The 57,671-nt window shown below is 48.0% G+C and carries 46 protein-coding genes (1 of these 46 cut by a window edge); 15 read left to right on the top strand and 31 right to left on the bottom strand.

Going from position 1 to position 57,671, the window contains the following annotated elements; all coding sequences use genetic code 11:
- Window positions 1-220: 220 nt before the first annotated feature.
- The gene (locus tag ACFSUC_RS07460) at window positions 221-430 is read left to right on the top strand and encodes a hypothetical protein (protein WP_379928907.1); all 210 of its coding nucleotides are present in this window, start codon (window positions 221-223) and stop codon (window positions 428-430) included.
- A 146-nt stretch (window positions 431-576) separates the two neighbouring features.
- On the opposite strand, the gene ACFSUC_RS07455 is transcribed toward ACFSUC_RS07460, so the two are convergent.
- The 3 genes from ACFSUC_RS07455 to ACFSUC_RS07445 all read right to left on the bottom strand — a co-directional run bounded on the left by ACFSUC_RS07455 (window position 577) and on the right by ACFSUC_RS07445 (window position 2,601).
- Window positions 577-873 (bottom strand): hypothetical protein, encoded by a 297-nt coding sequence (locus tag ACFSUC_RS07455; RefSeq protein ID WP_379928906.1) that lies wholly within the window; start codon window positions 871-873, stop codon window positions 577-579.
- A 63-nt stretch (window positions 874-936) separates the two neighbouring features.
- Window positions 937-1,287, bottom strand: a complete 351-nt coding sequence (locus ACFSUC_RS07450) for a YlbF family regulator (RefSeq protein ID WP_379928905.1) — start codon at window positions 1,285-1,287, stop codon at window positions 937-939.
- A gap of 141 nt (window positions 1,288-1,428) precedes the next feature.
- Window positions 1,429-2,601 carry a DUF445 family protein gene (locus ACFSUC_RS07445; RefSeq protein ID WP_379928904.1) on the bottom strand — a complete coding sequence of 391 codons (1,173 nt, stop codon included), beginning with the start codon at window positions 2,599-2,601 and terminating at the stop codon, window positions 1,429-1,431.
- Window positions 2,602-2,716: 115 nt separating this feature from the next.
- Here ACFSUC_RS07445 and ACFSUC_RS07440 point away from each other — a divergent pair, with 115 nt between their 5' ends.
- From ACFSUC_RS07440 to ACFSUC_RS07420, 5 genes are read left to right on the top strand one after another with little or no spacing between them, the layout of a single operon-like run.
- The gene (locus ACFSUC_RS07440; protein WP_379928903.1) at window positions 2,717-4,081 is read left to right on the top strand and encodes a YheC/YheD family endospore coat-associated protein; all 1,365 of its coding nucleotides are present in this window, start codon (window positions 2,717-2,719) and stop codon (window positions 4,079-4,081) included.
- 12 nt (window positions 4,082-4,093) lie between these two features.
- Entirely contained in the window at window positions 4,094-5,200 is a 1,107-nt protein-coding gene (locus ACFSUC_RS07435; protein WP_379928902.1) for a YheC/YheD family endospore coat-associated protein, read from the top strand.
- Between the two features lie 6 nt (window positions 5,201-5,206).
- Window positions 5,207-6,571, top strand: coding sequence for a YheC/YheD family endospore coat-associated protein (locus ACFSUC_RS07430; RefSeq protein WP_379928900.1), 1,365 nt, complete (start codon window positions 5,207-5,209; stop codon window positions 6,569-6,571).
- The gene (locus ACFSUC_RS07425) at window positions 6,572-7,726 is read left to right on the top strand and encodes a YheC/YheD family endospore coat-associated protein (protein WP_379928899.1); all 1,155 of its coding nucleotides are present in this window, start codon (window positions 6,572-6,574) and stop codon (window positions 7,724-7,726) included.
- Window positions 7,701-8,822, top strand: coding sequence for a YheC/YheD family endospore coat-associated protein (locus tag ACFSUC_RS07420; protein ID WP_379928898.1), 1,122 nt, complete (start codon window positions 7,701-7,703; stop codon window positions 8,820-8,822). The genes ACFSUC_RS07425 and ACFSUC_RS07420 overlap by 26 nt, the downstream gene beginning before the upstream one ends.
- Before the next feature lie 250 nt (window positions 8,823-9,072).
- On the opposite strand, the gene ACFSUC_RS07415 is transcribed toward ACFSUC_RS07420, so the two are convergent.
- The 7 genes from ACFSUC_RS07415 to ACFSUC_RS07385 all read right to left on the bottom strand — a co-directional run bounded on the left by ACFSUC_RS07415 (window position 9,073) and on the right by ACFSUC_RS07385 (window position 17,453).
- The gene (locus ACFSUC_RS07415) at window positions 9,073-9,756 is read right to left on the bottom strand and encodes an HAD family hydrolase (protein ID WP_379928897.1); all 684 of its coding nucleotides are present in this window, start codon (window positions 9,754-9,756) and stop codon (window positions 9,073-9,075) included.
- Between the two features lie 89 nt (window positions 9,757-9,845).
- A complete protein-coding gene (locus tag ACFSUC_RS07410) occupies window positions 9,846-10,073 on the bottom strand; it encodes a hypothetical protein (protein ID WP_379928896.1) in 228 nt (75 codons plus the stop codon).
- Between the two features lie 130 nt (window positions 10,074-10,203).
- Complete coding sequence (gene ytvI / locus ACFSUC_RS07405; protein WP_379928895.1) at window positions 10,204-11,259, bottom strand: sporulation integral membrane protein YtvI; 1,056 nt, start codon at window positions 11,257-11,259, stop codon at window positions 10,204-10,206.
- Window positions 11,260-11,295: 36 nt separating this feature from the next.
- Window positions 11,296-12,417 (bottom strand): radical SAM/CxCxxxxC motif protein YfkAB, encoded by a 1,122-nt coding sequence (gene yfkAB / locus ACFSUC_RS07400; RefSeq protein ID WP_379928893.1) that lies wholly within the window; start codon window positions 12,415-12,417, stop codon window positions 11,296-11,298.
- 44 nt (window positions 12,418-12,461) lie between these two features.
- Window positions 12,462-14,780 (bottom strand): MMPL family transporter, encoded by a 2,319-nt coding sequence (locus ACFSUC_RS07395; RefSeq protein WP_379928892.1) that lies wholly within the window; start codon window positions 14,778-14,780, stop codon window positions 12,462-12,464.
- A 37-nt stretch (window positions 14,781-14,817) separates the two neighbouring features.
- Window positions 14,818-15,906: an HD-GYP domain-containing protein gene (locus ACFSUC_RS07390; RefSeq protein ID WP_379928891.1), complete on the bottom strand. Its 1,089-nt coding sequence runs from the start codon at window positions 15,904-15,906 to the stop codon at window positions 14,818-14,820.
- Between the two features lie 86 nt (window positions 15,907-15,992).
- Window positions 15,993-17,453, bottom strand: coding sequence for a bifunctional metallophosphatase/5'-nucleotidase (locus ACFSUC_RS07385; RefSeq protein WP_379928890.1), 1,461 nt, complete (start codon window positions 17,451-17,453; stop codon window positions 15,993-15,995).
- Between the two features lie 221 nt (window positions 17,454-17,674).
- On the opposite strand from ACFSUC_RS07385, the gene ACFSUC_RS07380 reads away from it, so the two are divergent.
- Window positions 17,675-18,754, top strand: coding sequence for an HD-GYP domain-containing protein (locus tag ACFSUC_RS07380; RefSeq protein WP_379928889.1), 1,080 nt, complete (start codon window positions 17,675-17,677; stop codon window positions 18,752-18,754).
- Window positions 18,755-18,924: 170 nt separating this feature from the next.
- Here the strand turns inward: ACFSUC_RS07380 and ACFSUC_RS07375 are convergent, their stop codons facing one another.
- Window positions 18,925-20,001 carry a C40 family peptidase gene (locus tag ACFSUC_RS07375; protein ID WP_379928888.1) on the bottom strand — a complete coding sequence of 359 codons (1,077 nt, stop codon included), beginning with the start codon at window positions 19,999-20,001 and terminating at the stop codon, window positions 18,925-18,927.
- A 215-nt stretch (window positions 20,002-20,216) separates the two neighbouring features.
- Between ACFSUC_RS07375 and ACFSUC_RS07370 the strand changes: the two genes are divergently transcribed.
- Window positions 20,217-20,756, top strand: a complete 540-nt coding sequence (locus ACFSUC_RS07370) for a DUF3231 family protein (protein WP_379928887.1) — start codon at window positions 20,217-20,219, stop codon at window positions 20,754-20,756.
- A gap of 189 nt (window positions 20,757-20,945) precedes the next feature.
- On the opposite strand, the gene ACFSUC_RS07365 is transcribed toward ACFSUC_RS07370, so the two are convergent.
- The 3 genes from ACFSUC_RS07365 to ACFSUC_RS07355 form a co-directional block, all read right to left on the bottom strand.
- Window positions 20,946-21,611: a hypothetical protein gene (locus ACFSUC_RS07365; RefSeq protein ID WP_379928886.1), complete on the bottom strand. Its 666-nt coding sequence runs from the start codon at window positions 21,609-21,611 to the stop codon at window positions 20,946-20,948.
- A complete protein-coding gene (locus tag ACFSUC_RS07360; protein WP_379928885.1) occupies window positions 21,612-22,427 on the bottom strand; it encodes an ABC transporter ATP-binding protein in 816 nt (271 codons plus the stop codon).
- Window positions 22,428-22,529: 102 nt separating this feature from the next.
- Entirely contained in the window at window positions 22,530-25,151 is a 2,622-nt protein-coding gene (locus tag ACFSUC_RS07355) for an FtsX-like permease family protein (RefSeq protein ID WP_379928884.1), read from the bottom strand.
- A gap of 699 nt (window positions 25,152-25,850) precedes the next feature.
- Between ACFSUC_RS07355 and ACFSUC_RS07350 the strand changes: the two genes are divergently transcribed.
- Window positions 25,851-26,528, top strand: coding sequence for a stalk domain-containing protein (locus tag ACFSUC_RS07350; RefSeq protein ID WP_379928883.1), 678 nt, complete (start codon window positions 25,851-25,853; stop codon window positions 26,526-26,528).
- A gap of 317 nt (window positions 26,529-26,845) precedes the next feature.
- Here the strand turns inward: ACFSUC_RS07350 and sufB are convergent, their stop codons facing one another.
- The 7 genes from sufB to ACFSUC_RS07315 form a co-directional block, all read right to left on the bottom strand.
- Window positions 26,846-28,243 (bottom strand): Fe-S cluster assembly protein SufB, encoded by a 1,398-nt coding sequence (sufB, locus tag ACFSUC_RS07345; protein ID WP_379928882.1) that lies wholly within the window; start codon window positions 28,241-28,243, stop codon window positions 26,846-26,848.
- A 64-nt stretch (window positions 28,244-28,307) separates the two neighbouring features.
- Entirely contained in the window at window positions 28,308-28,733 is a 426-nt protein-coding gene (gene sufU / locus ACFSUC_RS07340; RefSeq protein ID WP_379928881.1) for a Fe-S cluster assembly sulfur transfer protein SufU, read from the bottom strand.
- Window positions 28,720-29,946, bottom strand: a complete 1,227-nt coding sequence (locus ACFSUC_RS07335; RefSeq protein ID WP_379928880.1) for a cysteine desulfurase — start codon at window positions 29,944-29,946, stop codon at window positions 28,720-28,722. Before ACFSUC_RS07335 ends, sufU begins: the two co-directional genes overlap by 14 nt.
- The gene (gene sufD / locus ACFSUC_RS07330) at window positions 29,946-31,247 is read right to left on the bottom strand and encodes a Fe-S cluster assembly protein SufD (protein ID WP_379928879.1); all 1,302 of its coding nucleotides are present in this window, start codon (window positions 31,245-31,247) and stop codon (window positions 29,946-29,948) included. Before sufD ends, ACFSUC_RS07335 begins: the two co-directional genes overlap by 1 nt.
- A 38-nt stretch (window positions 31,248-31,285) precedes the next feature.
- Window positions 31,286-32,119, bottom strand: a complete 834-nt coding sequence (gene sufC, locus ACFSUC_RS07325) for a Fe-S cluster assembly ATPase SufC (protein WP_379928878.1) — start codon at window positions 32,117-32,119, stop codon at window positions 31,286-31,288.
- A 115-nt stretch (window positions 32,120-32,234) separates the two neighbouring features.
- Window positions 32,235-32,804 carry a DUF1802 family protein gene (locus tag ACFSUC_RS07320; RefSeq protein WP_379928877.1) on the bottom strand — a complete coding sequence of 190 codons (570 nt, stop codon included), beginning with the start codon at window positions 32,802-32,804 and terminating at the stop codon, window positions 32,235-32,237.
- Window positions 32,805-33,008: 204 nt separating this feature from the next.
- Complete coding sequence (locus ACFSUC_RS07315) at window positions 33,009-33,467, bottom strand: Dps family protein (protein WP_379928875.1); 459 nt, start codon at window positions 33,465-33,467, stop codon at window positions 33,009-33,011.
- Between the two features lie 151 nt (window positions 33,468-33,618).
- On the opposite strand from ACFSUC_RS07315, the gene mtnK reads away from it, so the two are divergent.
- From mtnK to ACFSUC_RS07300, 3 genes are all read left to right on the top strand, one after another.
- The gene (gene mtnK / locus ACFSUC_RS07310; protein ID WP_379928874.1) at window positions 33,619-34,833 is read left to right on the top strand and encodes an S-methyl-5-thioribose kinase; all 1,215 of its coding nucleotides are present in this window, start codon (window positions 33,619-33,621) and stop codon (window positions 34,831-34,833) included.
- Between the two features lie 12 nt (window positions 34,834-34,845).
- Complete coding sequence (gene mtnA / locus ACFSUC_RS07305; RefSeq protein WP_379928873.1) at window positions 34,846-35,946, top strand: S-methyl-5-thioribose-1-phosphate isomerase; 1,101 nt, start codon at window positions 34,846-34,848, stop codon at window positions 35,944-35,946.
- 237 nt (window positions 35,947-36,183) lie between these two features.
- Window positions 36,184-37,983, top strand: coding sequence for an alpha-glycosidase (locus tag ACFSUC_RS07300; RefSeq protein ID WP_379928872.1), 1,800 nt, complete (start codon window positions 36,184-36,186; stop codon window positions 37,981-37,983).
- Window positions 37,984-38,067: 84 nt separating this feature from the next.
- Here the strand turns inward: ACFSUC_RS07300 and ACFSUC_RS07295 are convergent, their stop codons facing one another.
- From ACFSUC_RS07295 to ACFSUC_RS07280, 4 genes are all read right to left on the bottom strand, one after another.
- Window positions 38,068-39,756, bottom strand: a complete 1,689-nt coding sequence (locus ACFSUC_RS07295; RefSeq protein ID WP_379928871.1) for an alpha-amylase family glycosyl hydrolase — start codon at window positions 39,754-39,756, stop codon at window positions 38,068-38,070.
- Window positions 39,757-39,766: 10 nt separating this feature from the next.
- Window positions 39,767-40,606, bottom strand: a complete 840-nt coding sequence (locus ACFSUC_RS07290; protein ID WP_379928869.1) for a sugar ABC transporter permease — start codon at window positions 40,604-40,606, stop codon at window positions 39,767-39,769.
- A complete protein-coding gene (locus tag ACFSUC_RS07285; protein ID WP_379928868.1) occupies window positions 40,603-41,946 on the bottom strand; it encodes a carbohydrate ABC transporter permease in 1,344 nt (447 codons plus the stop codon). Before ACFSUC_RS07285 ends, ACFSUC_RS07290 begins: the two co-directional genes overlap by 4 nt.
- A 64-nt stretch (window positions 41,947-42,010) precedes the next feature.
- On the bottom strand, window positions 42,011-43,342 hold the full coding sequence (locus ACFSUC_RS07280; protein ID WP_379928867.1) for a sugar ABC transporter substrate-binding protein: 1,332 nt from the start codon (window positions 43,340-43,342) through the stop codon (window positions 42,011-42,013).
- Between the two features lie 496 nt (window positions 43,343-43,838).
- Between ACFSUC_RS07280 and ACFSUC_RS07275 the strand changes: the two genes are divergently transcribed.
- Complete coding sequence (locus ACFSUC_RS07275) at window positions 43,839-44,873, top strand: LacI family DNA-binding transcriptional regulator (protein ID WP_379928866.1); 1,035 nt, start codon at window positions 43,839-43,841, stop codon at window positions 44,871-44,873.
- 82 nt (window positions 44,874-44,955) lie between these two features.
- On the opposite strand, the gene ACFSUC_RS07270 is transcribed toward ACFSUC_RS07275, so the two are convergent.
- Window positions 44,956-45,258 (bottom strand): YunC family protein, encoded by a 303-nt coding sequence (locus tag ACFSUC_RS07270; protein WP_379928865.1) that lies wholly within the window; start codon window positions 45,256-45,258, stop codon window positions 44,956-44,958.
- 116 nt (window positions 45,259-45,374) lie between these two features.
- Here ACFSUC_RS07270 and ACFSUC_RS07265 point away from each other — a divergent pair, with 116 nt between their 5' ends.
- Window positions 45,375-45,932 carry an SPOR domain-containing protein gene (locus ACFSUC_RS07265; RefSeq protein WP_379928864.1) on the top strand — a complete coding sequence of 186 codons (558 nt, stop codon included), beginning with the start codon at window positions 45,375-45,377 and terminating at the stop codon, window positions 45,930-45,932.
- 80 nt (window positions 45,933-46,012) lie between these two features.
- Here ACFSUC_RS07265 and ACFSUC_RS07260 read toward each other — a convergent pair whose 3' ends face one another.
- From ACFSUC_RS07260 to ACFSUC_RS07245, 4 genes are all read right to left on the bottom strand, one after another.
- Window positions 46,013-47,560 carry a putative bifunctional diguanylate cyclase/phosphodiesterase gene (locus ACFSUC_RS07260; RefSeq protein WP_379928863.1) on the bottom strand — a complete coding sequence of 516 codons (1,548 nt, stop codon included), beginning with the start codon at window positions 47,558-47,560 and terminating at the stop codon, window positions 46,013-46,015.
- A gap of 127 nt (window positions 47,561-47,687) precedes the next feature.
- Window positions 47,688-48,062 carry a DUF423 domain-containing protein gene (locus ACFSUC_RS07255; RefSeq protein WP_379928862.1) on the bottom strand — a complete coding sequence of 125 codons (375 nt, stop codon included), beginning with the start codon at window positions 48,060-48,062 and terminating at the stop codon, window positions 47,688-47,690.
- Complete coding sequence (gene helD, locus ACFSUC_RS07250; RefSeq protein WP_379928860.1) at window positions 48,059-50,551, bottom strand: RNA polymerase recycling motor HelD; 2,493 nt, start codon at window positions 50,549-50,551, stop codon at window positions 48,059-48,061. The genes ACFSUC_RS07255 and helD overlap by 4 nt, the downstream gene beginning before the upstream one ends.
- A 67-nt stretch (window positions 50,552-50,618) precedes the next feature.
- Window positions 50,619-52,007, bottom strand: a complete 1,389-nt coding sequence (locus ACFSUC_RS07245; protein ID WP_379928859.1) for an alpha/beta hydrolase-fold protein — start codon at window positions 52,005-52,007, stop codon at window positions 50,619-50,621.
- Between the two features lie 252 nt (window positions 52,008-52,259).
- On the opposite strand from ACFSUC_RS07245, the gene ACFSUC_RS07240 reads away from it, so the two are divergent.
- The gene (locus ACFSUC_RS07240; protein WP_379928858.1) at window positions 52,260-54,695 is read left to right on the top strand and encodes a polyprenyl synthetase family protein; all 2,436 of its coding nucleotides are present in this window, start codon (window positions 52,260-52,262) and stop codon (window positions 54,693-54,695) included.
- On the opposite strand, the gene ACFSUC_RS07235 is transcribed toward ACFSUC_RS07240, so the two are convergent.
- Window positions 54,696-57,671, bottom strand: partial view of a PAS domain S-box protein gene (locus ACFSUC_RS07235; protein ID WP_379928857.1) — the 3' portion only. Its footprint extends 144 nt past the window's final position; only the last 2,976 of its 3,120 coding nucleotides appear in the window; the start codon falls outside the window, past its right edge; its stop codon occupies window positions 54,696-54,698. It lies immediately after the preceding gene.

The raw sequence follows: 57,671 nt of genomic DNA, 5'->3' as shown, positions 1-57,671 counted from the left end.
CATCCATCACACCTTCGTATCCACATGCAAGCAACCTTCCTTACCGCGTATCCTCCCCACATTCACAAGTGCCAAATAAAGTATCAAACCAAATATTTTATCACAAATCAAGCATGGTGCCTACTGTTTTTCCCATCGTTTAAATGATGTATACATTTACATATTGTTCCTATATTCTGATTAGTATAGCAGTTCACTAGAGCAAACAGGAGGGAGCAGCATGGAAAACCATCCGAACGAATATAAAAAATATTTGAAAATGGCGATCCAATCTACACTCGTCCAATACAAAGACCAATTGCATTTGCTGGCCGACCAGCATCATGACAATCAAGACGTGCTGGAACACATCTCGGAAGAAGTCGTTCGCAAGGCCAAACATATGGAAGAGATTACGAATGAGGTTATCCGGCAATTCAGTATTCGTTAAGATCGCGCCGAAAGCTGCGCCATTTTACATACGTTTTGGACCCCTCTTACATACAAAAGAAGCCTGAGCTCATCCCGTCAAGTATGATACAAATGCACGACGGATTGGCGCCCAAGCCTCTTTTTTTTGTGTGTTCATATGGCTAGTCAGTTCGATTTTGCCTTGCGGCTTAGTCTTTCTACCTTTTCCTCCAGCCATTTCTCCTGTTTCCACTGCTTCATCCGACGGATACGCGCCAGCTGACGCTCTTTTTCTTCGTCTACGCCAAGCAACCGATACAGATGAGCAGACAGAACCAACAACGCGAACCCCAGCCAGACCACTCCGAAGATGGAAGCCATGCTCCAGCCCTGGCCCATTTCCAGTCTGGGCAGCATGAACAACAGCATGCCGAAGGTGATCACGGCCGCACTTATCGGCCAACCTTTTCCTAATCTCTTCATCGTGACACACTCCCTCGCCTCTTTTCTCTATCTATATGAGACAAGCGAAGGAAACATGTCCGATCAGGCGTTAAATGACGGCTTGTAGATCTCGTCAAATGGCTCGGCCACGATACGCTGCACGTCCTGCATCATCGCCTGTACCTTCTTCTCAGCTTCGAACAGCCTGGAAATCAACGGATTCATGGAAATGACATCAAAATATTTCTGGATCTCCTCCAGCTCCTGCTGTTCCGGCTCCTCGCCTCCCATCATTTTCTGCTGCAATCCCTGCTGTTTCACCTGAAAATCTACCAGCATGCTGGTAGCATTCTCGTCTCCTTCAATCGCTGCAAAGGCCTCCTTCAACTGCTTGAACTCATCACTATCCTTCATAAAGGCTGCTAACTGATTGGCCTGTTCATATACGCTCATGTTTTTTTCCTCCCGTTTTTCGTATGCTCATTTCTTCCGTTTGTTCATTCAGCCATCTCTTGCATTCTGTTGGCTATTTTCACTTGCTATCCCTCACATAAAACGCATCTGCACGCAGGTAGCGCCAGGCGGTTACATTGATCAGATGCCGATCAGGACATAGAGGCCTGCTTGAACGAGCCCTATCATGCCACCCAGCAACGCGCCGAGCCAGGTAATCGCCCGAAATTCCTTGCCTGACAGACGAAGAATCACATCCTCCAACTGCTCGATCGGGAACTTTCTCACTTCCTGCGAGACGAGACGGGGCAGATTCAGCAGCTGAACCAGACGAGCCATGCGCTGCTGCAATTGCCGAACAGACCAGCCCAGTAATTCAGGCAGCTTCGGCAACATATGCGCTTCTACCCAGACGGCCACCTTCGCTGCTTGCCCATTTTCCAGTTCATGCAGCCATTTTCCTTCTGAAATATGACGGTGGATCTCTTCTTTCAACGAGCTAAACAGCGACTCATCCGCTTCCTTCACCTTTGCCGCCAGTTCCGCTACTGTCTGATTCAGCAGGCGATCGGACTGCCGCTTGAGAAAGCCGCGCAGCGCAAACTGGACATCCGGAGCATGCAGTTTCTCGATCAGCATCGGCCTCAGCTTATCTGCCAAACGGTCCGCGTCCATGAACATGCCCGCAAGCGCGCCGAGCAGTCCCCCGGATGACTGTTCCATAAACTTGGACAGCATCTGTTTGAGCAGCAGTTCGCCACGGGCAGACTGCAATTCTTCCCGCAGGGCATCCGCCAGCTTTTCTGCGCCCCGATTGACAACTTCCTCTTGCTTGGACAGCCACGCTGCAGGCAGTATTTCCTTCAAAGGACGATCGTCCTGCATCGTCCATCGCTCCAGTCTGTCCAGCACAGCCGAACTGCCGGATGTGGCAGCCAGAAGCAGCATGTGCCTCATGTCCTCCCACTGCTTTTCTGTGAGCCATTGCAAAGCAAAATCGCGGATCGACAGGTCTGAGTCTTTCCATCGCTGCATCTCCTGCCTGACTTTCCCTTCTACTTTCTCCTGGAAAGAAGCTTCATCCAGCAGTCTGGACAACCCTTCTGCCGTCACGAGATACTGGGCCACCACATCGCCGAGGGCATCCGCGATGTCCTCTCTGCGTTTGGGAATCAAGCCCGGTGTGAAAGGCATTCGTTTCCCCCTGACCATGACCGGCTGACGGGGATGAAACAGCATCTTGATGGCCAGATGGTTGGTCAATCCGCCAATGGCCGCGGCAACCAAAATACTGATGACAATAAACGCAATCATTGTGTCATTCCTCCTGTTCGAAACAGCCTGAAGATGATTCACCAAGCTATTTGGGCGTTCATATGATGAAGTAATGTCAGAAGATGAATGTCGGTGCTGGAAGGAGAACCGTTGAATGTCAAAAAAATGGACCGTTCATATCGCAAATGCCCAACCGCTTCATGGACAACACACCGTCCTCATTCATTCTACAACTTTGAAGGCATGGAAATTACCCGAGCAGGTTCAATTGCAATTCGGATCAGAAAGGCTGCCCGTTTCGGTCCAAAGCACGAAAGGAACAAAAGGAATCACCCTCTCTGCCAGCCTGGCCCAAACACTCGGCTTGCACCAGGGCATGACGATATGCGGGAAATACCTTCCTGCATCGCGAACCCTCCGCCTGGGACCTCTGGTTGCGGTCATGATGAGCCGGACGTACAGTTCTGCCGAGCAGCGCCCCTTTGCCTCGAATACAGCCTTTTGTGAAGAATTGACCGAGGCGATGCGCATGATGGGCGGTATCATCTATTTTATCACGCCCAGGGACATTGACTCCAAGAAAAGCACCTTACAGGGCCGATATTTCCAGCACGGCTGGAAGCAGGGTTCCTTCCCGCTCCCGGATGTGGTATACAACCGACTCACTTCCCGCAAATATGAAAATCTTGCGAAAGTCCAGCAGTTCATGAACGAGATCAAGCAGCAACCGGGCAGATTTCTCTTCAATGAACGTTATTTGGATAAAACCGATGTGTTTGCGGCCCTGAATCAAGATCCCGCGATCCGCAAATATTTGCCTGAGTCTCATCTTTATCAAAATTATGACATGCTCAAGCGCATGCTTCAACGACATGCCACCGTCTTTATCAAGCCGATCAGCGGCAGTCTTGGAAAAGGCATTCTCCGCATTGACCGTCAAGCTGGCGGCACGTATGTGTGTCAATCTGCTGGTCTCAGTCGAACACGCCGATCGCATTTCACCAGCCTGAAGAAATGCTATCAAAGCCTCTCCGGCAAACTCAGCAGTCGCAAATATCAAATTCAGCAGGGGGTCACGCTCATTCAGGCAAGTGGCCGTCCTATTGATTTTCGCGCGGTTGTTCAAAAAAATCAAGCAGGAAAATGGTCGGTTACCTCAATCGTAGCCCGTATCTCCGGCAATGATTCCATCGTCTCCAATCTGGCGAGGGGCGGCACCCTCAGCCGAGTCAAGGAAGCGTTGCTCAAATCCAACCTCTCCGCAGCACTCAGCAAGGAGAAGATGAGGGCCAGATTGCAACGAGCCTCTGTCGATATTGCAGCAGCGCTGGAAAAGCAGCTGTCGGAGCATTATGCCGAATTCGGCATTGATCTGGCGATGGAACCCAGCGGCCGGGTCTGGCTCATTGAGGTGAACACGAAACCATCCAAAAATGATAACACGCCGCTTACAGAAGGGAAAATACGCCCTTCCGTACGGAAATGTGTGCAGTACATTCATTATTTAACGAATGAATAGGAGGCATCCAGCATGATAAAGCCTCAGTACCTTGGCATTCTGGTTTCCGTTCCGCCTGCAAGCAGGCACGCCAAGCAAAAGAAACTGCTGGGCCGTCTTTGTCGCTTGGGAAAGCAGCAGGGCATTCCCACCTACGTGTTCACGCCGCAAGGGGTTAACTGGAAAAGCAGGCAAACGATCGGCTATACCCTCTCTCATCCCCGCGGTGATTGGCAGGAAGGGTCATTTCCCCTGCCTCGCTTCGTGTATGATCGTTGCTTTTTTCGCAATCGGCAGGATCAGCAGCATTATCATCAATTTGCGAGGCAGGCCTCTGCCTGTTCCATTCGACTGCTGAACAAAAGGCTGGGCGGAAAATACCAGGTGTGGAAGGTACTGATGGACATTTCAGAGCTCCAGGAGCATCTGCCTCCGACTGAAAAAGTAAGCAGCCTGCGCGATATCAAGCGAGGTCTGGATCAATTCGGCGCTGTCTTTCTCAAACCGAACGGAGGCATGCAGGGCAAGGGTACGGCGTACATTCGTCGAGCAGCCGATCAATCCTGGGTCGTAGTCGGACGCAATCCGCACAACGAAACCACCAGACACACCTTTGACCGTACCTCCCTGTTCGCCCGCTGGCTGCGTACCTATGTACAGCGCCGCACTTATATTATGCAGCCATTCCTTCCTCTGCAAACCCCGGATGAGCAAGCCTTTGACCTGCGGGTCATGCTGCAACGCGGGGCGGTCGGGGAATGGGAAATGACCGGCTATGCCATTCGCATGGGGGCCAAGGACAGCCTCATATCCAATCTGCACGGAGGTGGCACAGCCGTCGCGGCACAGCCTTTTCTGACATCCATTTACGGGGAAACGGAAACCGAACGCATTCTGCTGGAACTGGTCAACCTCTCCCTCCTGGTTCCTCCCGCAATTGAAGCCAGATACGGAAAAATGATTGAACTCGGGATTGATTACGGCATTGATACCAGTGGAAAGTTGTGGCTGATTGAGGTCAATTCAAAGCCGGGCAGACAAATTTTTCGGAAGGCTGGATTGGAGCAGACCGCCAAACGCTCATTAACCAATCCGATACACTACGTCCGTTATTTATATGAACAGCCTATAGGAGGGTAGGAATCCATGTTGTCCAATTGTAATCTCAAGTTTACAAGAAACAACACGAATACGTTGTACATCTCACAGGCGTTATACAAGCAGCTGAATATGAGCGGAAGAACCACTACCGTACGCTTTGGACAGAACAGCGTGAATTTAACGGTAAAGAGAATGAAGAAAGCCACGCACAACATCGTGCTCCCCATATCAGTCAAATCCATGCTCCATATCCCCAACGCCAAATCCTGCAGTGTCACGTATACCAAGGACCAGCTCCAGCTCGGTCCGATTATCGGGATCATGACCGGCGTCATTCAAAGTCCCGGCAAGCCCTTCGGCTCTCGTACCGAATTCATCAAACAGATTCTTCAGGCCGGCAACAAGGCGGGCTATATCTATGCCTTCTCCCCTCGCAGTGTGGATTGGGCCGAAGGAACCGCCATCGGCTATTTCCTGCATCAAGCCGGTCACATTGTCAAAAAACGCGTTTCTCTACCCAACGTGATCTACAATCGTCTGCCCAGCCGTTCCATGGAGAAGTCCCCCAGCTTTATTCAGATGAAGGAACGCTTCTTGCGCCGGGGTATTCCACTGTTCAACTGGAGCTTCTTCGACAAGTGGGATGTCTACAGGCTGCTGGACGGAACATCCGAGTCGAGAAAATATGTGCCCGAGTCCATCATCAATCCATCCGCGGATCAAATCAAACGCATGCTGGAAAAGCATCAGTTTATTTACCTGAAGCCCACCTCAGGCAGTCTCGGCAAAGGCATCTACCGGCTGACCTACAATTCGAAAAAAGGCTATTTCTCACGCTTCCGCAGCAATGGCAAAAACGTCCTGCTGCGATTCCGGTCATTTGGTGATCTGATGAACATGCTGGGACAACGCAAAGGACGATTATCCAGATATGTGGCGCAGCAAGGAGTCCGGCTGGTGGAGATTGACCGCTGTCCGCTGGATTTCAGATTTCACCTTGTTAAAAATGAGCAAGGCAAATGGCAGGTCGCCGCGATTGGCGCCAAAAAAGCGGGCCGAGGCTCCGTGACCACACATCTGCGTACAGGCGGGAGGCTGCTCACGCCCCAGCAGGCGCTCGGCCACGCATTTACGGAAGAAAAGGCAAAGGACATTATCGCACAGTCCAAGGAGGCATGCATCCAACTATCTGAAGCCATTGAACGCAACTACAGCTACCAGCTTGGAGAATTGGGTTTTGATATCGGCATCGATCAGAAAGAGCACATCTGGATGTTTGAGGCCAATTCCAAGCCTGGACGCTCCATCTTCAAGCACCCCGCCTTAAAAGCACAAGGCAGAGCCACCATAACCAACCTTGTTGACTACTGCGTCTATCTGTCCCCGTTTAAGAGAAGGAGCGAAGACTAGATGCGCGTTCACAATCAAAACAGACCACGACCTCTGCTCGGTATTTTGACGATGTCATGCAAGAAAAGGGGCTTTCGCGGCAACCACCCCAATTTTCGGGATATTATCCGACGCGGACGGAGGATGGGCTCCTCGACTTATATTATTACCGTGGATGAGCTGGATCTCTCCAAATCAACCGTCAAAGCCTATAAATATGTCGAGCAGACGAACAAGTGGAAAAAAGTCATCATTCCGATCCCCTACGTTCTGTATAATCGTATTCCGTATCGCAAGCATGAAGAACTGCCAAGGGTGAAGCAGCTGCTGCGGGAGTGCCTCGAATCCGAGGAGGTGAAGCTGTATAATCCTTCCTTTTTCTATAAATGGACACTCATGGAATGGCTCAATGCCAGTAAACTGACCAAAAAATACGTACCCTCCACCACGCGCTACCAGGAGGCAGCCGACCTGCGAAAAATGCTCAGCAAGCATAGCCGGGTATATCTGAAGCCTGAAAAGGGCAAGGCCGGCAAAGGGATTATGCGCATTCACAAAACGAGACACCCCAAACTGCAATATGAACTGAAAATTCAGGACCGCACTCAGAGCCAATCCTTCAAGTTTGACCGCATCGCCGAGATCAGTGAAGCCCTGAGCAGCTATATGAAGAAAAAGGACTACATTATCCAGCAGGCCGTTGATTTGCAAAAATATCGGGGACGTCCCTTCGATCTGCGCGTTCTGGCTCAAAAAAATGATCAGGGTCGCTGGTGCATTACCGGCATCGGTGCCCGCATTGCCGGTGAAGAGAGCATTACGACACACGTTCCGCGCGGCGGCTCGATCGGAGACCCGAAGAAGATGCTGCGAAAAGTGTTTGGCCTGACCAAATCGAAACAGATGCTGACCAAGGTCGCCAAGGCGTCGCTCTTTATCGCCAAACAGATTGAACGAAGTGCGGGGCATCCACTCGGCGAAATGTCCATGGACCTCGGCATCGACAAAAAGGAGCAGATATGGTTTTTCGAAGCCAATGCCAAACCAATGAAGTTCGATGAACCCCTGATACGCAAAAAATCACTGGACTATCTGTTCCAATACAGCCGTTATTTAAAAAATCAATCCGAAGAAAGATGGGGACAGCCTTATGGATACGAATACAATCGAACTTAACAACAGCCGTCCTGTCATCGGCATCATGGCACTCTACTGGAATGATCGCAAGCAGCTCGAGGAACGGGCGCTGTTTCGCAAATTCATGACTGCTGGCAGACGTCTGGGACTGTCTGTCATCGTATTTACACCAGAGGATGTCGATCATTCCCTGAAGCGGGTGCTGGCACATGCTTATGATCACAAGCTGAAAAAATGGAAGCGGGTATGGACGTCGCTCCCGGACATCATCTTTGACCGTTGCCGTTACCAGCCTACGAAACGGTTCGAGCAGCTGAAGAAATTTCGACAGCGCTATGCTGACCTCACCTATCTGAACCGTCCGCTCGCCAACAAATGGTACATTCATCAGTTATTTATGAAGGATGAAGGCATCAAGCCGTATTTGCCAGACACCGTATTTTACAACAAAGTGGATGATGTCACCCAAATGCTCAAAAAGCATGATGCCGTATTCTTCAAACCGGTGAATGGCACCGGTGGAAGAGGGATATTGCGCATTCAGCAGAGCAATGGAAGTTATGTCATTCAGGGACGCAACCACCAGCGGGGACTGATTGCACCCAAGCCCGTCCAGCTAACGGCGCTCAAGTCCATCCTGAATACGATGCAAGGAGAAAAAAAGTACGAGGTACAACAGGGGATTCACATTACGCTTCCGAGCGGAAGGGTGCATGACTATCGCATTTTGCTGCAAAAAAACCATCGTGGCAAGTGGTCCTTCACGGGTGGAGCTTGCCGAATCGGCCCGCTTCGCAGCGTCACCTCCAACTTGCACGGTGGCGGCTCAGCCCTCCCGATGCTGACCATGCTCAGACGCAAATACACGGGTGAACAGGTCACGCAAATTCAAAAGCACATTCAAAAGCTCAGTCATCACATCTTGCAGCGGCTGGAGAAAAATTATGGTTCTTTGTGTGAGATGGCCCTCGATATTGCCATTGATCCAAAGGGAGACATCTGGCTGCTCGAAATCAATCCCAAACCGGGTCGAGAAGTGTTCTATAAAATCGGGCAGAAATCCGTTTACCAAAAATCGATTCAGCGTCCCATGGAATATGCCAAGTACGTATACGCCAATCGTCAAACGACATGAAAGCTCCCATACACCGTGCGGCAAACGGATTCACTCTGCACCAGCCAGTGTAATCCGAAACCTGCTTCATGGAAAAACAAAATGGGTATGGGGTTATCCGCTTCATCCAGCCTCACCCTATACCCATTATCCATTCTGTTCGTTTACGCTTGTTTGATTCAGTGCTTGTCCCTTTTCAGCGATACAGATGCGGATACGGTTGCACTCGTGTTTTTGCTTGTGTGTGTTTTGCTTGTGTTTGGTCTGATCGTTATTCTGCTTGCTGGTAGAGCTCCAGCAATGTACGGAATTCTGTGATCTTCACATCTGCATCGGCAATTTCCGTATGATCACCAAAGCCGGCATAAGCACATCCAATGACCGGCAGCTGATTCGCATGTCCGGCTTCCACATCAGAGGAACGATCTCCTACCATCCAGGCCTCAGTCAGATGATGTCGTTTCAGCAAAAGCTGCACCAGCTCTACCTTGGAGGCGGTACGGAATTCCCCGGCACTGTAAATGCCGTCCAGCCAGGGTGTCAGTCCTTTTTTGTCCAGCACGCCCTTTACATAAGGCTCCAGACCGTTGCTGGCGATATACAGGTCAACGCCTGCTTCCTTCAGTTGCTGCATCACTTCAGCCACATCCGGATACAACTGACCTTCTCCCCGTGCCAGACCTTCCAGTTCCTCTTTCAAAAACTGGTGATCGACCTCTTGCACCAGTTCAGGCGAAGCTCCCGGCATCACATCCTCCCAGATATCTTTCAGAAGCTGACCCAGGTTTTGGATCATCCGTTCAACCGGAGGCGTGTCCCCCTCATATTTCCCTTCTGCCCGAAGCGTCTCGAAGGTTCGCTCAAAGGTAGGGATGAGCAGCGTTTCCGTCTGAAACAAGGTGCCATCCAGGTCAAAGATCATCGCCTGGGGTCGTTTTAATGTTTGCATGTTCATCACATCCCGTATTTTTCATTTCCTCTTATGTAAACACGGGACCATCTGCTTGTCAACACAGAAACCATGACGTCCAAACGAGCTTCGCTTTACTCGAATGGCTTTTTGCGCAGGTGGGTATAGTAATCCATCGCTTCCTGTTCGGCCTTTTCCACCGTTTCCCACCAGAAGGAGGTATAGATGCTTGTCTGATCCAGCAACATACGGCTGCGGTAGCCTGTTCCCTGCTTCTGCTCGACAATCAGCGTATAGGCCTCGTTGGACATGGCAGTCGATTTAATGACTTCACATTCCCCACTGTTTTTCCATTCATTCATCTTGTATCCTTCCTTTCCTTCCTTACCCCAGTTTCCGTTGAAAGTCGTCTAATGGCTCCCGTGCCGTCCTGTATACGGCTCTTTCTTCTGTTGTGCAATGGTCTTTGATATGCTGGTCTACTGGCCCGAGTCACGTCTTTCCTTCGGAAGAATCATCGAAGCGGATATTCAATCGAATTAAACCGACCTTGCGCATCGCCTGATAAATAATGATAACAATCGGGCCAAAAAACAACCCGATCATGCCAAACAGCTTGAAGCCTGCATAGAGACTGATCAAGGCCGACAAGGCACCGATGCCGACGGAATCACCCAGAATTTTCGGTTCGACAATCCGTCTGACCACTGTAATGACCAGAAAGAGCACAGCAAGGCCAATAGCCAGGAAGATATCATTTTTGAACATCTCGTACGCAGCCCAAGGCATCAGAAAGGAACCCGTCCCCAAGATCGGCAGCAAATCCACAATGACGATCAACAGGGCGACGGCCATGGCATACTGGACATCGAGGATCATGAGACCGATCAGGGCCAGTACATAGGTTAAGCTGCTAAGAATCAGCTGGGCACGCAGAAATCCGAAGATCGATGCCTTCAGATCAAGCAGCACCCGCTCCACCTTTTGCCTGGATTCTTCAGCAAAGATGGTCAGGAAGCGATCTTTCATCGTCGCCAGGGAATAGCTGAATAAATACAGCGCTACCGTAAACACAATGTATACCAGAAACAGGTTCGGGATCATCTGAGCGAAATCAATCACCTTCCCGGAAAGACCGGAAATCAGCTTCACCAGAGTAGCGGTCCCCTGCTTTAACCCCTCGTCAAATTGAATCGCCACGTCCGGAGAGAGCGAATCATAGAAAAGCTGGGTTTTCTCAATCCAGTCATCGAACATTTTGCGGAGCTCGGACGTATACAAGGGCGCCCGATTGAAAAATGCGACCAGTTGCGTCAAGATCTTTAACCCGATCGCATACACGATGCCCAGAAACAGCAGGGTGAAAATGGTGCAGGATATCGTCGCCGCCGCAATGCGATGGAGCTTGAACATGCGTATCAGCAATTGATTCATGGGCTCCAGGAAAATCGCAACCACCAGTGCGAGCAAAAAGGGGAAGCCTACCGTAAACAACCCGTATAAAAATAACAAACCCAAGAGCAGGGTGATCAGATTTCGCAGAGACACCGGCACACATCCTTTAATGGTTCATTATGAATCGATTTAAGAGCCAATTGCTTGGCGAGCATGAAAATCGGTATTCCGATAATACGTATCCTTCACTAGCAGATTGGGTCCGCAGCAAGACGCGGCATCACAATGGCAATTCACCAACTGCTGGTACGGATGCGTCATCCATTTGGCAAACAGAGGTTGCAACGACGTTTTATGAATATTGCCAATGGAAGCCAGATCGGCAAAATCCGTCACGTACACGTCGCCCGTAAACAAATTGACATTCAGCCGGTTACGGCCATCCGGATCATTGCGCACCGTGGTATGGGGTGCTGTCCGTAATCGGTTCAACAGCTTGTGGTCCGCTGAATCGGAGCTGCAGTGAAAAATGGGCAGGGTGCCAAACAGCATCCAGATTTGTTCATCTCGAACATCCAGAAGTGAATGGATCGCTTCTCTGGTTTGCTCAAGGGTCAACACAGGCAGATTGGACGCAAACGAGCTGGGATACATCGGATGCACCTCATGACGCTGACAGCCCATTTCGACGATTTGCTGATGAATCTCTGGCAGCTTGTGATGTGTACGATAATTGATCATCGATTCAGCAGAGACAAAAAGTCCTGCTTTCGTCAATCGCTTCGTATTCTCGACCATGTTTTCATACAGCTGCGCCGCCTGCCTGTGTGGCACTTCACGTCCGCTTCGTTCAAATCCCACGGCCAGGAAATCTTCCACATTCGTATAATTATAGGAAATATGCATGACGTCCAGAAAAGGAGCAATCTGTTCATAGCGTTCGTAATCAAGCGTCAGATTGGAGTTGATCTGGGATTTCAGCCCTCTATCTCTAGCATATTGCAACAGCGGCAGGATGTATGCCTCGATATTGCGCTTGTCGAAAGTAGGTTCTCCGCCGGTTATACTGATCGTCTCCAGCGTATCGATTTCTTCCAGACGCTCTAGCATCAGCTTGAGGGGCAGCTTGGGGCCTTCCTTCCAAACCAGGGCATCCCCTACCGCACAATGCTCGCAGCGCATGTTGCACAGATTGGTCACGGTCATTTCTATACTGGTCAGAACATGCTGACCATATTTTCGCAGGGAATGGATCGGATCCCAGGGATCCTTCTGCAAATCAATTCCTGCGGGATTCATTCGTAGTTTCATAGACATATCACTTACACCGCACCTTTGCTTGACATAATTTTTCTTCAGGAAGGGCTGGTACGTTGATCCTCCCTGCTGCGTATCGGCTTAAGCCAGGCTGGGGCCCACCAGTTCGCTTTGCCCAGCAGCTTCATCAGCGATGGGACGAGCACAATGCGTATAAGGGTCGCATCGATAAACACCGCCAGAGACAAGCCGAGTCCCAGCGCTTTCATGATCTCAATATCTGTGAAGATGAAGGTCCCCACCACCACAATCAGGATGAGGGCGGCACTCGTAATCAGCCGACCTGTTTTGTGCAGTCCTTCCGCAGTACTCCAGTCGTTGTCGCCCGTCCGTTCATATTCCTCCATAATTCTGGAAATGAGAAAGACCTCATAATCCATGGATATGCCAAATACGACACAGAAAATGATGACGGGAAGCGTCGCATTGACATAGCCCGTTGCGGAAATATCGAGCATCGAAGCCAGCCAGCCGTCCTGAAAGACGAGCACCACCACTCCGAGACTTGCTCCGAGACTGAGCAAATTCATCAGCACTGCCTTTAACGGCAGCAGCAAGGAGCGGAAAGCCAGCATGAGGATGACAAACGTAACACCTGTAACACATAATAACACATACGGAACCGCCTTCGTAATCCGTTCAATAATATCGAGACGAAATGCCGCTTCTCCGGTTACATACAACTCCAGGGAAGGAGCATCAAGTTCTCTGAGCTCCTCAATCAGTGCCCGGTTCTCCCGTGTGCCCGTCTCATAGGCTGAAGCAATCAGGAAAACCGCAGTCTGCTCTCCAGCCAGCTTCTGTTCGAATAACATCTGCTTGACTTCCGGCAGCTTCATTTTCTGTACTTGGTCTTCCAGTGAGGCTGCTCCCAGCACATCCAGAAAACTCGTCACTTGCTCGATCCCTGCCATCTGGCTTAGCGACTCCTGAAGACGCCTCACTTCCTGTAGTGTTCTCTCATCCTCCAGCGGATTACTGGCATGAACCACGACCTGAACGGGATGGATCGCCTGAGCGGGAAACGAAGCATGGAGCAGATCATAGCCGAGTCTGGATTCATACTTCGGAGGCAGAACCTCCGCACTCGGCACATCCATCACGATCGCTCTTAGCGGAAACATCGCACTGACCAGTACGCCCATAATTAGGATGGTCAACATCACGGGATAACGCATGACAAAACGAGCCCAGCGCTGCCAGCTAATCCGTTTCGGCTTGAGGTCTGCTAGATCGGATTGGGCCATCGTGTCCGCTTGCTCTGCTGTTCCCGAGATGCGCACTGACTTCACCGATTTGTGCTTTGGCAGAATCGGCCAGGCATTGATTCTGTCTCCGAGCAAGCCCAGTACAGCTGGCAAAAGCGTATTGGCCACGATGACAGAAATAAATACGACCGTTACTCCGCCCAGACATAAGGAGTAATACAGGTTGAGATCAATAAACAGCATGCCAAGCAATCCAATCCAGACCGCTACACCGGAAAAGAAAATCGATTTGCCGGCCGTCTGCATCGTTGCAGCCACCGCATTTTCAACTGATGACCGCTTGCTCCGTTCCTCCCGGAAACGACTGACGATAAATAGCGCATAATCAATCCCTACGGCCAGACCCAGCATCGTAACGATATTGGGCATAAAGTTAGAAAGGGAATACACACCTGCGACGAAATATAGAAGGCCCAGCGTCAAGGTTACACTCACAAGACCGACCAGCAGCGGCAGCGCAGCAGCGACTACGGTTCCAAACACAAGAAGCAAGACGATGATCGCGATTGGGATGCCCAGCATCTCTGCCTTGATAATGTCCTGCTTGCTCGCTTCCTGCATGTCATGCATGACCGGGGTGCCGCCCGTGACGTACACCTGCATGCCAGCTGGAGCCTTGATCTGCTCTCTCAATTCCGGATAATGGCGCAGCGCTTCATCTGTATCCCATTCCAGCATCACCTGTATAGCCGCAAGACGGGATGAAGCTGGAGGGTCTGATTGCGCAGCATCATCACCCATTTCTATAAAGGAAGCCCCCGCATAGGCTGGCCATTCTTGTAAAGGGGCCAGAGAATCCATCATTCGCTGCCGAGCATTCGGGTCAGACAAATCAATCTGCTCACTTTCATAAACGAGCTGCAGCATCGTTCCCGGATAATCCAGGTTAGTCTGCAAGCGTTCCAGACCCAACTGCGATTCACTGCCATACGGAGTAAAGCCATTGTCGGTCAATCGCTGCGGCGTCTGACTGGCAAACCAGGCCAAGCCTGCAAGAAGCACCACAAATCCAATCACGATCTTGACCCGGTGAGTATAGACCCCTTTTCCCAAATGCCAAAAAAAGCCTGGCTGCATCGTTTCCTTCATCGTGAGATGCCTGTCCTTTCATCCGATTGACGAAGCCTTACACTTCGTAGATCAAATCTACAATCGTCAAATTTAATTTCTTGGACAAATCCAGCTCGTACGGCTGTTCCATGGACTGTCCGTCTGCATCCTGCAAGATCCGAATCACGGGGCGATGCAGGACTTTGGCGTTCAAATCCACGACCACCCCTTTTTCACCTGTATTCAGCTGCACGGTAACGCCAATCGGGTAAACGGCGATGCGATCTCTGAAGTGCTCCAGTTTCTTGATATCATACCGCGAACCTGCACCTGTATACAGAATCTCCAGTACCTGATGCGGCAGCATCGCCTCCCGGTAAGCGCGATGATTGGTCATGGCGTCATACGCATCGATGAGTCCGATCCATTGGGCGTATTCATGGATTTCATTCCCCTGTATCCCTCTCGGGTAGCCGCTGCCATCCATTCGCTCATGATGCTGGAGCGCACAGTGGGCAGACAGGAGCGATATGTTTGGAATATCCTTCAATATCTGAAATCCGAATTCCGTGTGCTTGCGCATAGCGCTCATTTCCTGGGCTGTCAGCGGGCCCGGTTTATTTAATATGTGCGGATTGACCTGCATCTTCCCGATATCGTGCAAGAGTCCTCCCAGCCCGATCTGCATCAGTTCATCCTCGTCATATCCAAGTGAAATTCCGATGATGAGGCTGAAAATCCCTACATTTAAGGAATGTGAAAACAGATATTCATTGGCTGCGCGAATATCCGAGAGCATAATCAACGCCTGGTCATGCCGTTTCAGATCATCGAACAGCATATGAACGATCTGCTTGAGCTCCCGATCCGCGGATGAAGTAATGGTACGTTTTCGCTGGAATTGGTCAACGAGTCGCGTAAAGTTTTGTCGAATCTGCGTAATGGCACGACTGCGAGTCTCTGGTTCTATCGTATGTACACATTCTACATCCTCGGTGCGCTCATCAAAAATATACACATAGTCGATGCCATGCGTGAGCATTTTCCTTATCAGGCTATCATTTAATTCCACCTGCTCATGCAGCAATACAAGTCCCTGCTCATTATAGATGCTTCTGGCCAGTTTCATGCCTGCCTTGCAGTTTTTCGTCAAAACCAATCTCATCTTTTCACGCTTCTTTCCTGATTCATCTCGAAATCAACATACGATCGGACAAATGAAATTGAAAATGATCCGTGAAAGCTGCTGGATTAACCGGATAAAGTCTGATCCCACCATCTTCGCTGTCTTGCCTTTTCCAGTTCACTGGCTTGATTGAGCTGACGCACCAGCACATCCCGAATAAATTCAGGAACGAAAAATTGCTCTACTGTTCCAGATTGAATGGACATATACCCGATTCCGAATGAAAACATGTCAATCGTACCGACACGATACCAAGCATCATCATCCCAAGAAAGCTCCTGTCCGTTGTCGTTGACCACCGCAAGCTGCTGGATACGCTCGCCTTCAGGAGCCTGTGTATCTACATATACCCGCATGCCTGAAATACTGAGATTGCCGAGCATCTCCCCACGAAAGCCAAAGCCTCGGATCGGCTTTTGCTGGTATTGCAGTTGCAGAGACTGTTCTAACGCTTCCCGGATGTCCTTGCCACGCAGCTGCATCAAACAAGGATTGATCGGAGACGGACAAATTTCGAGGATCATTTCCCGGGAAATCCCTCCAGCAGGTAAATTGTGCAAAATTTGTCCGGAGTTCACCAGTCCGATGTCGGCCTTTGTCCAGTTCTGCAAGCCGGAGGCCAGCAAGTTTCCAAGCACGGACTCCTTGCCCCAGTGAATATCTAGTTCTTCCTTGAGCTCAGATACCTGCTCCTTCATCCGTCCTTTACTTTCATGCAGATAGTGCTGCAAAATGTGGCTGGATACCGGATGAGGCTGGTACCCGGAACCAATGACGGGAATGCACAGCGCTTCCCGATTCACAATCTCTCTTCGATCTATATCATAAGTCAGGGTCACTTTCCCGACATAATCTCCAAATTTTCCGGTTGCCGCCAGCAATGTCTTACCTACCTGCTCTCCGTGCATCAGCAGATGGTGGGTATGGGCACCCAGAATGACATCGATTCCAGGCTCTTCTTCTGCAAGCAGTCGATCATGAACAATCCCCAGATGAGAAATCACAATCATCATATCGCACGGTCTCCGCTCTTGCAGTGAGGTAAACCACTTTTTAACGGTACCCCGAGGCTCCTCCAGTTCCCAGCCGAGCAAGCGGTAAAAGTCATTAAAATCAATCGTGACACCGAGCAGACCGATTCGAACACCTTGATCTTCTACGACATCGTAGCCGTGCAACCAGTCCGGGTTCTCATCATCCTGACGGCGCATATTGGCCCCCAAAATGCGATAATTCGCTTTTTGAGCTGCGGCTTTCAGTTGATCCATTGTGAAGGTAAGACCTTCATTGTTACCTGGAACGGCATAATCATAGCCCGCTGCATTCATAAGTGCGACATTGACGATGCCATCCGTCGCTTCCGTCTCCAGTCTCATACGATCCATATGATCCCCGCAATCGATGACCAGAACGAGATCATCGGGATGCTCTTTCTTCTGCTGCTCAATGATCGAATGGATATAGGGAGCCTGATCAAGATGACTGTGCAGATCATTCGTATGCAGCAGTACGATCTTCCTACGCAAAGTATCGCCTCCTCCTGGTGCACGAAGCTTTTTCTTCCAATAAGCATACCATAAGATGCCCCTATTGCCCATTTCATCGTTGGGATGCACCCGTGTCTTGCACAATTGTACAAACAGGCAGGTTGCCTATTGCCAATTTATTCACCTATTGCTATGATGGAATTGAATTCTCATAATTTCGACAATTTTTTTATACACTTCGAAACAAAGCAGGTGAAATCATGCAGGTTGACGTTTTTGATCTCAGGGAAGGTGATCAGCTAACCTCGGATGTCTTCAACGCTCACGGTGTACATATTCTATCTAAGCATGCCATTTTGAACGAACGGGATATTGCCAAGCTGGTGCAACATCAAATCGACGAGGTTTCCATTTATCCCCGTTCACGTTCATCTCATTTGTCCACTTCCCCTGCAACTGACGATCCATCCTCTTCTAACAAGACGACAATCGAAAGAATCAATGCGGAGATTCTCCCGCATTTCGACAATGCCGTAAACGGTATGGTTCATCTTTTTGATCAGATACGAAGTGGAGACGCCATTACAGAGCAACAGTTGGAGCAGTTAGTAGATCCGCTTATCCAATCGATTCAAAAACAAAGAGATAGTGTGTCTCTCCTTTTACTGCTTAACAGTGAAAACGATTACACGTATCAGCATTGCATTCAGGTTGGGATGATTTCCTATTATATTGCCAGATGGTTAAAATATGAGGAAGCCGAAGCCCAACTCATCGGCAACTGCGGTTTTCTGCACGATGTGGGCAAGAGCAGGATTTCGGATGATATTTTGAACAAACCGGGAAGATTAACAGGCGAGGAGTGTGAACTGGTCAAGCAGCACACGATATTCGGATGGGAGCTTATACAGAAGATGAAGGGCGATTGTCCGGAAGCTACCGTCGCACTTCAGCACCATGAACGGTCAGATGGCTCAGGCTATCCGAAGCAATTGACGGAGGAGCAGATCCACCCATATGCCAAGATTGTGGCGGTTGCAGATACATACAGTGCCATGATTTCTAAAAGAGCCTACAAAGAGGAACGCGACATGCTCGATGTGCTGAAGGAGCTTTATGCGCTCAGCTTTACCAATCTCGATCCAACCGTCATACATACGTTCATTCATCATATGCTGCCGAATTTCATACATAAGCGAGTGAAATTAAGTGATGATTCCATCGGTGAGATCATCATGACCAACCCGAAGGATTTTTTCCGCCCCGTCATCCGGCGGGATGGCGCTTTTCTCGATCTGTCAGAACAAAAGGAACTGGAGATCAAACAGATATTTATGTAAGTGCCGTCCCATATGAGGGACGGCCACATCCTGTCCACTCTCGGGATGATCGGATGATATGATCATTTGGGAATCTGTATGACCCATGGAAGCCAACCGCTCTCATGGGCCACGCAGATTCTTTTTTTAATTCTTGAATGATGTCACTTGACTGCAATCAGCACCGGATGCTAGTACACCAATCTTCTCGATTTTAAATACGTCTTCTCCCAATACGATTTATGAATACTCGTAACCTGCACCCCGTCCTTCGGCGATGGAGACGAATGGATCATCTTGCCGTCCCCCATGTAGATGCCCACATGGCCCACGGTCTTATTGGTCTTGAACCGTCCTGGCACATAAAAAAACATCAGGTCGCCTTTTCGAAGACTTTTCCGGCTCACATATTCGCCTTTCTTCGCCTGATTCCGTGACACACGCGGCAGGTCTACCCCATATTTGCCATAGATATATCGAACGTACGATGAGCAGTCAAAGGTTCCGGATTCCGGATACGGATCGGCGCCGAAATCATATTTCACTCCGAGAAAGTCCTCTGCCTTGTCCAGCATCTTGTTGATATTGATGTCTTTCAGTACGGGCTGAGCGGTTCTTGCGTTCACTGGCTTCATCCCGTCTGAGAGCAAGGACATCACATCTTCATCCTTGAACGGGTCATTCGGATCGTCCTGGAAAAACGGCTCTGTACCTTCATCCCGCGCATCACTCTCCAGCATTTTGACATTCAGAGACTTCATCTCCATCGACGGATCTTCCCCGTTTCGATGCAGAACCACCTGGCTTTCCTGCATGTCCATGTGCAATTGATCCCCGAACAATTTTTGAAGACCATCTACCGGTAAATAAGGGGTTCCTTCAATTTCAACGGAATTGCGGTCCAGCGTCATTTTGGCATCTTCTCTCGACACCTGATTGGAATTCATGAAGATTTGGTAGGTGACATCATGATCTCCAATCCCATAGGCATTGGTCTGGACATCGAAATCCGAATGGAAGCCGGTTAGTTCGAGCAAGCGGGTAATGGATACGTAGGGACTCCCTTCGATATACGTAAACGGAATGGCAACGTCAGCATCCAGTGCCTGGGTTGTCTGCTGTCCGCCACCTGTATTCATTTGCATTTCAAACCGCTCTGCGTCATTATTTTTTTCGTTTAGTACATGATCCTGATCGTTACATCCAGTGGCAGCCAGCAGTATCACAAGTGTTGCCACGGCCAAACTCCAAAAGACTTTCCTTTTCATGATCCACCCTCACCCTTCCTCAATTCATCATTTCATTTGTTGACCAATTCATCCGTTCACCAAATGTCGGAAGACAGCTTCCTAGCTATAGATTGAGGTAAAGGAAGCACGTTTATCCATGCTGGGTTCCTTCAACTTTTTCCATTGTGTTTATCGGCTGCATACTAATTTCATTCCCTGTCACACATACTAACTGGAAAAGGAGCTGACGTTGAATGAAGGTGCTGGAAGCGATCATGCATTACCTGCAAAAGAATGAATGGGCAGATGAAAAGCAGCCTTTGCATATTGGAGAAGCCATGGGGTGCTGGGTGTACTATACCGCGATAGCGGAGGAAATTCCCGCACTGGATATTTCACTGAATACGACCACGGATGCAGAACTGAAGGAATTGCTGCTCGAAGCGAAAGAAATTGCTCTGTCACAAAAGAAAATATTAAAAGACTTCATGTTCAAAGAAGGCATTCCACTGTCTCAAACCGAGAGCCTGAAGCCGATGAGCCGTACCGAGGACATTCCGCTGGGCGCGAGATCTACCGACGATGAGATGGCGAATCTCGTTTCGATCAAAGCGGCTTCCGGCATTGTAGCCTGTGCCACAAACCTTAGTCAGTCGATCCGTACCGATCTCGGTCTGATGTGGGCTCGCTTCCAATCGGAAAAAACCATGTTCGCCACCAAACTGCGAATGAAAATGAAGAAAAGGGGCTGGCTGAAAGTACCCCCTGCATATATCCCGCCCGGCAAGCGATAAACAAAAAAATACGTGTCTGGGTAACTTGCACCCTAAGGCGCAGTAAACCGCAGACACGTATTGGATAGGATCATTGCTTGAGGACGACGACTCGGTTTCCCTCTTCGTGAGGTTTCCAGCCCATTAAATACAGATAGAATGAATCTTCCTGCTTTCTTGTTCTCATACTGAACTGATAGGGAGCCGTTTCTATTCTTCAACGAAATCTGTAAGCAGATTTAACTGATCTATATGCTCGACGCTCCACTTTCTCATATCACTTTTGGACTCATTGTCCGTTAAATAGTGAAGCGCAGGAGACAATTCTTGCTTTCCATGATTGATTACATCGAATATATACGGAATGGCCGGAACGCCCAGAGCTTTTAATTGAGCGATTTTTTCTTTATCACTAACGGGTTCAGCGGCTATGCTTGTTACCTTATCGGGGATTTCTTTCAGATAGGCTGAATAGATCGTGTAGAACTCTTTACCTGTGCGCCATTCAGTCTGCTCGCTCATCTCCGTTTTAGAAATCTTCTCGAGAGCGATGGCATAGATATATTCCACTAAACCGTCTTGATCTGAATGTGCCAATGACTGCTTCAGTTCAGGTAATGCAGGGATACCCAGTTCAAGTATGGCTTCAAAATGTTCGTTATTCTGTATATCGTCGTACGGATTCGATGTCGTGCTTGTGTCCGGATTGACCGGATTCTCGATAGATGCTTCCATCTTGCTGATATGTGTTTGAACCTGTTCCTGGACATTTTCTTGTCCCAATACGCAGGCGGTTAACATGAACCCCGTGATCGTAAGCGTGAATATAGGATACAATCGTGTGATTTTCGTTCGGAATGCCTTCCGCTTCTTCATCTAGCTCATACCTTCCGTATATGATTTCGATTCACTTCTCCGTGTTTCATGACTGATGGACTGCAGTCTTTCCATAATATAAATGGAACGCTCACTTCGATTCTTTCCCACAATCTTGTCAGCATTGTACGCATCCACAATTCTGCCATCTCGAAACAGGACCACCCGATCACCATACGTTGCCACATATGGATCATGAGTAACGATGAGTATGGTCTGTCCTAGCTGATCACGCATGCGCAGAAATAACTCTAGAATTTCTATCGAATTGCGGGAATCAAGATTGCCCGTCGGCTCATCTGCAAGCAAAATCGCCGGCTGATGAATTAACGCTCTTGCAATCGCAACCCGTTGTTGCTGACCGCCAGATAACTCACTTGGACGATGCTTTCGTCGCTCTGACAATCCGACTAATTGCAACATTTCCTCTGTGAGCGCCATCGTTTTTTTCTTGGGTTGGCCAGCCAAAATTAGCGGCAATGCAATGTTTTCTTCTGCTGTCAATGCGTTGATCAGATTGAAGAACTGAAATACAAATCCAATCATATCGCGTCGAAAATGGGAGACCTGAGGTTCTCGGAAGAACTCCTGCCACTCCCTGTTATTCACTTTTATTTTCCCTTCCGTGGGCGGCTCAAGTCCGCCTAATAACTGTAACAGTGTTGTCTTGCCTGATCCGCTTGGGCCCATCAGCATCACAATTTCCCCTGCTGCCAAATCCAAGTCAACATGATCAAGCGCTACCACCGAATTTGGTTCTTGTCCATATATCTTTGAAAGGTTCTTCACAGCCAGTACCGATTTTGAATCTTGCACAAAAACATCCTCCCCGTCACTTTCTATATCAGCATGAGCTGTTCGCATACAACCGTGCGCAGCTGTATTTTTGTATTCTGTCTTGTATATGACATGATCAAGTTATTCAACTGTTAGTTCCTCGGTAATTGATTTCTGACCGAATTGTTTCGCGTATATGACGGAAATCAATAATGAAATGGCCCCTACAATACAGACTGGAAGTGCAATCGTGGACCCGTTGATGGTCCAATCTTTTAACTCATCGCTGCCGCCGCTAAATAAACCGACTATGATCCATGCGCTTGCAATTAAACCAATCACAATGGACGTAACCGCATATAACAGACCTTGTATGATCATCACTGATCTTAACTTTGATGCGGTCAATCGAATGGCTCGCAAAATCGCATATTCTCTGCGGTGTGTATGAAATGCCGCCCCCAGCGTGTTCATTACTCCCACGACGCCCACGACAATAAATACGGACATTACAGCCCATAAAATGATATATTGTTCCCTTGACTCATTTGCCAAGCGTTCTAATTCGGAATCTGCATCCGTCACCTTCACCAAAGGGTCATCTTCAAATCGTTGTTGCAATGCCTCTCTAACAGTGGCTATATCCGCATCTTCATTCACTTGCACATAAATGGTTCTAGGTAAAATCAAACTTGCTTGCTCATCGCTCCCCTCATTTCCAATCCATGAAACATTCAGGTTATTGATATCCACTAGAGCATGCGTTTCCTGTGTTGTAATAGATAATTCTGTCACACCTTTAATTGGTAATTCATATTGCTCTAACTTTTCACCCAGTCTAGTTTTCTGCAAACTCAAAGTATCTGTTGACGATAATCCCATGTGATTGGCATAGGCAGATTGTATGATAATCCCGGAAGACAATTCATGATCCATTGCTTCTAGCAATCCCATCTGCTTCATGAGATTCAAATCCGTTTTTGCAACACCTAACCATTCATATTCATACGTTTCATATAGGGAAGTACCCTCCAGATAATCTGGATGATATTCATTTTGCTTCAACCAATCCGCGTCAGCTTGCGTATAATCCAGATCTGCCAAAAGAACACCATGAAATGTGCCCATCGGTAACGCCTCACGGACACCTTTTACTTGACGTACTTGATCTAATATATTGGAAGACATCACATCCACTTTTTTCTCGATGACAATTGGGGTGATATGCTTGCGGATGACTTGCTGCTTACCAGAATGGTTGAGATTATCTATGAAGGTTGGAATCGCAATGAGGGCTGTCACAATACTGGCCAATAGCATCACAATAAAAGAGTTTTGTCTGCGCAATGTGATAAATTGCTTGATTGCATAGTAAGCTTCGGGTACGGCAAATTTCTGAATCAACCAGCCCGTTGTGTGGGAAATGAAGGGAATCATATATCCTGTATTCAGGATACACCCGACCGCAACCAGCAGCCCTCCCACTAATGTGAACAGTAACTGTGTTTGGCTGCTAATGATGTCGAACCAAGCCAGGCATAACAACACAAACCCGCTGACGATCAGAGCTCCTGCAATCCAAAAAGGATATCTCCTTAAATTCTCTTGCTCACTCGTCCGAACAGAGACAAGCGGAGAATCCGAGGCGACCGTGTAGGCTAATTTCATTAAGGACATCGTCAATAGCAACCAACTGAGTAAAGCAATCACAGAGACTGTCAGCCAGTCTATATCCGCACTGTTCACTGAAGTTCCCATCATTGAATCAATAAATATCGTTGAGAGATGACATAATGTAACGCCTACTCCTACACCAAGTCCTACACCTATTACATTCATGACCGCTGCTTCCAGCATGACCATTTTATAAATGACTCGTCTGCTTGCTCCGTTCATTCTGAATGTCGATAATTCCCGTACTCGTCCAAGTAAGATTAATTTGTAGCTGCTCGTGATAAACAACATACTGACCAACAATAACAGGCTCCCTAATCCGATCGAAATAAATCGAAACATTGTACGTTGCTTCATCACCGTCTTGTCTTCTGACCGCAGTGCTATATCAAGATGCTCATCCATCTCTGACCGTATTTTTTCTTCGACACTTTTTTCGGAAATGTCTTCTGCGATATCCAAATAAATCGCATTGGCCACCTCACCCAATGAATACGCTCGGCGAACCGCCTCTATATTCATGATTACGGCTGAACCGGATGTATAATCAGGTATAATCTCCGCAACCACCATTTTCATAGCGCGATGATTATTTATCGAGAACTCTTTCACATCGCCCTGCTTTACTTCCCAGCGTTTAGCCAAATTATCGGTAATCACCATCTCGTTTGGCTCTATCTTTGTTTTAAATCCGAAGTATGTGCGGTTTAACTGATTTGGTTCTACTCCAAAATAGTTGATCCCATCCTTCATTTTAGTATCAGAATTTTCATTTGTTAGACGCTCTGGGGATACAATTGCGATGCCTGAATCAATCACACCATCCATATTTCTCAATTGAGCAATCTCATCTTTTGTCAGAAGCTTTTTACTTTCACTGTCATTGTACGGACTATAACCTACCATCAGATCGAATATACCGAATTCTTTATCGATTGTTTTTTGTACAGAACGCTCCATTGAAGCATACAACGAAGTAATTACGATCATTAAACCGATACTAACCGCTATACCCATACAAGTCAGGAAAAGGCGCTGTTTCTTATAAAAAAGCATTTTCATGGCAATTCCAAATACTGAGTGTTTCATCCGTGCCCCCTGAATGTCTAAATAGATTTGGCATTTTAATAGAGGAAAGTGCAGTTTGTCTATGATGATCTTATGGATGCCGTCGATTTCTGTTAAAATAGAATGAATATAATAATCATCTTCTTATAGTACCACTTTATACCATCTCTATCAATTATCTTATCTGATGTTGTGGATGTCGGTCTTATACAATATAATACAGGAGGAGTCTCTTACATATCTTACAGAAATGCACAAGCAGCCGTTCGCCAAAATATGTAATCGGTCATGTAAATGACAATGAAAGAGGTGTGCATAACAAAATGATCATACCTTTCCTCGTGCAAATACCTGTACAAATAGTGTTATGTGTATTCATTTGTATGGCAATGCTTAAATGGTTTCGAGAAAACGGTAAAGACATTCATTTTATATTACTCGGTATTCAGTTTACAGTTTTAGGTATTTTCATGCTTATTCTATGGTATCTCACTGTTGATGACTCTTCTATTCTCGTATCTATTGCCATGTTTTTCACGGTGTTAGGAACATCGCTTTCGATTTCCTTTGCTTGCAGAAGAAAATAAACCATTCTTTGATGACCACTACCACCACAGGTGGATATTTCAATAATAATAATGATTATTCTCTTGAAAAGAAGTAAATTGTAAAGTTTTCCTAATAATTCCTCTGACATCATATCATTAGGAGGAATATACATTGAAGAAAAAAATCATCATTACTGCATTATCTATTTTCACTGTCATGGCCGTATTCACAGCTGGAGTCTTCGCAGCAGGCAGCGGACTGACCCTGATCGTTAACGGAAAGATTTCCAATGCTGAAACAAAAATCATTGATGGTTCTACATACGTTCCGCTTCGCGCCGCTGCGGAAATGCTCGGAGCTGACGTGAAGTATGAAGCTTCGACGCGTACTGTTACAATTGTCGGAAAAGACGCTTCAGCAAACTTAGCCAGCAATCTCAAAACCTTCAAGGTCAATGTAAACGTAACAAGCGGGCCGATGAAATTGAACGTATCTCAAGTCACATTTGATCCGGCTTATCAAGAGTATGAGTACGCAACGGAAACGCAACCCGCCATTATATTAGATGTTACTGTTGAAAATACATCTGATGAAAAGCTAACCTGGTTTGTGGATCATTCTGAACTCGTGTTAAATACGAAGGAACAGATCGAAAGAACACTGTTATCCGATGATTGGATAAAATCGGATTTTAACGGCATGGTCATAAAGAAAAGGAAGATTGCGTTCCCTTTGAGTAACAGCGAATTCAAGGATATTAAGAGCATGAGACTATTACTTTCTTATGTAAGTGATGCCAGTTACGACATCATCTCAGAAGAGAAAGAAGTGGAAATTATCCTGCCATAACTTATCTGAATCAGGCCTATCCTGCCATCATCTTTGATCCTCACCTAAACGGTGGGGATTTTTTATTTTTCATTTCACAGTTAAACCGATAGCTGGAGAAGATGTTCAACATATTAAACAGATGTGCAAACAAAATACGTGTCCGAGCGACTAAGTCACGCAAGCGTGAAAGTCCCAGCAGACACGTATCTACATGTTACTGAAAAAATTGAAGATGATGCGCTGAAGCTATATGAAAAATACTTGAGCTGAATAATTAATGGACAAATCATGGATAAATCATGATTTCAGATCATAAACCCCTTGCTGTACAAGGCTTATCCAATACTGCCTTCCATCTCGAATTTAATCAAGCGGTTCATTTCGACAGCGTATTCCATTGGAAGCTCCTTCGTAAATGGCTCAATAAAGCCCATGACGATCATTTGGGTTGCTTCTTCCTGGCTTAATCCGCGACTCATCAGATAGAAAAGTTGCTCTTCTGACACCTTCGATACAGTCGCTTCGTGCTCAAGCGTAATGTCATCATTCAGGATTTCATTATATGGAATCGTATCTGAGGTCGATTCATTATCCATAATGAGCGTATCACACTGAATGTTCGCTTTAGAGCCCTGCGAATTGCGGTTGAAGGAAGTCAGGCCGCGATACGTCACCTTTCCACCGTGCTTACTGATGGATTTGGACACGATCGTGGAGGTCGTCTCAGGAGCCAAATGCACCATTTTCGCGCCTGCATCCTGATGCTGGCCTTTTCCTGCGACTGCGATGGAAAGTACGGAACCTTTGGCTCCCCGTCCTTTCAACACAACAGCCGGGTATTTCATGGTCAGCTTGGAACCAATGTTTCCATCGACCCACTCCATGTTTGCTCCCTCTTCTGCCACCGCACGCTTGGTTACGAGGTTATAGATATTCGGCGCCCAGTTTTGAATCGTCGTATATCTGGCGCGGGAGTTTTTGCGGCATACAATCTCTACGACCGCACTGTGCAGAGAGTTTGTGCTGTAAACCGGAGCGGTACAGCCTTCTACATAGTGAACAAAGCTGTCTTCATCCGTAATGATCAGGGTACGCTCGAACTGTCCCATATTTTCAGAGTTGATGCGGAAGTATGCCTGAAGCGGCACTTCGCATTTCACCCCTTTGGGTACATAGATAAAGCTACCGCCAGACCAGACTGCACTGTTGAGCGCAGAAAACTTGTTGTCGCTAGGCGGAATCACGGTTCCGAAATATTCCTTGAACAGCTCAGGATATTCCTTTAGCGCGGAATCCGTGTCCATGAAGATGACGCCTTGATCTTCCAGTTCCTTTTGCATGCTGTGATAAACAACTTCAGACTCATACTGGGCAGATACACCGGCCAGGAATTTCTGTTCCGCTTCCGGAATACCGAGCTTGTCAAACGTTTCCTTGATTTCGGACGGCACTTCTTCCCATGTTTTCCCTTGCTTTTCGGAAGGCTTCACATAATACTGGATGTCGTTGAAATCCAGATCATCGAGATTGCCACCCCAGCGAGGCATCGGCATCTTGTTGAATTGCTCCAGTGACTTCAGGCGAAACTCCAGCATCCATTCCGGCTCGTCCTTTTGTCTGGATATCTCTCTGACGATTTCTTCCGTCAAACCTTTACCGGTTTGAAACACGGCCTGATGGGTATCGCGGAAACCATACTTATATTCCCCGATCTCGGGCATTTTCTTCGCCATCGTTATCCCTCCTGTTTTCTTATAATTGTAAACAACATATAACGTATTGATAACGGCTAATCATCTATTCGGATTCGACTTCATGGAAACCCTTTTTCATGGCATTCCAGGCTAAGGTCGCACATTTGATGCGGGCCGGGAATTTATTAACACCGGATAAAGCCTCCAGCTCTTCATACTCGAATTCCTGCGGCTCTCCCTGCATCATTTTCGAAAATTGCTCCGCCATCTCCGCTGCTTCCTCCAGCGTCTTCCCTTTAATCGCATCGGTCATCATGGAAGCCGATGCAATGCTGATGGAACATCCTTCGCCATCAAAGCGAGCCGATGTAACCTTGCCATCCTCAATGTGCATTTGCAGGACAATGCGATCTCCACAGGTTGGATTGTTCAGCTGAACAGATACCGTTTCATCCTCTGCGGTTCCGCGGTTTCTGGGACTCTTGTAATGATCCATGATCACTCTGCGATACAAATCATCCAGTTGCATAGCCAAAATACTCCTTTGTCTTCCGCAATGCTTGAACCAGCCGATCCACATCTTCCTCTGTGTTGTACAGATAGAAGCTTGCTCTTGCCGTCGCGGATACGTTCAGCCATCTCATCAAAGGCTGGCAGCAATGGTGTCCGGCACGAACAGCGACACCCTCTGCATCCAGCACAGTGGCAACATCATGCGGATGAACATCGTCCAGATTGAATGTGACCAATCCAGCTCGGTCCTGCTGCGGTCCGTAGATTTCGATGCCGTCAATTTCCTTCATTCGCTCCATCGCATACGCCGTGATCTGCTTTTCGTGACGGTCGATGGTGTCCATCCCGATCTGTTCCAGAAAATCTACTGCGGCAGCCAGACCGGCTGCACCAGCAATGATCGGGGTCCCCCCCTCGAACTTCCAGGGAAGTTCCTTCCAGGTAGATTCATACAAATCGACATGGTCAATCATCTCACCGCCGAATTCGACCGGCTCCATTTGCTCAAGCAAAGCTTTTTTTCCATATAATGCACCAATTCCGGTCGGTCCACACATTTTGTGACCGGACAGGGTGTAGAAATCACAGTCAAGCGCCTGCACATCCACCTTGAGATGAGGGGTACTCTGCGCGCCATCTACAAGTATCCTGGCACCGTGACGGTGTGCGATTTCCGCAATTTCTTTAACCGGATTGACCACTCCGAGCACATTGGATACATACACGATCGCAACCATTTTCGTGCGGTCAGTCACGGTTTTTTCCACATCTTCCAAACGAATCGAACCATCCGCTTGCAAAGGAATATATTTCAGAACCGCCCCAGTCGCTTTGGCGACCTGCTGCCAAGGAATCAGATTGCTGTGATGCTCCATCGGCGTCAGCACAATCTCATCCCCTTCCTGGCAGACCGATCGTGCATAACTGGAAGCAACCAAATTGATGGCGGTCGTGGTCCCTCTTGTAAATACAATCTCTTCGCGATGCTGGGCGTTGATGAAGCAAGCCAGCTTATCTCTCGCCCCTTCATAAGCATCGGTTGCTCTTGATCCAAGAGTATGAACACCGCGATGAACATTCGCGTTAAGGTACTCGTAATAATGCTTGATCGTCTCAATCACCTGGATCGGTTTTTGCGACGTAGCGGCACTGTCCAAATACACAAGGGGATGACCATTTACTTCCTGATCAAGGATTGGAAATTGCTTGCGAATCTCGGCTACATTCATTATCCGAGCTTCCTTTCTACCAATTGCGCCAACTGCTCCTTCAATGCAGGAATCGGCATTTCGGCCACGATCGGCTCCAGGAATCCGGTAATGATCAGCTTCGTCGCTTGCTCTCTGCTGATTCCGCGAGACATCAGGTAGTGCAGTTGTTCCTTGTTGACTTGACCGGCACTCGCCGCATGACCAGCGGTTACCTCATCCTCGTCAATCAATAGCATCGGGTTTGCATCCCCGCGCGCTTTCGGACTGAGCATAAGCACGCGCTCCGTCTGTTCGCCGTTTGCATGCGTTGCCCCTTTTTCAATTTTCGTGATGCCATTGATAATCGCGGTCGCTTCATCTTTCATCGTCGCTCTTGTGATCATGTCACTGTTGGAGCTCTTTCCGAAGTGAACGGCACGCGTTGTAATATTGAGCTTTTGAGCCTTCGTACCGATGCAAATCACCTTTGCATCGGAATTGGAGCCATTGCCCTTCAGAATGGATGTCGTATCGGATACGACATTCCCGTTATTCATCTCTCCAATGATCCATTCGATCTTTCCGTCGTTCTCGACATGGGCACGGCGATAGCTCAAATCCGTGGTGCCTTCCTGCAACTGATGGATCGACGCGAAAGTCACATGCGCCCCCGGCTTCACGACCACCTCTGCAACTGAATTGTGTACGGTGTTCGCTCCTTCCGCTTCACTATGCACATAATCCACATAGGTGACTCGGCTGTGCTGCTCGGCCACGATCAGAATGTGAGGTGAAAACTGGGTGTCTTTCTGATCGTGAAGGAACATCGCCTGCAAAGGAATCTGGACTTCTACGTTTTTAGGGACATAGACGAACACGCCCCCGCTGAATCCAGCCGCATGCAGCGCGGCTACCTTGTTCTCATCACGCTGCACGACACTCATCAGATGCGGTTTAACCAAATTCTCATGTACTTTCGCAGCTTCTTCCAAAGACATGAAAATAACACCCTGAGACTTCAAATCCTCTGTAAGCTGTTCAAAAATAACCGATGCATTTTGCTGTACCAGCAAATTCTCGTATTCTTTGCCCTGTAGCACTTCTTTCAGGCTGGCTGGCAGCTCATCATAATGCTGCACGGCCTTCTCTAATTTGTATTGTCCATACTGGTCGATATTCCAGCGATCCAGCTTTGTTTTTTCCAGTTGTGGCAATTCCAATTGACCTGCTTTCTCCAAAGCGTCCAAACGGAGCTGTGTCAGCCATTCAGGCTCTTGCTTGGCACTTGCTGACGCTTGGATCTGTTCACGGCCAATCGGAAGCATGATATCGGTCGTCATTTGCATTCCTCCTGATTGGTTTTGATCCGTCCGAATGTTTACTCAAACTTTGGAGCGGTCGTGTTCATTGGTACTTGAAATTCTTCTGTGTCCTGGCCTACGGTCTCATGCTCAATGCCAAGCTCTTCCTTGATCCAGTCATAGCCTTCTTCTTCCAGACGCTGCGCAAGCTCAGGACCGCCGGACTTCACAATCCGTCCCTGCATCATGACATGAACAAAATCTGGCTTAATATAGTTCAACAAGCGCTGGTAGTGGGTAATGATCAGGAACGAACGCTCGTCATTGCGCATTTCATTGACGCCATTGGCTACGATTTTCAATGCATCGATATCCAGACCGGAGTCGATTTCATCCAAAATACATACCTTCGGATCAAGCATCGCCATTTGCAAAATCTCATTGCGCTTTTTCTCTCCGCCCGAGAAGCCTTCATTCAGGTAACGGTGCATGAACTGAGGGTCCATCTCCAGTTTCCCCATGCTGCCTTCCATTTGACGAATAAACTTGATCAGGGAAATTTCATTGCCTTCTCCCCGTCTTGCATTGATGGCACTGCGCAAGAAATCCGCATTGGTAACCCCGGTAATCTCACTTGGATACTGCATGGCCAGGAATAATCCCGCACGCGCTCTCTCATCCACTTCCATATCAAACACGTTCTCGCCTTCCAAGTAGGCAGCACCCTCGGTCACCTCATATTTGGGATGCCCCATAATCGCGGAAGCAAGCGTACTTTTCCCGGTCCCGTTTGGTCCCATAATAGCGTGAATTTCACCGCCATTCATTTCCAGGTTGATGCCTTTCAGAATTTCCTTGCCTTCAACAGACGCCTTCAAGCCGTCTATTTTGAACAATTGATTTTCGCTCATAAATGAATACCCTCCATGCTTATAGTAATCAATGGTCTTTGATTGATTCTCAGTGATTCTCAATATAGTTTAGTTTATAATAATTATTCTAAACATGCAAACAAAGTCTGCTTATTCAGCGGTCGCTCAATCTTTCCCGAAGCGTGCCCAGCAGATCCTCATACGCCGTTTCGTTCAGCACCGGGCTGCTCTGCTCCAGTATATCATCACTCAGGGCAGGGAGCGGTACTTCAATCCAAGATTTACAACCCTCATATTCTGGTTCCATCGACAGGGAATGCGCCTCAGGAAGGCGGTAGATCCTTAACGGAATTAGATGAAGTGGCTGCTTCTTCTTCCATCTCAAGCGTTCTGCTGCAAACGCCTCTGTCCAAATGTGCAGATCCATAAGTGCTTCCAGCTTGTCTTCCTCATCAATGAGAAATTCCTGTTCCGCAACGGCCACACAATCGATGGTCAGGCTGGATGGCGTGCTCGTTTCTACCAGATGCTGATAGGCTTCCTTCATTAAATGCTTTTTCTGGTGTTCATACGTTGGAAACAAATAAAATCGGGGGTAGGCAAGCTCAAACTGACGCGTTTCTTCCGCGATGCCGCCTTTTCTCATGATCAGAGCCTGACGCCCCTCTTTCAATGCTTGAATAACGGATGCCCATTCTTTTAGGGCGACCGCTTGTGAGCCCAATCGAAACCCTCCTTCGGCATTTGAAAGCTTTGCCTGTGGCATATCAATATGGTGTTCATTATAACGATGATTAGGCTCCCCTTCAATGATCGTTTTGACTTTTTTTGTTGAGAGACCTGACCGATCTCGCCCACGGCGGGCATCTCGTACGTATGTACAGGAAAAGAAGACCCCGCGAAGAGTCTCCGTTCCCGGTTTCACAAATTATTCGGACAAAAATGAATGCAGCATCCAGATATGCTTTTCCAGACTTTCCTGAATACCCAGCAACATATCTCCTGAGACCTGGTCACCCGCGTCTTCTGCCTGGATACGGCTCTCACCCAACTCCTGAACAATCTGCTCAAAATCCGCCTTGACTTGCTGCACCATCTGCGCAGCCTGTTCATTGCCACTGGCTTCTTGCAGGGTCGTGGTCTGCAAATACTCCGACATGCGCGATTGCGGCTTGCCCCCAATCGTTAAAATTCGTTCTGCCAGATCATCGATGACTTGCGCAGCTTCATCATAATAGGCCTCAAAGGTTTCATGAAGCTTGAAAAAGGAAGTTCCTTTCACAAACCAATGATAATGATGCAGCTTCACAAACAGGATGGAAAAATTGGCTACTTGCTGGTTGAGGAGCACACTGACCTCCTGTTTCGTTGCCGTTGCTGTTGTCACACGAACCAACCTGCCTTTCTATAAAATCTCCATATTCATTCTTAGCCTTTCCTGCCTGTCCAAAAGTTATGTCGGTCACTATTCCATGAACGGGGCAATTCAGCTATACTAAATGTCACAAACAAATTGTCGAGGAGACGGAGGTTATACCATGTCGAACTATCATCCTCTCACGGAGCAGGAAGCCATCACGTTGGCACAAACTCATGTGCCACTGCTGCAGCAAGCTACCAGCCTAACCTGCAGGGAGATTGGAGACGGCAATCTCAATCTGGTCTTTCATATTCAGGATACAGACACCAGCAACAGCGTGATCGTGAAACAGGCCCTCCCATATGCCAAAGTAGTTGGAGAATCCTGGCCATTAACACTGGATCGGGCTCGCATTGAGAGTGAAGCCCTTCGCATACAGGGAGAGCTCTGCCCGGAGCTGGTTCCAGCCGTTTATCAATATCTCCCTGAGCTGGCAGTTACCATGATGGAAGACCTGAGTGACCATGTCATCATGCGCAGCGGACTGATCGCAGGAAACCAGTACCCGTACTTTGCTGCACACATCAGCGAATTTTTAGCTCGCACCCTATTTTTCACCTCTGATCTGGGCATAAATCAGCAGGAAAAGAAAATTCAGCAAGGTTCATTTATCAATCCTGAGCTATGCAAGATCACCGAAGACCTGATCTTCGATGATCCCTATACCGATTCGCCCAATAATCAATACAACCCGGCCATTCAAGATGTGGTGGACGAATTGCGCTCAGATGAAGAACTTCACCTGCAGGTTGCGAAGCTGAGACATCAGTTTCTGACCCACTCTCAAGCGCTCCTGCACGGAGATTTGCATACAGGCAGTGTATTTGTAACCAAACAATCTACCAAAGTCATTGATCCGGAATTCGCCTTTTATGGCCCTATGGGCTTTGATATCGGGGCCGTGATCGCCAACCTGCTTCTGAACTATGCCGGTCAACTCGGATGGATGGAAGAGGATCAGAAGCGACAAGCGTTTCAACAATATCTTCTGCATACGATTCAGGAGATTTGGACACAATTCGAATCAAAATTCAGACAGCTGTGGAAAGAGCATGGCGTAGACCGAATCTCTGCCCAGCCTTCGTTCCAGGACGCCTATCTGACCGCTCTGCTGCAAGACACGCTCGGATTTGCAGGCTGCAAAATGGTGCGCCGAATCGTCGGTCTTGCCCATGTCGCCGATATTGATACGATCAAGCAGCCAGAGTTGAAAGAGCAGGCAGAAAGACTAGCCATCCGAATTGGAACGACACTGATCAAGGAACATGATCGTTTCCATCACATTGAACAGCTTATGGACAAGGTTCAGCAACTTCATGCTGAGAGCCTATAGAAGGAGGACACCATGCATTCATCATCCCCATCTCATCCATCATCCACCCCATTGCAGTCGGTCCTGTGGAATCAGGATCATCTCGATCTGCTGGATCAGCGCCTGTTGCCCGAAGAGATTGTCTACTTGCCTCTTAAACAGGCGGAGGAAGTCTGGGATGCCATCCGTCACCTCAAAGTCAGAGGCGCTCCGGCCATCGGAATCGCCGCTGCGTTTGGCGTCTATCTCGGTATTGCGGAAGCAGACACACCTGACACAAAAACGATGCTGCGTCTGATCGAAGAAAAAGCCGCGTATCTTGCCACCTCCAGACCCACCGCAGTCAATTTGTTCTGGGCATTGGATCGAATGAAAGAAAGAGCCCGTGTTTCTGCAGATTTGGTCCACTCGAGTGCTGAGCTGAAGGACATTATGCTGCAGGAAGCCATCTCCATTCAGCAAGAGGATGAAGAAACCTGCCGTTTGATCGGAGAACATGCCCTCAGCCTGTTCAAGGAAGATATGGGCTTGCTCACCCATTGCAATGCAGGCGGACTGGCGACTGCCAAATATGGCACCGCCCTTGCCCCAATGTATCTCGCCCATGAAAAAGGGATGAACATCAAAGTGTTTGCCGATGAAACCCGCCCGGTTCTGCAAGGCGCAAGACTGACCGCTTTTGAATTGCAGCAAGCGGGCATCGATGTGACATTGATCTGTGACAATATGGCCGGCATGGTGATGTCCAAGGGATGGATTGATGCGGTCATTGTCGGCACAGACCGGGTGGCAGCCAACGGGGATGTCGCCAATAAAATCGGAACCTACAGTGTGGCGGTTTTGGCCAAGGAGCACGGCATTCCATTCTATGTCGCCTGTCCTTTGTCTACCATTGATCTCGATACGCCCACAGGAGCCGATATTCCGATCGAAGAACGAGCAGACGAAGAGATTACAGAAGGATTTGGCAAGCGGACTGCACCAAAAGGGATTAAAGTGTTTAATCCGGCCTTTGATATCACCCCGCATGACTATGTCACTGCCATCATTACGGAGAAAGGGATCGTAGAGGCCCCTTTTGAGGAAAATCTGAAAAAACTGTTCGCAGATATGGAGCAGCTTGAAGCGAAGTAAAACGTTTCATACCCATTGATTGGACGACAAATTGTTGGTATAATAGGTTTAACAAAAAGGCAATGCTACCTTACGCTTATAATCAGGAAGCAACCTCGCTCATTCATTCGAGCCCTCAGGCTGGGAATCGAATGTACGAGGTTGCTTTTTTTGTGTACGTTGACTTCGATGCGATTTTTATCTTTTCTTATCGGATGGGCAACAATATCGGTGAAGGCAGCATAAGGAGGAATAAAAATGCTATTGGAAGCCATCTATCATCGTCCCAAGCAAAACTGGTGCTACGCTTACGATCAGGAAACCCTGCACGTTCGCATCCGGACGAAGCGCAATGACATCAGCAAAGTCACCTTGGTATGGGGAGACAAATATCGTTTTGACACATACAAATATGAAACGGAAATGACCGTTTTTGCAAGTGATCGACTCTTCGATTACTGGGAAGCGTCTGTGAAGCCGCCGTTCCGACGATTTACGTATGGTTTCTTGATCCATGGAGACAACGAGCAGGTCTGGTTCGATGAGAAAGGATTTTCTGATGAAATCTCGGACGACATTCCAACCTACTTCAACTTTCCGTACATGAACAAGCCGGATATACATGAACCGCCAGCCTGGGTAAAAGAGGCCGTGTTCTATCAAATCTTCCCGGAAAGATTTGCGAACGGTGATCCGTCTCTTGATCCTGAGCATGTAGAAGAATGGGGCGGAACCCCGACGCCTTACAATTATTTTGGCGGTGATATTCAAGGTGTCATTGATCATCTGGATCATTTACAAAAACTCGGGGTCACCTGTATTTATTTCACCCCGCTGTTTGAGTCTCCGACCAATCACAAATACGACACGATTGATTACATGAAGATTGATCCGCAATTCGGAGATGAGGAAAAACTGAAGGAATTGGTGCGTGAATGCCACCAGCGCGATATGAAAGTCATGCTTGATGCCGTATTTAATCATTCCGGCCGATTGTTCGAGCCTTTCCAGGATGTCATCAAGCACGGTCCGGACTCCAAATATGCCGACTGGTTCATCATTCGTGAATTTCCAATCGACGTCGTGGACGATATCCCGACCTATGATACGTTTTCCTTTGAACGCAACATGCCAAAGTTCAACACAGAAAATCCTGAAGTGAAAGAATATCTGCTCAACGTAGCCCGTTACTGGATTGAAGAAGTGGGCATTGATTCCTGGCGTCTTGATGTCGCGAATGAAGTCGATCATCAATTCTGGAGAGAGTTCCGTCAGGCTGTTAAGGAAATCAACCCGGATGTGTACATTCTGGGAGAAATCTGGCATGATTCGATGATGTGGCTGCAAGGGGATCAATTCGATGCAGTCATGAACTATCTCTTCACCAATTCTGTACTTGATTTCTTTGCCAAGGACGCGGTGGACAGCAAGCAATTCGCAGAAGCTATTTATTCCCTGCAAGCCTTCTACCCGCAGCATATTTCCGAAGTGATGTTCAACCTGCTGGACAGTCACGATACACCACGTCTGCTCCATATGTGTCAGGAGGACAAGCGTAAAATGAAGCTCGCTGCGCTCTTCCAGTTAACCTATACCGGAGCGCCTTGTATTTATTACGGAGACGAGTTTGGTTTGACCGGAGAAAACGACCCAGGATGCCGTAAATGTATGGTTTGGGAAGAAAAAGACCAGGATCTCGATCTTTTTGACTTTTATCGCAATCTGATTGCTCTGCGCCGCATGTATCCGGCATTCCGGACAGGTTCACTGACCTTCTTGCAAGCCGAAGCGGAGGACAAGCGTCTCGTGTATGAGCGCCGAGACGAGCATCACAGCTTTATCATTGCGGTGAACAATGAAGATAAGGCACAAACGATTTCCTTCCCGCTGGATCAAGGCAGATATGAAGATGTATGGGCAGGCGATCCGTTTACACATGAACAGGGTCTGTACAGCGTCTCGCTCCAGCCTTATGATTTTGTTATTTTGAAGAAACAGCTGAAGTCCACGGAAGTTCCAGAAGGATCCGCTCCTTTTGCCAACGCAGCCTGCAATTAGATCATCAACAAAAAAATCCCCGATTCCGCTTCTATCGCCGGATCGGGGATTTTGCATTTCAGCCATTGTCTGGCTCATGTTTCCTTATTTCAGAATCACAATACCGTAAGCCGGTACAGTTATCGAACCCTCATCTATCGAAGCCGCTTCATCAGAAGCGTAGAGCACTTCCTCATAAGACTCGTCAGCATCCAGCGTTACCTGTACAGGCTCTGGGCCCAGGTTAATCAAAACCCCTGCTTGCTCTTCATTGGTAAGGCGGGCATACGATACGATCGCATCCGATTCTGTCTCTACACCCAGTGAGCCGATCATCCCATCGCTGAGAGCGGCAGAAGCATTGCGCACATGAATCAGATTGCGGTAATGGGACAACAGGGATGCCGGATCTGCGGATTGCTCTTCCACGGATGGAAGGTCATCGCGATTGGAAATCCATCTCTCCCAGGTCGTCTGACCTGTCTCTATCGCGCCATCGGTGTACCAGATCATCGGTTCACGAATTTGCTCATCTGGTTTCATACCCAGCATGCCAATTTCCTCTCCGTAGTAAATAAACGGATTACCCGGCATCGTCAGCAGCAGGGATGCTGCCGTTTTGGCATGGTTGACATCGTTACGCAGTACACTCATCGTGCGATTCTGATCATGATTAGTCAAAAACGGGGCATCAATAAACTGCCCGTTTGATGTATCATTAAACAACTTGTAGATTTTCTCCAGCATAGTCGTCAGACTCTGTGCAGATTCCTTTTCTGCCATCGTTAACATTTTCTCTGCAAGTCCGAAATGGAACGTGGAGTCAAAAGCCGCCGCATAGGGAACCGATTTTACTGCCGCGCTATCATAGATTTCCCCGAGCAAATATACATCTGGTTTTGCTTCCTTCATGCCAGCCTGAAATTCCTTCCACCAAGCGATATTCTTTTCCACTATACTCTCATCATTCACATGAGACTGCAAATCTTCATAAATATGCTTGGCTGCATCAATACGGAAACCATCTACGCCAAATTCCAGCCAATGCTTCCCGATTTGAATCATTTCCTTGCGTACTTCTTCATTGTCGAAATTTAGATCCGGCATACCACTCCAGAAGGTTCCGAGATATTTCCCTTCCGTTCCACGATGCCAGGCAGGTCCACCCGTTGCACTGAAGCCGGTCTCGCTATCATCTCCCCATACGTACCAGTCCCGATACGTACTGTCGACATTTTGATTGGCTTCTATAAACCATGGATGCTCACTGCTGGAATGATTCACGACAAGGTCCATAATGATTTTAATTCCTCGTTTGTGTGCCTCATCCAGCAATTCCTTGAAGTCTTCTTTCGTTCCGTATTGCGGGTTAATGTCATAGTAATCGGTCACATCATATCCATGATAGCTTGGTGAAGGGTTAATCGGCATCAACCAAATTCCTCCGATTCCCAGGTCAGAATCGGTATCCGGATTTCCATCGTTCAAATAATCGAGTTTCTGAATAATGCCTTGCAAATCCCCGATGCCATCACCATCCGAATCGTAAAAGGATCGAACGAAAATTTCATAGTAGACTGTACCAGGTTGTTCGTCCACTTCCACTGTAACGGCGTCATTCCCGCCATTGTCAGCTTTTTCATTCTCATGGACTGCTTCATTTTCTGTTTTGGATGACGATTCATTCTTCGCATTATCATTGTTAGAACAAGCACCCAGGACCAATATCAAAGTCAGCATGGTAAAAAACAGGAGCCTTTTCAGGCTCCTCATAGAAGTTGTAGATCGTTTCATTTCTCTTTTATCACCCTTTTTGAGCTCCTGCGGTCAAACCTTCAACAAGTAGACGTTGCAGGAACATAAATAATAGTGTTACCGGAATCGCTGCCAGTACCGCACCCGCTGCGAACGTGGTGAATTCTGTACTTGCGTAGGAGTTGACCATTTCATACAAGCCAACCGCCAGCGTCCATTTATCACGTGTACGAAGAATCAGTCGTGCGAAGATAAAGTCTACCCATGCTCCCATAAAGGTTGTCAGGGATACATAGACGATAATCGGTTTGGACAGCGGAAGCATAACCCGCCAGAATGTAACGAAATGACTCGCTCCATCGATTCTGGCTGCTTCCTCCAGGCTTTTCGGTAAGGTATCGAAGAACCCTTTGGCCACGAACATCCCGAGGGCAGCCCCGGCCGCGTATACGATGATGAGCGCCAGATGCGTATCCAGCAAATTCATCTGCAGGAGCAAAATGAAGATCGCGATCATACTCATGAAACCAGGGAACATCCCGAGTACAAGTACCGTCGTCATAATGGTCTTTCTGCCTGTGAAACGGAAACGCGAAATCGCATAGGCCGTCAATATCTGAATGAGTGTCCCTAAAATCATGCTGGAAATCGCGATTTTAAGGGTGTTCAAATACCATTGTGTATAAGGAAGCTGTCTGGTTTCACTTTCCTCAAACAAACTCGCATAATGCTCTGTCGTCACTTCATTCGGTACGATGGAATCCATAAACAGGGAATTCCCAGTCTTGAGTGAAGACATGACAATCCATAGTGTCGGATAAATAACAGCAACCGCAATGAGAATAAGCAGGATATAGCTGATCGCCAGCTTGATCGGTGATTTTTTCATTGAACCATATCCTCCTCTTTAAATGACTTGGTCTGTCGGAAGTTGTAGATGGACAGAGAGGCGATAATGATAAAGATCAAAATACCAATCGCGGATGCGAAGCTGTACTTCTGATTATCCAGTGCCAGCTTATACAACCAGGTAACCAACAGGTCTGTCGTACCGGCCAGATAGTAGTCTCCGGTCTTCGGATCTCCGTTCGTTAAGAGGTAGATCACGTTAAAGTTATTGATATTTCCAGAGAACTGCATGATCAAAATCGGCGCCGTTGCGAACAAAATATAAGGCATGGTGATGTTTTTGAATTTTTGGAAGCTGGATGCACCATCTACATCGGCAGCCTCGTACAGATCCTTCGGAATATTTCCGAGCAATCCGATAACCAGAATCATGGAGACCGGAATCCCGATCCACATGTTGACGAAAATAACCGTTGCTTTGGCCCAGGTCGGATCATTCAGCCACTGGATGCCGTCCAGTCCAAACCATCTCAAATACTGATTGATTGGACCAAATTGATAGTTCAGCATGTTGCGGAAGATCAACAGGGAAATAAATTGTGGAATCGCATATGGGATAATGTAAATGGTACGCCACAAAGTCTTGTATCTGATTCCGGGCTGCTGAATGAGCATAGCGACAAGGATACCACCAAAATAGGTTGTAACCGTCGCGAGTACAGCCCAAATTAATGTCCAAGTTAATACGCCAAAGAATGTTTTGCTCCACTGTTTCAGAGTGAGCAAATCCTTGAACGTGTCAAAACCTACCCAGTCGACCAATCCTTTTGGTGGAATGTGATCGGGTGCTGAATAGTTCGTAAACGCCATCAGAATCATAAAAATAATCGGCATGATGGTGAAGAACAATACCCCGATTGCCGGTAAAAACAGCAAAACATATGGAAAGTTATGTGTAAAACTGTGTTTGATGGATTGAAGGAAGTTGCGGGAAGGGTACCCCTTGTCCCTCATTTTTCCTGTATTGCGTGCATCATAGATGTTGAAGATGTACGCCAATACAAGCAAAATGATGACCAATAATGCAATCAAACCAAAAATCATGAGGAATACAGAATGATCCCCATCTGTTTTGACAAATCGTCCATTCACTTTTTCAAAGCCTTGTCCAGTCGTTCCGAGTGTAATAAGACCTTGAAGATCTGAAAACAATCGCGTCACGAGTAAATATATTCCCACGATTTCCGCAGTCAGGAATATGAGTGCTTTCCCAATTTGACGGTTATATAGCTGACCTAATCCCATGAAAACGGCGGATAGTATGGTGGCTGTTCTCGTATGATTGCCCATTTTTCTCACCAGCCCCTCTCTCAAATTCATAAATCACCCGCCGACCTGCGGACGACGGGTGAAATATTCTAGATGTCTGTCTCTACTCTGTCTATTACTGGTTGATGGCGGATCTCATTTGATCTACCATGTTATCCATTGCCGCTTTCGGATCAGTACCGTCATTCCAGATAGAAGCCAGTGCAGCTTCGATTGGTGCCCAGTATTGAGCCATTGCGTCGATTTTAGGCATTGGTGTGGAGTTTTTGAACTGCTCCAGGAACACGGAAGCAAACGGATCGTTTTGAACAAGTTCACTTTCTCCAAGCTCTTTGTTTGCAGGGATGTTACCGAACATTTGGAATGCTTTTTCCTGTGCTTCCTTGCTAGACATGTAGCGTGCAAGCAATGTAGCCGCATCCGGATAAGCGGTGTTGGCATTGATGTACAATGCTTTTACACCGGAGAATGGCTTCAGGATCTCGCCATTGTCCATTTTTGGATACATATGAACGCCCAGGTTGTCGCCCAGAGATTTCTTGAATTCTTGTGTCTGCCAAGGACCGCTTACGTTCATAGCCAGTTTGCCTTCGTTGAACAAGCTGGTTTTGATATCAGCCGTTACGTCTGTAGATTGAAGAGGAAGAATTTCAGTCAGGGACTGGAAGAAAGTTGCTGCTGCAACTGCGCTCTCACTGTTCAGACCCAGATCTGTTTCGTCTTCACCGTTGTTACCGAATACATAAGCGCCATATCCACCGAAGAATCCGAAGCTCCAGTATCCGTTGTGGATTTCCCACATGTACGCATATTTGTTATCAGCCTTGTTGTTGAAATCTTTTGCAAATGCTTTGATTGCATTGAAATCTTCCGGGAATTCACCGTTAGGTACAAGAGACTTGTTGTAGAATACAGCTGTTGTTTCTACTGCTCTTGGAATTCCGTACATTTGACCATCGATGGTTACCGCACCGACTGCCAGTTCCTGTGCTTCACTCTTCACGATTTCTGCTGTAGCATCATCGATTGGAAGAATAACACCGGAAGTAACACCGGAACCAGTTCTGTCATGAACAGCTGTGAATACGTCAGCACCTACACCTGCAGGTCCATCTGTAATCATTTGTCCCATGGATTTGTCAGCACCTTGCTCTGCAAACTCAACTGGAACGCCATACTCGGCTTCAAATTGTGCGGCCATTTCTTCAACAAATGCTTTCTCTTCACCGCTGTCCCAAATCAGAAGCTTTGCGCCTTCTTCAGGTTGAAGATCATCCACAACTGCACCGCCATTGTTTTCAGCTCCGCCAGTATTGTTATTCTGTGCGTCGTTTGTTGGTGCATTTCCGTTGTTCGCGCTGTTGCCATTTCCGTTGTTGCCCCCACAAGCTGCAACAAATACAAGTGCTAATGCCAAGACCAGAACGAGCAGACTTCTCATCTTCATAAGACAAGACCCACCTTTACTTATATTTTTTGTCTTTTGCCTTTCCTTCCTGTAATTCACCAGACTGAAAATGCTATCTAGATTATTTGCGATAATGGACTTCCTTATACAACCATGGGGTCATTCTATAAGCTCTGTAGTGCCCGATGAACCTGCGCCGCTGCGCAATCGTTTGTACAAGTCCATTTCACGCTATTCCCTAAATTCCAATTTCAGTATTGGTTGACAGAAAGAAAACGCTTTATCGACTGTTTTTATCATACAAAAACTTGACCAAGAATAAAAACGTTTGCACAATTCGTTTTTAGTCATTTTCACGGTGTTTTTTTTGTTTATCTTGCTTATATTCCTGATTTCTTATTTTTTTATCTTTATTCATGAAAACGTTTTATGTTTACATCCTCAATAATGTAATATATGCTATTACTAAAATAAACGCATCTTGAGTATGTAGGGGCACCCTTACGTATCTCAGCCATGTAAAGCAGGTGGAATTATGCCCGTTACAATTAAGGATGTTGCGAAGGTCGCCGGGGTCTCGCCCTCCACAGTTTCCCGCGTTATCTCCAACCATCCTCGCATCAGTCCAAAAACAGCTGCCAAAGTCAAGCGCATCATGATCGAGATGGGGTATCATCCGAACATGGTCGCCAAAAGCCTCGTATCCAAAAAAAGCAATACACTCGGCGTTATTCTGCCAAGACCTGCCGAAGAACTATTTCTGAATCTGTTCTTCTCAGAGTTTATCCGGGGGATCGTGACGCAGGCAACCCGACAAGGATATGATCTGCTGATGTCATCCGGTACAACAGAATCCGAGGAAATGGAAGCCATTACACGGTTCGTCAAAGGACGGCGAGTGGATGGAGTCATTTTATTGTCTTCCAAAAAAAATGACCCTACCGTCAAGTTTTTAAGGGAACAAAATTTCCCTTTCATCTTAATTGGCCGCAGTGACGAGCATGCCGATGTGCTCTCCGTGGACAATGACAACGTTCAGGCCGCCTATGATGTCACCAAATATTTGATCTCTCTTGGGCATGAGCGAATCGGATTTGTCAGCGGTCCTCCGCAGCTCGTTGTCTCCCAGGATCGACTGGAAGGCTACAAAAAAGCGCTCAAGGAATCCAACCTCCCGATGAAATCCCACTGGATTGTAGAAGGGGAATTTCTGCAGGAGAGCGGGTACCGGGCCATGTCCATGATTATGAATCTGGCTGATCGCCCGACCGCGCTGATTATCACAGATGATTTGGTTGCCTATGGGGTGGTTCGAGGCATCACTGAACTCGGGTACCAGGTACCAGACGATATCAGTCTTTTCAGCTTTAACAACATTTCCATCTCCGAGCTGACAACACCGCCATTGAGCAGTGTCGATATCGGTATTTATCAGATGGGCTATACCGCTTCGCAGGCCCTGTTGCGTAATATTCAGGAAGACCAGCATGATCAGCGACGCATTGTCATCCCGCATCGACTTATCATTCGTCAATCCTGTGCCAAAATGAATAGTCAGGAAAGATCATAAGCGTCTGCCTATCGAGGCAAGTGCAACCCTGCATCCATAATCATACCGTCAGGAAGTTTCCTGACGGTTTTTTGTATACCTGCTAAAACATCTTCTCAATGGCTTCTCTTCCACTCATTCCACGAACAATCCCCATTTTCTCTGCCTCGACTGTGACTGATTCAAGTGGTGCATCCATCAATTGCTCGATTGTCCTCACTCCGACTGCGCGCCCCGCGACAATGTTGCGATCCTGCAGTTTCTCATTCAACAGCGCTACATCCAGTGCCCCGCACATAATGTATCCTTTTTCCGTAGAAACAGTGAGCAAGGTCGTTTTCGGAAGCTTGACCTCTGTACCCAATGCCGTGCCATTTTTCATAGGAATCGGGATTAACTGAATCATGACCAGATCAACTCCTTGGACTGACTTGTGACATCCTGCTAACAGCCTATGTCCGAAGGATGATATTTGTGTAGTTCATCCGTCCCTTTTTACTTGTAAATTCATGTGTACATGGTATGATGTTGTATGAAAGTAAAGCTCTTGGAGGAACCAAAATGACTCAAAAATCAGACTCGTCCTTTTTATTTACTGTTGAATTGCTTCTGAACAGTCCTTCACAAGCAAAAGCGGTAGCTGAAATAGCCAGGCTGTTGGCAGATGAGCAAGTGAAAGATTACAAGATTGTCAGTGGGTCTGAGGTTGGAAAATGGATTGACCAGATCAAGCAATCCATGGAAAGCGTTCCTTCATCAAAGCCAAAACCAGCTGCAACATCACCAGCATCAGCAAGCAAACCGGAAGTGAAGCCTGCATCACCCAAATCCACGGCCGCTGTCAAGTCGGAAACCGCCTCAAATTCCGATCAAAAAATTATCGAATTGCTCGGCCATTTCAAGGATACCAACACACTCGTTCGCTTAAGTGTCATCAAGGGTAAGGGCGTTAAACTGAGCATTCCATGCCGAATCCTCAACTTTGATGAAAGCAGTCAAAATGTATCGATCTACCATGTGGATGAGAAAAAGGTGTACTTAATCAAAATGAATGAAATAGACGACTTCATTGTCAGTTGAAGAACATTCATCATATCAGCAGAATATGCAAAAACCGGCATGAATCGCCGGTTTTTTCTTTGCCTATTGGCGTATATAGGTTACATCGCAGCCGATTCTGTAATGGCTTTTACCTTCTCTACAAACTCATCAGCCGGCAGCGGCGGACTGAAGTAAAAGCCCTGCACTTCATTACAGTGATTGGCATTCAAATAATCCAGTTGTTCGATCGTTTCTACCCCTTCCGCGATCACCTTGAGCTTCATATGGTGTGCCATAGAGATAATCGTTGACACGATTGCGGCATCTGAAGGATCCTCCATCAAATCGCGGACGAAAGATCGATCGATCTTCAATTTATTAATCGGGAACTTCTTGAGATAGCTGAGCGAGCTGTAACCGGTACCAAAATCATCCATGTTAATAAGCAATCCCAATGATTTCAGCTCAATGAGACAGTTCGTGGCATAATCCACATCCAGGGTCATGCTCTCTGTAATTTCGAGTGCCAGATATTGCGGTTCCAGCCCTGTTTCTTTTAAAATATTCGCGACCTTCTGCTTCAGGTTTTGTTGTAAAAACTGCCGTACAGACAGATTGACGGATACCGGAATCTTCGGGAATCCATTCTCCTGCCATTGCCTGTTTTGTCGGCAAGCTTCCCGAATCACCCATTCCCCGATTTCCACAATAAATCCGGTTTCCTCCGCAAGCGGAATAAAGGTACCTGGTGAGACCATGCCTCTTTCCGGATGCCGCCATCTGATCAAGGCTTCCATCCCCACAATGTCTCCACCACGGATGTCCATTTGCGGCTGATAATACAGTTCAAACTGGTTTTGATGCAAGGCCATCCGCAGCTCGCCTTCAAGATTCAATCGCTCAATCGATCGGTAATTCAAGTTCGAATGGTAGAACTGGACATTGTTTCTCCCTTGTTCCTTCGCTCTCGACAAGGCCAGATCAGCCTGCTTCATCAACACTTCCGTCGTGGCATCGCCCATATAAATCGATACACCAATGCTTGCGGTAATGTGAATAGAACGATCCTGCAAATAAAATCCCTGGTCTAGTGCGGACAAAATTTCCTGGGCTTTCTCAAACGCATGCTCATTGGCATGCAGGTGCTGGTAAAAGAGAGCGAACTCATCTCCTTCCATTCGGGCAACAAAGTCATCCTCGCCCACACAATGAGTCAGCCGCTCTGCTACCTGAAGCAGCAGCATATCCCCGAAATCATGGCCCAGCGACTCATTCACCCACTTGAAGCGATCAACATCCATGTAAAACACTGCCAGCATCTCGCCCTGAGATGGCACGGAAACATCGGTTTTCTGTACGACAAGATCCAGCTTGTCCCGAAACTTTCTCCGGTTCGGAAGACCTGTCAGATCATCATAATAGGCCATCTGCTTGATCCGTTCGGCTGTTCGCTTATGGATCGCTTCTTTGTCATGAAGCTGCCGCTTCAGCATAACCAGATAGATCGCGGTCAGGCCTACAGCCGTTCCCGTATTCAACAGCCATATCGTCCAGTCGTGGTAGGTGCTGTATATCCAATACCCGCTCCCTGCCACATATAACAGAACGAGCAGTATGACTGCGTAAGATGCGTCACCTTTAAAATGGCTGCTTCTCTTAGTTTGCACGTTATTTTCCCTCCCAGCCGATGAGCGTCTCGTCTTTAGTTATTCGCGATGCCGGATAATTATTCCTGCATAACGAGAGAGATCGGAAGGGATTCGTTTGAAGGTGGTGGACTGGGCTGTCAGCGTGCTAAATCCGCTTCCATGCATAACGGGCAGTCAGGACCCAGGCCCCGATAAAGGAAAGGCCGCCTAATGGTGCTACCGCCCCGAGCATTTTCCACCCCGAGATACTGAGTACATACAAACTGCCTGAAAAGAAGAGAATTCCGAGTACAAACAATCTTCCTGCCCATTTCGCGGATGCAGCAGGATCTGCCGGTTTGGTCAGTATGCCAAGCAAAATCAGACCTAGCGCATGCACCATATGATAGTGAACCGCCGTATCATAGGTAGACAGGTCTTCCTCGCTTAATCTGCTCTCCAGCCCGTGAGCGCCAAATGCGCCCAAGGCGACGGACAAAGCCATCAGGATACTGCCTGTGATCCACCATTGCTTGTTCATTCTACTCTGTCCCCTCTCTTGTCAAATGCCGTACGCGATGACGATTGATTCTCATCGTTCCTTCCCTCGAAAGAGGATGAACGATCCTCTGTAGAACGCCCTTCTGCACGTGTATACAAGTCTGAATCGATTTCGTTCCACCACGAAGGAAGACCGGCTGATTTGGCATATATCATCTGAAGCTGATGCATTGCTCTTGTGGCTGCCATATAGAACAATCGACGATCTGTCTCGTCATAGTGGCCGCCGTCCACCTGCCAGAGCACAACCGATTCGAATTCAATGCCTTTGGACAAATAAGCAGGCAGTACCACCATTCGGCCCGACAAGCGTTGTGTATCCTTGACGACGAGCTGGATGTCTTCCGGTTCCACACCGATTTGTATCGCAGCCTGTTGCAGCTTTTGGTACAGCTCCCGGCTGTTTTCCATCGTTTTGCAGATGATTCCAATGCGATTCGAATTTACCTGTTCCCGTACCAGCGCCTGCAATGCGTCGAATGCCTCGTCTTCATCATGTGCTTCTATCAGCACAGGCATCGGACCGCTGCGATCGAACGGAATCGAACGCTGCTCTTCCGGCAGCAGGGACTGGGCAAAATCGAGAATCGGAGCGGTGGAACGATAACTCATTTTAAACGACAGCCGTTCATCTCGCTGGGCATGCAGCCATTTCGGAACGGTATGGAAACTGTCCGCGCTTTCATTGTGTGCATAAATCCCCTGGTGAATATCCCCCAAAATCGTCAGCTTGGCTCTTGGGAATCGGTGGCGGATATACGCATATTGAAAAGGCGTATAGTCCTGCGCCTCGTCGATGAGCACGTAATGGATCGAGCCGTCGACACGCGAGAACCCTCTTAATCCTTCCATCATGTACAAATACGGAGAGGCATCCTCGGCAAGGAGTCGGCCTTCACCAATAAGTCTGCAGCTTTCCTCCGTCATCTCGTTCCAGCGAAGGAGATCGATTTCGTTCTCATCTTCCCAAAACGGAGGACGCTGTCGCAAAAACTGCAAAAACATCGCTTCATCGTCAAGGAACCGGTCACGATCTACAAAGGCTCGCAGCTTCCTGAATTTGCTGTTCACGATCCATTTCTTCAGTTCCTTTCGAACCTGCTGATCATCATCAAAAGATTCGGCTTGAAAGCCGCCTTTTTTCTGCACCCGCTGGTAGACACGCTGATATACTTCGTCGTCCACCCATTCCATCGCATCCTGAACCCATTTTTTCTTCCGCTGTTCCTTTTCAGCCTGATCGAGCTGCTTGTGTAGCCATTTCTTCATCAAGACGTTCTTGCGATCGATCGGCGTATCCGAAGGAAACCCGTAATAGGCCTCAGTCATCTGTTCGGCTGTAATCAGCACCCGTCCCCGAAAGGTTACTGGACGGAAAATCATACCCGCTTGCTCCGCACATGAACGAATATATTGATCCAGCCATTCAAAATAAGCAGCACTTGCCTTCCATTGAATCGCCGTTTTTTGGGCTTGTTTCCAGTCTGCATTCCTCGACGTGTATAGACGCTCCGTCTGATCGTACAGATCCTCTACCGTATAGAATCGCCCAAGTGCTTCCTCGGTCAGCTCTTGAAAAATCATCTGCCTCATATTCGCTTCTCCAAGCTCTGGCAGGACATGGGATACATATTGACTGAATAAAGGATTAGGCGAGAACAACACGATCTGATCCGCTGTCATCCGGTTGCGATGCTTGTAGAGCAAATACGCAACTCGCTGCAAGGCTGCAGAGGTTTTCCCGCTTCCTGCCCCACCCTGCACAATAAACACATCGACCTGATCGTTTCGAATCATCTGATTTTGCTCACGCTGGATGGTCGCAACGATACTCTTCATCTGCTCGGACGAAGAATCAGAGAGTGCTTGCTGCAACAAGCTGTCGCCAATGGTCAGATCCGTATCAAATACATGCTGCAATTCCCCTTCGCGAATCACATACTGACGTTTGAGCGTCATCTCACCGGCAATACGTGCTCCCTCCGGAGGCTGGTAGGAAGCTGGTCCAGGGGAATCATCATAAAACATGCTGGAAATAGGAGCACGCCAATCATAAATGTAGAAACGACTGCCATCTTCATTCATAAGAGAAGCGAGACCGATGTAGATTTGCTCTGCCTCTGCCTCTGCCTCTGCCTCTCCCTCTTCCACAAAATCAATACGGCCAAAGTAAGGAGACTGCTCGAGACGAACCAGCATCTGAAGGCGTTCCGCAGCCAGCCGGTAGCTCTTCTCCCTTTCAGATAACAAGCGCGCTTCTTGCTGAATACTGGAGAACGTTTCCATCGTTTCCGTGTCATTCGTCAAATTCACGGACATATCATCCCAGAAGTGGGTTTTCAGCTCTCGCACCTCATGACCACGGATACCGGTCGTCTGTTCGAGAAGGTCGATCTGCTTGACCAGAAGCTGCATGACCTCTTGCAAGCGCTCCTTCTCTTTCTGAAGTGCTTTCTGATCCATCGTCATTCGATCCCCTCCATTCAATCTGCGCGTATTTTACCACGCCGGAGAGCGTCAAATCAATGACGGATACCTATCCTGCAAAGGGATTCGCTTCAGGAAGCAGCGGATTGTCACGCATACCGCTCCATCCCTCGATCCGGTAAATCAGCTTTTGATCTTCATCCGCTCGTATGAAACGATTGGGGATTTCCTGTCCATCCGCGTCCACCTCAAACTTGCGAAATCCTCTCGTAAAACGAAAATGATAGGCACTGTCACGCGGCACTACAAAGCTGCCCCTGAAAGTTCCGTCCTCAGATTCTGACAACTCCATGCCATGACCTGCAAAAATACGCGCATCAGACGGTGTATCTTCCGGTACCTCCACTTCAAAATCCAGGCGTACTGTCGGCGTCAGTTCCGGAATAACCTCCAGCATTTTCTTCACTTGCAACTCCCCGTGACGGTAAATAATCTCGGTCTTTCCCACCTGAAATGCCTGTACCGTCCCGTCCGGATCAACCTTCGCCACCTCCGGATGGCTCGAATGAAATACGGCACAAGTATCCGTTAATGCCAGTCCATTCGCATACTGAACGATCGGATTGAGCCGAACCTGCATCCCTTCCATCCCGACCCTGGTTCTTCCCAGCAGCTTGAGCGAGACCGGATCGCTCTTCTGACCGAACATGAACAGCATCGGCATATGAACCCGCTCTGACCAATCCTGTTCCTCGTGCGCACTGTCGGGTGACAAGTAGTAGCCAAGCTGTTCATTGGGCACAAAGCCATTCGCCAGATGATGATCCACGATCTCCCGCGCGTGACGGGGCAGGAAAAGCCCCTCGGCTTCTCCGATATCGATCCACATCCGCAAGGGCGGATTGTCCGAATACGGCTCTAGCAAATGTTCCTCTGCCAGACTGGTTCTGCTGGACGGATCAAAGCCCGCCCGTACAAAGTAAGGAGACAATATGGCGAGATGCCCAAATACATCGGGATGCCTGAATCCGATGTGATAGGTGCACAAGCCCGCGCCGGATGAACCCATCAGCCCCGTATACGCTGGCTCCGGTCTGGTGCGATAGGTCTGATCGATATAGGGCTTGAGCTCTTCGACAATAAACCGTTCATAATCAAGCCCTGCACATCGAGTCCGGTGCAGTTCCTCCTGAGGAACCTTGAAATGATAAAATTCATTCTGCTCCTGTGGACGCAAATGGGCAATGGCGACGATGATAATCTCCTCCATCCATCCGGCTTCGATCAGGCGATCCGCAGCCAGATGGGCATTCCATGAGCTTGTTCCAGGTTTGGCCGGCGCAAAGGAACGCTGTCCTGCGTGCATATACAGGACGGGATAAGACTTGTTTGGCTCCTGCTCATAATGGCGCGGCACATATATAAATAGCCTCCTTTCATTGTCCATAATCTCTGAACGAAATGCATCGATGTTCACGATCTTCGATGTTGAAATCAACGTATGTATCCCCTCCTCCTCAATCTAATACCTATTATAAGCCGTCCTGCCAATGATTGCATTATTCTATGATTGACGGTCGCATGTCGCATGGTACAGTTTGTGAACAATCCCTCACAAACCTGCCAGAAAGCATTTAGTTTTCAGCATCAGCATGGTATAGTTCAAGATACAGACAGATGCACGAACCCAGCATCCGTCCGAATATCCATAGGGATGTTCACAACATTGATTACAGAGGGAATCACGGATATGAATAATCGCAGAACCATACACATCAACCCGCACGATGAGTTGACTGAACAAAAAGCAGCCCACTATTTTCATACACTCCAAAACCAGATCAGACATCACAGCCATCTACCATCCCTGACTCAAAAACTTGCTGCCTGGGGCCAACAACACACATCCAAGCGCTCCCTTACTTCACTATTCCATCGTAGCGGACGTCTGCCTCGTCCTGGATCACGGGAAACCAGCGCCTATATCAAATGGCTGCAAACGACGGGAAAACTGGATGCGTATCTGGATCGCAGCATCTCGTATATTTTTTTGCGAGACCTTGGCAAATCCCTTGCAGAACCGAAAACTCTGAAACGGGTCCAGCAGGTCGCAGAAGAGATCAAACAGCAGCTTCTCTCATCCCTCTCCCTCGGTCGGTCCGCTTCCTCCGATCCAGCCCAAAAACCTCACGGGGAACTGTTTCATACCGTCCAGTTATACAGATGGGCCCAGCAAGAAGGCATTGCACATACGTTTATTTGGGTGATGGATAAATTGAGACGTGTTTCTGCACAGCTTCCGGAGGAGATGGATGCAGAAAATGCGCAGCGTAAACTCGTCAAAATCATCATGGGGATGGTCTTGCATGTACTTGAAGACATGGAGGAAGATCAGAAGGATGATCAGACGGAGAAATATAATCGGTCCGAGATGCTGGATAAAGCCATACGACTGGGCTATTGCTACGGACTCACCTATCCGTTTATCGATGACCTGCTCGATTCAGGAGTGTTATCCCGGGAAGAGAAATCCCGGTTCGCTGAGATCATTCGCGAAACGCTGCTCACCGGCACGGTTGCGGAACTTGGTGCTTGGTCAGGTAATCAGGCTGAACTGATCCGTTTCATTCATGCCGAGCTGGGAGAAGCCTTTACATATATGAAGAATCATCAACGTCCAGAGACACTGGCATCCTTTCTTCAGCAGGCATATGTATTCTTTGAAGCCCAGGAAACCGATCGCGTAAAGGAACTGTCCTATGCCCACTATGCCAATGAAGAGCTGTACCTGCCAATCATGATCAAGTCTGCCTCTTCCCGCTCCATCGTCCGGTCCATTCTCGCCTCATCGGAGGACGAAGGATTCGACAATCGCACGTTCTTTTATGGCATCTACAACCAGCTCGCTGATGACTTCGCGGACCTGTCGGAGGATCTGGAACAGGGAGCCGTCACACCTTACACCTACTATTTGACGCATTCCCGCCATCGAGATGATCTGATCAACCCGTTTGACATGTATTGGGCTGTCATTTCCCACTTGATTCACGACGTTTACGAAGAAGATCCGAAGACGTGTGACATCATTTTGAACCGGGCGATCAACGGACTGAAACGTTTCCGATCCCGTGTGGGCCCGGATCGCTATGATGAAGTCATGCAATGGTTCGCTCCTGCTAATCCGGAATTGCTTCATCTCATCCAGCGTCTGGTACTGAAAACAGAACAAGCAGATTTTCTCGATAAGCTGATGAGGGATCAAATTCTCGCCAATCTTCAGGAAAATCGGCAAAGCAAGTCCGCATTTCAACACGACATCAAACGGGTGCGTGCCCACATCAATACCCTGCTGAAAATCGGTTCAAATCGCCCAACTCAAGAAATGGGTATGCAAGATACGATTATCGAAGCCGCCAATTACAGCCTGGAGGGCGACGGGAAGCGACTGAGACCGATTATGACCTGGATGATGGGAGTGAAGGAATTCGGTCTGACGCCCACAGCGATTGAACCGCTCCTGAAATCTCTCGAATACATGCACACCGCTTCCCTCATTCTCGATGACCTGCCGTCTCAGGACAATGCTTCTCTGAGAAGAGGACGCCCGACCTTGCATGAAGTATACGATGTCGCAACCGCTGATTTGACGGCCCTGTATTTAACCCAGAAAGCAACACGGGAACAGGCCTCCCTGCAATCATTCGATGCGCAGCATGTACTGGAACTGATTCAATATTCCTCTCACCTGACGGAGAACATGTGCATGGGGCAGGCCATGGATCTGAATGCGAAGGAAAAGCCGTTGACGCTGGAGCAGTTGAATACGATGTGCTTCTACAAAACGGGGATGGGCTTCGAGGCTGCCCTCATCATGCCGGCGATGCTGGCTCAGCTTAACGCTGGTGAGATTGCGGCTCTGAAAGCCTATGCACGCCATGCCGGTATCTTGTTTCAAATCAAGGATGACCTGCTCGATGTAGAGGGAGAGCTTCATATTCTGGGGAAAGAACCGGGGAAAGATGTGGATAACCAGCGTTCTACCTTTGTCTCCGTGTTAGGCAGGGAAGGCGCCAGAGCCGCCATGTGGGAGCATTACTGCCTCGCACTGGAAGCCCTGGACGACATACCGCTGAAGACACCTTTTTTAAGACATTTGCTGGATTTTATGATGTATCGAGATCATTAATCACGTATAGACCGGAAACCACTGCTTGAACACCCGTACCACTTCATCCGACTGAATCGGTTTTCGCAGGAAATCCTGCATCCCGCATTCCAGGCAGGCCTGTTCATCTGTTTTTTGTACATAGGCTGTGAGGGCGACGATAATCGGCTGTTTCTCCCTCGGCAGCTTGGCCCGAATCTGTTTTGTCGCCTCCAGGCCGTTCATGACCGGCATTTGAATATCCATGAAAATCAGATCGTATTCTTTTTTCTCGACCGCCTGCACGGCTTCTTCTCCATTCAGCGCCAAGTCAGCCTGATACCCCATCTTCTGAAGCAAACCGATCATCACCTGTCGATTGACCGGATGGTCTTCCACCACCAGAATGTGGGGCATCCGTTCGTTGCGCTCCCACGTGACCTCCCTGCGGGAAGACCAGTCAGACAGGGAAGACGCCAACACGTCCCCGTCCCTTCTTGCATCAGGCATGCGGTCTGTTGATAGAGCATGCTGCGGTGGGGACAGAATGAAATGAAACGTCGATCCCTCACCTTCCATGCTGCTGGCCATGATCATGCCACCCATCATTTCAACCAGCTTTTTGCTGATCGCCAGACCAAGCCCGGTTCCACCGTATTTGCGATTTGCACCGGAATGGACCTGCGAGAAAGACTGGAACAGCAAGCTCAGTTTGTCGGAAGGGATGCCGATGCCTGTATCTTCGATATAGAAATGAAGCAGCGGATTCGGATGTCCTTTCCCGGATTCCTCGGTTTCCAGTCGCAGCTTCACGCTCCCTTCCTCCGTAAATTTGATGGCATTTCCAATCAGATTGACCAGCACCTGACGAATGCGGCTTTCATCACCGGACCATTGTTCAGGGACTGACTCACTTACCTTCATCGTCATTTGCAGCCCTTTGCTTCTTACGCTGGGCGCAAACAGATCATACACTTCCTGCAGGAGGTCACGTAGATCGAATGGTTCGATTTCCAAATCCAGCTTGCCGGCCTCAATCTTGCTGAAATCCAGTATATCGTTAATAATTCGGAGCAAATCCGTGCTGCTCTTGCGCACAATTTGCACATATTCCTCCTGTTCTTCAGACAAGTCGGTATCCTTTAACAGGTCAATCATGCCGATGACCCCATTCATCGGCGTTCGAATCTCGTGGCTGACCATCGCCAGAAATTCCGATTTCGCCTGGGCCGCTTTCTCTGCGGATTCCTTCGCTCTCAGAATTTCTTTCTCATTCGTAATATCATTGAATACCACTACGGCTCCAACAATATCTCCGTCGTCATAAATCGGACTCACCCGATAATTAACAAGAAAGCTGGAACCGTCCTTCCGCCAGAGCACCTCCTCATGAACCGTTCGCGGCAAACCATCCTGAATCGTTCTGTATATCGGGCATTCTTCTATTGGATACATACTCCCGTCCGCCTTGGTGTGATGGATCATATGATGACCATGCATGCCGTTGGCTTCCTTCATCGTATAGCCCAGCATCTTCGTACCAGCCGGATTCATGAACATAACGCGATCCTTTTTATCCACGCCATAGATGCCCTCAGACACCGAGTTCAATATGAGAGAATGATGGTAACTGAGTTTCTTAATTTCTTCCACATACTTTTTCTGCTCCGTAATATCGGTTGCGATCCCGTATACCCCTACTACCTCGTCCTCCACGATGATCGGGACATTGGTCACATTGAGATCCAGTCGGTGTCCATCGCGATGAATGACAGCCACATCATAATTTTGTGGAGTCCCCTGCTTGGCCAATGTAAAATGACGATGGGTACGCTCCAGATCCTCAGGCACAATTAATGGCGTATAAGACATCTGCAGCAGTTCTTCCAGCGTATATCCGACAAGCTTCTCCAGATTGGCATTGGCGGACTGGTAATTTCCGTCCATGTCAAACGAATACACACTGGCCGGGCTGTAATCGAACAAGGACTGGTATCGCTGCTTGTTCTCGATCATCGCATGCTCGGCCTGCTTTCGCTCCGTAATATCCCGAGAGATCACGATCATCTCCTGTACCTTGCCATGCTGATCATAGATATATTTTCCGTTGCTCTCGAACCATCTGTACATGCCTGACTGATGGCGAATCCGGTATTCTACGGTTTGCGTGGTTTGGGCGACCAGATTGGCAACCAGATATTCCTGAACGGTCAAGGCATCTTCAGGGTGGATGAAATAAAAGGCGCTCCTTCCGATCAGATCCTCTGGCTCGATGCCAAGCAAAAATCTGGAGGAAGGTGAGGCGTATAGACATATGACATCTTCACAGGCCGAGTGCCTCGTAATCAGATCCAGCGAATGCTCCGAGATAAGCCGATATGCCTTCTCGCTCTCAACGAGCTGGTATTCCATTTGTTTGCGTTCGGTAATATCCTGCAAGGTTCCCAGCATCCGTACGGGATTTCCGCTTTCGTCGAGAATCGTTTTCCCTTCCGACTGAACAATGCGCTCCCCTTCCGTCGGATGCGTGATCCGGTATTCCACCGAATACTTATGCCCGTTTAGCGAGGCATTTACGGCTTCGCGTACTCTTTCCTGATCGTCGGGGTGAATCTGCGAGAAAAAGGACTGATACAACTCCTCCTGATCCTGCTCCCTCTTCTCCATCCCGTGAATCCGGTACATCTCGGCCGAGCAGGTCAGTTGACTATGAACGAGATCCCAGTTCCATGAGCCCATATTGGCGATCCGCTCAATTTCATCAAGACTTACCTCATTCATTTGTTCCACTGGCTGTCTCAGCTTGTTCTCCCTGCGAATGGGCTTGGCGGATACCAATACCCCGGCACAATCGTTTTCAATCCGAATCGGGGCATAATTCATATCCAGATAGATATTGTTGCCCTGATGATTGGCGATGGAATACATAAATCTTGTATATTCACCTTGCAAGGCAAGTTGAAAGTTTGGAAATTGTACAAAATACTGTTCAGGAAAATCGGAAAATTCAAATCCGGT

Source organism: Marinicrinis sediminis, assembly GCF_042685085.1.
GTDB classification, from domain to species: domain Bacteria; phylum Bacillota; class Bacilli; order Paenibacillales; family KCTC-33676; genus Marinicrinis; species Marinicrinis sediminis.
Note: the sequence above shows the minus strand (reverse complement) of the source record. Positions and strands in the feature narration are given on the sequence as shown.

Excerpts from the sequence above, each read along its gene's own strand:
- ACFSUC_RS07460 (WP_379928907.1), top strand. The coding sequence starts at position 221 with ATGGAAAACCATCCGAACGAATATAAAAAATATTTGAAAATGGCGATC.
- ACFSUC_RS07455 (WP_379928906.1), bottom strand. The coding sequence starts at position 873 with ATGAAGAGATTAGGAAAAGGTTGGCCGATAAGTGCGGCCGTGATCACC.
- ACFSUC_RS07450 (WP_379928905.1), bottom strand. The coding sequence starts at position 1,287 with ATGAGCGTATATGAACAGGCCAATCAGTTAGCAGCCTTTATGAAGGAT.
- ACFSUC_RS07445 (WP_379928904.1), bottom strand. The coding sequence starts at position 2,601 with ATGATTGCGTTTATTGTCATCAGTATTTTGGTTGCCGCGGCCATTGGC.
- ACFSUC_RS07440 (WP_379928903.1), top strand. The coding sequence starts at position 2,717 with ATGTCAAAAAAATGGACCGTTCATATCGCAAATGCCCAACCGCTTCAT.
- ACFSUC_RS07435 (WP_379928902.1), top strand. The coding sequence starts at position 4,094 with ATGATAAAGCCTCAGTACCTTGGCATTCTGGTTTCCGTTCCGCCTGCA.
- ACFSUC_RS07430 (WP_379928900.1), top strand. The coding sequence starts at position 5,207 with ATGTTGTCCAATTGTAATCTCAAGTTTACAAGAAACAACACGAATACG.
- ACFSUC_RS07425 (WP_379928899.1), top strand. The coding sequence starts at position 6,572 with ATGCGCGTTCACAATCAAAACAGACCACGACCTCTGCTCGGTATTTTG.
- ACFSUC_RS07420 (WP_379928898.1), top strand. The coding sequence starts at position 7,701 with ATGGATACGAATACAATCGAACTTAACAACAGCCGTCCTGTCATCGGC.
- ACFSUC_RS07415 (WP_379928897.1), bottom strand. The coding sequence starts at position 9,756 with ATGAACATGCAAACATTAAAACGACCCCAGGCGATGATCTTTGACCTG.
- ACFSUC_RS07410 (WP_379928896.1), bottom strand. The coding sequence starts at position 10,073 with ATGAATGAATGGAAAAACAGTGGGGAATGTGAAGTCATTAAATCGACT.
- yfkAB (WP_379928893.1), bottom strand. The coding sequence starts at position 12,417 with ATGAAACTACGAATGAATCCCGCAGGAATTGATTTGCAGAAGGATCCC.
- ACFSUC_RS07395 (WP_379928892.1), bottom strand. The coding sequence starts at position 14,780 with ATGAAGGAAACGATGCAGCCAGGCTTTTTTTGGCATTTGGGAAAAGGG.
- ACFSUC_RS07390 (WP_379928891.1), bottom strand. The coding sequence starts at position 15,906 with ATGAGATTGGTTTTGACGAAAAACTGCAAGGCAGGCATGAAACTGGCC.
- ACFSUC_RS07380 (WP_379928889.1), top strand. The coding sequence starts at position 17,675 with ATGCAGGTTGACGTTTTTGATCTCAGGGAAGGTGATCAGCTAACCTCG.
- ACFSUC_RS07375 (WP_379928888.1), bottom strand. The coding sequence starts at position 20,001 with ATGAAAAGGAAAGTCTTTTGGAGTTTGGCCGTGGCAACACTTGTGATA.
- ACFSUC_RS07370 (WP_379928887.1), top strand. The coding sequence starts at position 20,217 with ATGAAGGTGCTGGAAGCGATCATGCATTACCTGCAAAAGAATGAATGG.
- ACFSUC_RS07365 (WP_379928886.1), bottom strand. The coding sequence starts at position 21,611 with ATGAAGAAGCGGAAGGCATTCCGAACGAAAATCACACGATTGTATCCT.
- ACFSUC_RS07355 (WP_379928884.1), bottom strand. The coding sequence starts at position 25,151 with ATGAAACACTCAGTATTTGGAATTGCCATGAAAATGCTTTTTTATAAG.
- sufB (WP_379928882.1), bottom strand. The coding sequence starts at position 28,243 with ATGGCGAAGAAAATGCCCGAGATCGGGGAATATAAGTATGGTTTCCGC.
- sufU (WP_379928881.1), bottom strand. The coding sequence starts at position 28,733 with ATGCAACTGGATGATTTGTATCGCAGAGTGATCATGGATCATTACAAG.
- ACFSUC_RS07335 (WP_379928880.1), bottom strand. The coding sequence starts at position 29,946 with ATGAATGTAGCCGAGATTCGCAAGCAATTTCCAATCCTTGATCAGGAA.
- sufD (WP_379928879.1), bottom strand. The coding sequence starts at position 31,247 with ATGACGACCGATATCATGCTTCCGATTGGCCGTGAACAGATCCAAGCG.
- sufC (WP_379928878.1), bottom strand. The coding sequence starts at position 32,119 with ATGAGCGAAAATCAATTGTTCAAAATAGACGGCTTGAAGGCGTCTGTT.
- mtnK (WP_379928874.1), top strand. The coding sequence starts at position 33,619 with ATGTCGAACTATCATCCTCTCACGGAGCAGGAAGCCATCACGTTGGCA.
- mtnA (WP_379928873.1), top strand. The coding sequence starts at position 34,846 with ATGCATTCATCATCCCCATCTCATCCATCATCCACCCCATTGCAGTCG.
- ACFSUC_RS07300 (WP_379928872.1), top strand. The coding sequence starts at position 36,184 with ATGCTATTGGAAGCCATCTATCATCGTCCCAAGCAAAACTGGTGCTAC.
- ACFSUC_RS07295 (WP_379928871.1), bottom strand. The coding sequence starts at position 39,756 with ATGAAACGATCTACAACTTCTATGAGGAGCCTGAAAAGGCTCCTGTTT.
- ACFSUC_RS07290 (WP_379928869.1), bottom strand. The coding sequence starts at position 40,606 with ATGAAAAAATCACCGATCAAGCTGGCGATCAGCTATATCCTGCTTATT.
- ACFSUC_RS07285 (WP_379928868.1), bottom strand. The coding sequence starts at position 41,946 with ATGAATTTGAGAGAGGGGCTGGTGAGAAAAATGGGCAATCATACGAGA.
- ACFSUC_RS07280 (WP_379928867.1), bottom strand. The coding sequence starts at position 43,342 with ATGAAGATGAGAAGTCTGCTCGTTCTGGTCTTGGCATTAGCACTTGTA.
- ACFSUC_RS07275 (WP_379928866.1), top strand. The coding sequence starts at position 43,839 with ATGCCCGTTACAATTAAGGATGTTGCGAAGGTCGCCGGGGTCTCGCCC.
- ACFSUC_RS07270 (WP_379928865.1), bottom strand. The coding sequence starts at position 45,258 with ATGATTCAGTTAATCCCGATTCCTATGAAAAATGGCACGGCATTGGGT.
- ACFSUC_RS07265 (WP_379928864.1), top strand. The coding sequence starts at position 45,375 with ATGATGTTGTATGAAAGTAAAGCTCTTGGAGGAACCAAAATGACTCAA.
- ACFSUC_RS07255 (WP_379928862.1), bottom strand. The coding sequence starts at position 48,062 with ATGAACAAGCAATGGTGGATCACAGGCAGTATCCTGATGGCTTTGTCC.
- helD (WP_379928860.1), bottom strand. The coding sequence starts at position 50,551 with ATGACGATGGATCAGAAAGCACTTCAGAAAGAGAAGGAGCGCTTGCAA.
- ACFSUC_RS07240 (WP_379928858.1), top strand. The coding sequence starts at position 52,260 with ATGAATAATCGCAGAACCATACACATCAACCCGCACGATGAGTTGACT.